General features: G+C 72.4%; 50 protein-coding genes (1 of these 50 running past the window's edge). 17 read left to right on the top strand and 33 right to left on the bottom strand.

Annotation, left to right across the window (positions count from 1 at the left end):
* Positions 1 to 232 (top strand): hypothetical protein (locus tag ACFQBR_RS10960; protein ID WP_378553065.1); only part of this gene is annotated, 232 nt, incomplete at its 5' end.
* Between the two features lie 509 nt (positions 233 to 741).
* Here the strand turns inward: ACFQBR_RS10960 and rdgB are convergent.
* The 6 genes from rdgB to ACFQBR_RS10930 form a co-directional block, all read right to left on the bottom strand.
* The gene (gene rdgB, locus ACFQBR_RS10955; protein WP_267946293.1) at positions 742 to 1,347 is read right to left on the bottom strand and encodes an RdgB/HAM1 family non-canonical purine NTP pyrophosphatase; all 606 of its coding nucleotides are present in this window, start codon (positions 1,345 to 1,347) and stop codon (positions 742 to 744) included.
* Positions 1,348 to 1,403: 56 nt separating this feature from the next.
* Positions 1,404 to 2,123 (bottom strand): ribonuclease PH, encoded by a 720-nt coding sequence (gene rph / locus ACFQBR_RS10950; protein ID WP_344184532.1) that lies wholly within the window; start codon positions 2,121 to 2,123, stop codon positions 1,404 to 1,406.
* A gap of 89 nt (positions 2,124 to 2,212) precedes the next feature.
* Positions 2,213 to 2,965: an MBL fold metallo-hydrolase gene (locus tag ACFQBR_RS10945; RefSeq protein WP_267946295.1), complete on the bottom strand. Its 753-nt coding sequence runs from the start codon at positions 2,963 to 2,965 to the stop codon at positions 2,213 to 2,215.
* Between the two features lie 310 nt (positions 2,966 to 3,275).
* A complete protein-coding gene (locus ACFQBR_RS10940; protein ID WP_344184533.1) occupies positions 3,276 to 4,223 on the bottom strand; it encodes a PLP-dependent cysteine synthase family protein in 948 nt (315 codons plus the stop codon).
* A 7-nt stretch (positions 4,224 to 4,230) separates the two neighbouring features.
* A complete protein-coding gene (locus ACFQBR_RS10935; protein WP_267946297.1) occupies positions 4,231 to 4,509 on the bottom strand; it encodes a MoaD/ThiS family protein in 279 nt (92 codons plus the stop codon).
* Between the two features lie 95 nt (positions 4,510 to 4,604).
* On the bottom strand, positions 4,605 to 5,027 hold the full coding sequence (locus ACFQBR_RS10930) for a M67 family metallopeptidase (protein ID WP_267946298.1): 423 nt from the start codon (positions 5,025 to 5,027) through the stop codon (positions 4,605 to 4,607).
* A gap of 131 nt (positions 5,028 to 5,158) precedes the next feature.
* Between ACFQBR_RS10930 and ACFQBR_RS10925 the strand changes: the two genes are divergently transcribed.
* Both ACFQBR_RS10925 and ACFQBR_RS10920 read left to right on the top strand, forming a co-directional pair.
* Positions 5,159 to 6,460 carry a nicotinate phosphoribosyltransferase gene (locus ACFQBR_RS10925; RefSeq protein ID WP_344184534.1) on the top strand — a complete coding sequence of 434 codons (1,302 nt, stop codon included), beginning with the start codon at positions 5,159 to 5,161 and terminating at the stop codon, positions 6,458 to 6,460.
* A 67-nt stretch (positions 6,461 to 6,527) separates the two neighbouring features.
* On the top strand, positions 6,528 to 7,106 hold the full coding sequence (locus ACFQBR_RS10920; protein ID WP_344184535.1) for an isochorismatase family protein: 579 nt from the start codon (positions 6,528 to 6,530) through the stop codon (positions 7,104 to 7,106).
* Between the two features lie 49 nt (positions 7,107 to 7,155).
* Here ACFQBR_RS10920 and ACFQBR_RS10915 read toward each other — a convergent pair whose 3' ends face one another.
* The 8 genes from ACFQBR_RS10915 to ACFQBR_RS10880 all read right to left on the bottom strand — a co-directional run bounded on the left by ACFQBR_RS10915 (position 7,156) and on the right by ACFQBR_RS10880 (position 15,503).
* The gene (locus ACFQBR_RS10915) at positions 7,156 to 8,163 is read right to left on the bottom strand and encodes a tryptophan--tRNA ligase (protein ID WP_267946302.1); all 1,008 of its coding nucleotides are present in this window, start codon (positions 8,161 to 8,163) and stop codon (positions 7,156 to 7,158) included.
* 155 nt (positions 8,164 to 8,318) lie between these two features.
* The gene (locus tag ACFQBR_RS10910) at positions 8,319 to 9,248 is read right to left on the bottom strand and encodes a zinc metalloprotease (protein WP_344184541.1); all 930 of its coding nucleotides are present in this window, start codon (positions 9,246 to 9,248) and stop codon (positions 8,319 to 8,321) included.
* A 141-nt stretch (positions 9,249 to 9,389) separates the two neighbouring features.
* A complete protein-coding gene (locus ACFQBR_RS10905; protein WP_267946303.1) occupies positions 9,390 to 11,111 on the bottom strand; it encodes a DEAD/DEAH box helicase in 1,722 nt (573 codons plus the stop codon).
* A 151-nt stretch (positions 11,112 to 11,262) separates the two neighbouring features.
* Positions 11,263 to 11,538 carry a hypothetical protein gene (locus tag ACFQBR_RS10900; RefSeq protein ID WP_344184536.1) on the bottom strand — a complete coding sequence of 92 codons (276 nt, stop codon included), beginning with the start codon at positions 11,536 to 11,538 and terminating at the stop codon, positions 11,263 to 11,265.
* A gap of 11 nt (positions 11,539 to 11,549) precedes the next feature.
* Positions 11,550 to 12,236 (bottom strand): class E sortase, encoded by a 687-nt coding sequence (locus tag ACFQBR_RS10895; protein ID WP_267946305.1) that lies wholly within the window; start codon positions 12,234 to 12,236, stop codon positions 11,550 to 11,552.
* A 167-nt stretch (positions 12,237 to 12,403) separates the two neighbouring features.
* Entirely contained in the window at positions 12,404 to 13,285 is an 882-nt protein-coding gene (locus ACFQBR_RS10890; protein WP_344184537.1) for a heme ABC transporter ATP-binding protein, read from the bottom strand.
* On the bottom strand, positions 13,282 to 14,355 hold the full coding sequence (locus tag ACFQBR_RS10885) for a FecCD family ABC transporter permease (protein WP_344184542.1): 1,074 nt from the start codon (positions 14,353 to 14,355) through the stop codon (positions 13,282 to 13,284). The genes ACFQBR_RS10890 and ACFQBR_RS10885 overlap by 4 nt, the downstream gene beginning before the upstream one ends.
* A 35-nt stretch (positions 14,356 to 14,390) precedes the next feature.
* Entirely contained in the window at positions 14,391 to 15,503 is a 1,113-nt protein-coding gene (locus tag ACFQBR_RS10880; RefSeq protein WP_344184538.1) for a heme/hemin ABC transporter substrate-binding protein, read from the bottom strand.
* A 252-nt stretch (positions 15,504 to 15,755) separates the two neighbouring features.
* On the opposite strand from ACFQBR_RS10880, the gene ACFQBR_RS10875 reads away from it, so the two are divergent.
* Both ACFQBR_RS10875 and ACFQBR_RS10870 read left to right on the top strand, forming a co-directional pair.
* Positions 15,756 to 17,225, top strand: coding sequence for an LPXTG cell wall anchor domain-containing protein (locus ACFQBR_RS10875; RefSeq protein WP_378553055.1), 1,470 nt, complete (start codon positions 15,756 to 15,758; stop codon positions 17,223 to 17,225).
* A 131-nt stretch (positions 17,226 to 17,356) separates the two neighbouring features.
* Positions 17,357 to 19,246, top strand: a complete 1,890-nt coding sequence (locus ACFQBR_RS10870) for an HtaA domain-containing protein (RefSeq protein ID WP_352984177.1) — start codon at positions 17,357 to 17,359, stop codon at positions 19,244 to 19,246.
* Positions 19,247 to 19,452: 206 nt separating this feature from the next.
* Here ACFQBR_RS10870 and ACFQBR_RS10865 read toward each other — a convergent pair whose 3' ends face one another.
* The 7 genes from ACFQBR_RS10865 to ACFQBR_RS10835 all read right to left on the bottom strand — a co-directional run bounded on the left by ACFQBR_RS10865 (position 19,453) and on the right by ACFQBR_RS10835 (position 26,690).
* On the bottom strand, positions 19,453 to 19,695 hold the full coding sequence (locus tag ACFQBR_RS10865; protein ID WP_267946310.1) for a DUF3039 domain-containing protein: 243 nt from the start codon (positions 19,693 to 19,695) through the stop codon (positions 19,453 to 19,455).
* Between the two features lie 66 nt (positions 19,696 to 19,761).
* Positions 19,762 to 20,343 (bottom strand): YqgE/AlgH family protein, encoded by a 582-nt coding sequence (locus ACFQBR_RS10860; RefSeq protein WP_344183623.1) that lies wholly within the window; start codon positions 20,341 to 20,343, stop codon positions 19,762 to 19,764.
* A 106-nt stretch (positions 20,344 to 20,449) separates the two neighbouring features.
* Positions 20,450 to 21,856 carry an NAD-dependent malic enzyme gene (locus tag ACFQBR_RS10855; RefSeq protein ID WP_267946312.1) on the bottom strand — a complete coding sequence of 469 codons (1,407 nt, stop codon included), beginning with the start codon at positions 21,854 to 21,856 and terminating at the stop codon, positions 20,450 to 20,452.
* Between the two features lie 374 nt (positions 21,857 to 22,230).
* Positions 22,231 to 22,998 (bottom strand): cytidylate kinase-like family protein, encoded by a 768-nt coding sequence (locus tag ACFQBR_RS10850; RefSeq protein WP_344183620.1) that lies wholly within the window; start codon positions 22,996 to 22,998, stop codon positions 22,231 to 22,233.
* Positions 22,999 to 23,238: 240 nt separating this feature from the next.
* Positions 23,239 to 24,192, bottom strand: coding sequence for a tetratricopeptide repeat protein (locus ACFQBR_RS10845; RefSeq protein WP_267946314.1), 954 nt, complete (start codon positions 24,190 to 24,192; stop codon positions 23,239 to 23,241).
* Between the two features lie 172 nt (positions 24,193 to 24,364).
* Entirely contained in the window at positions 24,365 to 26,095 is a 1,731-nt protein-coding gene (locus ACFQBR_RS10840) for an acyl-CoA mutase large subunit family protein (RefSeq protein WP_344183617.1), read from the bottom strand.
* A gap of 73 nt (positions 26,096 to 26,168) precedes the next feature.
* Positions 26,169 to 26,690 carry a MarR family transcriptional regulator gene (locus ACFQBR_RS10835; RefSeq protein WP_344183625.1) on the bottom strand — a complete coding sequence of 174 codons (522 nt, stop codon included), beginning with the start codon at positions 26,688 to 26,690 and terminating at the stop codon, positions 26,169 to 26,171.
* Between the two features lie 428 nt (positions 26,691 to 27,118).
* Between ACFQBR_RS10835 and ACFQBR_RS10830 the strand changes: the two genes are divergently transcribed.
* Together ACFQBR_RS10830 and ACFQBR_RS10825 are read left to right on the top strand one after the other, a co-directional pair.
* Positions 27,119 to 28,786 carry a glycosyl hydrolase family 18 protein gene (locus ACFQBR_RS10830; protein WP_344183615.1) on the top strand — a complete coding sequence of 556 codons (1,668 nt, stop codon included), beginning with the start codon at positions 27,119 to 27,121 and terminating at the stop codon, positions 28,784 to 28,786.
* Positions 28,787 to 29,096: 310 nt separating this feature from the next.
* Positions 29,097 to 31,046: a glycosyl hydrolase family 18 protein gene (locus ACFQBR_RS10825; protein ID WP_267946317.1), complete on the top strand. Its 1,950-nt coding sequence runs from the start codon at positions 29,097 to 29,099 to the stop codon at positions 31,044 to 31,046.
* 196 nt (positions 31,047 to 31,242) lie between these two features.
* On the opposite strand, the gene meaB is transcribed toward ACFQBR_RS10825, so the two are convergent.
* Positions 31,243 to 32,190: a methylmalonyl Co-A mutase-associated GTPase MeaB gene (gene meaB / locus ACFQBR_RS10820; protein WP_344183613.1), complete on the bottom strand. Its 948-nt coding sequence runs from the start codon at positions 32,188 to 32,190 to the stop codon at positions 31,243 to 31,245.
* Between the two features lie 248 nt (positions 32,191 to 32,438).
* Positions 32,439 to 33,626 carry an acetyl-CoA C-acetyltransferase gene (locus ACFQBR_RS10815; protein WP_267946319.1) on the bottom strand — a complete coding sequence of 396 codons (1,188 nt, stop codon included), beginning with the start codon at positions 33,624 to 33,626 and terminating at the stop codon, positions 32,439 to 32,441.
* An 86-nt stretch (positions 33,627 to 33,712) separates the two neighbouring features.
* On the opposite strand from ACFQBR_RS10815, the gene mce reads away from it, so the two are divergent.
* Positions 33,713 to 34,171, top strand: a complete 459-nt coding sequence (mce, locus tag ACFQBR_RS10810) for a methylmalonyl-CoA epimerase (protein WP_267946320.1) — start codon at positions 33,713 to 33,715, stop codon at positions 34,169 to 34,171.
* Between the two features lie 423 nt (positions 34,172 to 34,594).
* Positions 34,595 to 35,878 carry a DivIVA domain-containing protein gene (locus ACFQBR_RS10805; RefSeq protein ID WP_267946321.1) on the top strand — a complete coding sequence of 428 codons (1,284 nt, stop codon included), beginning with the start codon at positions 34,595 to 34,597 and terminating at the stop codon, positions 35,876 to 35,878.
* 296 nt (positions 35,879 to 36,174) lie between these two features.
* Here ACFQBR_RS10805 and ACFQBR_RS10800 read toward each other — a convergent pair whose 3' ends face one another.
* The 3 genes from ACFQBR_RS10800 to ACFQBR_RS10790 form a co-directional block, all read right to left on the bottom strand.
* Positions 36,175 to 36,915 (bottom strand): alpha/beta hydrolase, encoded by a 741-nt coding sequence (locus tag ACFQBR_RS10800; protein ID WP_267946322.1) that lies wholly within the window; start codon positions 36,913 to 36,915, stop codon positions 36,175 to 36,177.
* A 115-nt stretch (positions 36,916 to 37,030) separates the two neighbouring features.
* Positions 37,031 to 37,360, bottom strand: coding sequence for an ATP/GTP-binding protein (locus tag ACFQBR_RS10795; RefSeq protein WP_267946323.1), 330 nt, complete (start codon positions 37,358 to 37,360; stop codon positions 37,031 to 37,033).
* A gap of 82 nt (positions 37,361 to 37,442) precedes the next feature.
* The gene (locus ACFQBR_RS10790) at positions 37,443 to 38,657 is read right to left on the bottom strand and encodes a 3-hydroxyacyl-CoA dehydrogenase (protein ID WP_344183610.1); all 1,215 of its coding nucleotides are present in this window, start codon (positions 38,655 to 38,657) and stop codon (positions 37,443 to 37,445) included.
* Positions 38,658 to 38,896: 239 nt separating this feature from the next.
* Here ACFQBR_RS10790 and nucS point away from each other — a divergent pair, with 239 nt between their 5' ends.
* The 8 genes from nucS to ACFQBR_RS10750 all read left to right on the top strand — a co-directional run bounded on the left by nucS (position 38,897) and on the right by ACFQBR_RS10750 (position 47,012).
* Complete coding sequence (gene nucS, locus ACFQBR_RS10785) at positions 38,897 to 39,574, top strand: endonuclease NucS (protein ID WP_267946325.1); 678 nt, start codon at positions 38,897 to 38,899, stop codon at positions 39,572 to 39,574.
* Between the two features lie 174 nt (positions 39,575 to 39,748).
* Complete coding sequence (locus ACFQBR_RS10780) at positions 39,749 to 40,624, top strand: ABC transporter ATP-binding protein (RefSeq protein WP_344183608.1); 876 nt, start codon at positions 39,749 to 39,751, stop codon at positions 40,622 to 40,624.
* Positions 40,621 to 41,478 (top strand): ABC transporter permease, encoded by an 858-nt coding sequence (locus tag ACFQBR_RS10775; RefSeq protein ID WP_344183606.1) that lies wholly within the window; start codon positions 40,621 to 40,623, stop codon positions 41,476 to 41,478. Before ACFQBR_RS10780 ends, ACFQBR_RS10775 begins: the two co-directional genes overlap by 4 nt.
* A complete protein-coding gene (locus ACFQBR_RS10770) occupies positions 41,475 to 42,803 on the top strand; it encodes a sensor histidine kinase (RefSeq protein WP_344183604.1) in 1,329 nt (442 codons plus the stop codon). Before ACFQBR_RS10775 ends, ACFQBR_RS10770 begins: the two co-directional genes overlap by 4 nt.
* On the top strand, positions 42,800 to 43,435 hold the full coding sequence (locus ACFQBR_RS10765; RefSeq protein WP_344183602.1) for a response regulator transcription factor: 636 nt from the start codon (positions 42,800 to 42,802) through the stop codon (positions 43,433 to 43,435). The genes ACFQBR_RS10770 and ACFQBR_RS10765 overlap by 4 nt, the downstream gene beginning before the upstream one ends.
* An 84-nt stretch (positions 43,436 to 43,519) precedes the next feature.
* Positions 43,520 to 44,209: a DUF1707 SHOCT-like domain-containing protein gene (locus ACFQBR_RS10760; protein ID WP_267946330.1), complete on the top strand. Its 690-nt coding sequence runs from the start codon at positions 43,520 to 43,522 to the stop codon at positions 44,207 to 44,209.
* A 338-nt stretch (positions 44,210 to 44,547) separates the two neighbouring features.
* The gene (locus ACFQBR_RS10755; protein WP_267950495.1) at positions 44,548 to 45,975 is read left to right on the top strand and encodes a M28 family peptidase; all 1,428 of its coding nucleotides are present in this window, start codon (positions 44,548 to 44,550) and stop codon (positions 45,973 to 45,975) included.
* 440 nt (positions 45,976 to 46,415) lie between these two features.
* Positions 46,416 to 47,012 (top strand): cob(I)yrinic acid a,c-diamide adenosyltransferase, encoded by a 597-nt coding sequence (locus tag ACFQBR_RS10750; RefSeq protein ID WP_267946331.1) that lies wholly within the window; start codon positions 46,416 to 46,418, stop codon positions 47,010 to 47,012.
* A gap of 100 nt (positions 47,013 to 47,112) precedes the next feature.
* Here ACFQBR_RS10750 and ACFQBR_RS10745 read toward each other — a convergent pair whose 3' ends face one another.
* The 7 genes from ACFQBR_RS10745 to atpA all read right to left on the bottom strand — a co-directional run.
* Complete coding sequence (locus ACFQBR_RS10745) at positions 47,113 to 47,628, bottom strand: hypothetical protein (protein ID WP_267946332.1); 516 nt, start codon at positions 47,626 to 47,628, stop codon at positions 47,113 to 47,115.
* 51 nt (positions 47,629 to 47,679) lie between these two features.
* Complete coding sequence (locus ACFQBR_RS10740) at positions 47,680 to 47,976, bottom strand: MTH1187 family thiamine-binding protein (protein ID WP_267946333.1); 297 nt, start codon at positions 47,974 to 47,976, stop codon at positions 47,680 to 47,682.
* A 47-nt stretch (positions 47,977 to 48,023) separates the two neighbouring features.
* Entirely contained in the window at positions 48,024 to 48,524 is a 501-nt protein-coding gene (locus ACFQBR_RS10735; protein ID WP_267946334.1) for a DUF2550 domain-containing protein, read from the bottom strand.
* A 29-nt stretch (positions 48,525 to 48,553) separates the two neighbouring features.
* Positions 48,554 to 48,943 carry a F0F1 ATP synthase subunit epsilon gene (locus tag ACFQBR_RS10730; protein WP_267946335.1) on the bottom strand — a complete coding sequence of 130 codons (390 nt, stop codon included), beginning with the start codon at positions 48,941 to 48,943 and terminating at the stop codon, positions 48,554 to 48,556.
* Positions 48,944 to 49,077: 134 nt separating this feature from the next.
* A complete protein-coding gene (atpD, locus tag ACFQBR_RS10725) occupies positions 49,078 to 50,520 on the bottom strand; it encodes a F0F1 ATP synthase subunit beta (RefSeq protein ID WP_267946336.1) in 1,443 nt (480 codons plus the stop codon).
* 5 nt (positions 50,521 to 50,525) lie between these two features.
* Positions 50,526 to 51,446 carry a F0F1 ATP synthase subunit gamma gene (locus ACFQBR_RS10720; RefSeq protein ID WP_267946337.1) on the bottom strand — a complete coding sequence of 307 codons (921 nt, stop codon included), beginning with the start codon at positions 51,444 to 51,446 and terminating at the stop codon, positions 50,526 to 50,528.
* A 3-nt stretch (positions 51,447 to 51,449) separates the two neighbouring features.
* Positions 51,450 to 52,311: the 3' portion of a F0F1 ATP synthase subunit alpha gene (gene atpA / locus ACFQBR_RS10715; RefSeq protein WP_267946338.1), read on the bottom strand. The gene runs 779 nt beyond the window's last position; the window shows 862 of its 1,641 coding nt (coding positions 780-1,641); its start codon lies beyond the right edge, outside the window; the stop codon is at positions 51,450 to 51,452.

Raw genomic sequence — 52,311 nt, 5'->3', positions numbered from 1 at the left:
GGGGCCAAAACAAACATGGCTTAAAGAAAATCAAACACGCGCTGTTGAGTTCTCAAGAAACAACCGCTCTTCCCGTACAAGCGCCAGCCGTTCCGGCCGTCTGCTCTTCCGTGGAAGGCGTCTGCGTTTCCGCTTTGTTGTGTCTTTACTTTATCAGGTGTTCCGCGCCCCGCCAAATCGGCGGTTTTTCGCATTTGCGCTTCCAAACCCTGAGGTTTTTCTGCGCACCTGATCGGGATAAAGAACCCGGTTTTCCCTCTTTCGAGGCAACTCCCTGAGCCTACACGCTCCGAGCACATGCTCGGACCAAGGCACTCAGGAGGAGGATTGTCAGATCGCGGCCCGGTTCCGAGTGATCCGAAGAAGGATCCTCGCCGTCCCGCAGCGACTCGATCGAGTGTAGGCAACTACCCCGGTGGCGTCAAACCGGCCCGTGTCCGGGGGGAACCCGATGTCCACGAGCGTTCCGCGTCGGCCGGCCCCCTCGGGCCCGCCCGCTGGTCCGCGCCTGCCGGACCACCCGATCCTCGGGATCGTGTGTCTGTCACGGCTTGCTTGTCAGGCAAGGACTGTCCTGCCCCTGCACACCCGCGGCCAAACACAGGGGGCCGAGTTTTTTCTGCGGCGGAGCCCGCACCTGTGCGCGGCCCCGGCAGCGGCCCCGCGGCCCCGGAACGACGGAGGCGGCGCACGGGCCGCAAGCCCGGGCGCCGCCCCTCGTCAGCACGGGACCGGCGGGGATCAGACCATGTCCGCCAGGTCCTTGGCCAGCTGCCGGAAGGCGATCCCCCGGTGGCTGATCGCGTTCTTCTCCTCCGGGGTGAGCTCCGCCGTGGTGCGCGTCTCCCCCTCGGGGATGAAGACCGGGTCGTACCCGAAGCCGTGCTCCCCCCGGCGCTCGCGCGCCAGCCTGCCGCGGAGCACCCCTTCGGCGACCACCTCGGTCCCGTCGGGCATCACCAGCACGGCCGCGCACACGAACTCACCGCCGCGGCGCTCCGCCGGGGTGTCCGCCAGCTGGTCGAGGACGAGGTCGAGGTTGGCCCGGTCCTGGTCCCCCTCGCCGAAGCGGCCCGCCCAGCGGGCGGAGAGCACCCCGGGCATCCCCCTCAGCTCGTCGACGGCCAGTCCGGAGTCGTCGGCGACGGCGGGGAGCCCCGTGTGCGCGGCGATCGCGCGCGCCTTCAGCAGTGCGTTCCCGATGAACGAGGGCTCCGTCTCGGGCACCTCGGGCGCGTCCGGGAAGGCGTCGAGCGACAGCACCTCCGCGTCCAGGCCGGCCTCGGCCAGGATCGCGCGCATCTCCGGAACCTTCTTGGCGTTGCGTGTGGCCAGTACGAGCTTCACGGTTCCCCCTCCTCCGGGGACACCGCCGATACGGGTGCCGACGCTGTTCATCGGTGTCACTCGGCCAGTGCCTTCTTCTGGATCGCGGTCAGTTCCTCGCAGCCGGCGGCGGCGAGGTCGAGCAGCTGGTTGAGGAGGTCCCGGTCGAACGGCTCCCCCTCGGCGGTCCCCTGCACCTCGACGAACCTGCCGTCCCCGGTGAGGACGACGTTCATGTCGGTCTGGGCGACCGAGTCCTCCAGGTAGTTCAGGTCCAGCCTGGGCTGGCCCTGGACCACGCCGACGCTGACGGCCGACAGGGAGCCGGTCAGCGGGTTGTTCTTGAGCTTGCGGCGCTTGCGCAGGTACTTCATGGCGTCGGCCAGCGCCACGTACGCGCCGGTGATGGCGGCGGTGCGGGTCCCCCCGTCCGCCTGGAGGACGTCGCAGTCCAGGGTGATGGTGTGCTCGCCCATCGCCTTGAAGTCCACGACGGCGCGCAGGGAGCGGCCGATCAGGCGGGAGATCTCGTGGGTGCGGCCGCCGATCTTCCCGCGGACCGACTCCCGCGCCCCGCGGGTGTCGGTGGCGCGGGGCAGCATCGCGTACTCGGCGGTGACCCACCCCTCGCCGGTGCCCCGGCGCCAGCGGGGGACCCCGTCCTCGACTGTGGCGGCGCACAGTACGCGGGTGTCCCCGAACTCGATGAGTGCGGAGCCCTCCGCCTGGCGCAGCCAGTTGCGGGTGATCGTCACGGGGCGGAGTTGGGTCGGAACGCGTCCGTCAGGTCGGGCCATGCCAAGAGCGTATATCCGAGGAGGGTCCGGCGGTGCTGGTGGGCACGAATGCCCCTCCTGTGGGACTCCCGCCGCGTCCCGCCGGCCGGTCAGCCGCCGATCGCGTGCACCTGGCCGCTGCGGGCCAGGCCGATCGGCCCCGCGAAGGTGGAGCTGGCCTCGGCGAGGGTGACCTCGTCGTCGTTCCACGGCACGAGGTGGGTGAGGAGCAGTTCGCGGGCCCTCGCGCGGTTGGCGTGGTCGCCCGCCTCGCTGCCCGTCAGGTGCATGTCCTTGGGGTGTTCCAGGTGGTCCTGGAAGGCCGCCTCGCACAGGAAGAGGTCGGTGTCGGTCGCGAGTTCGACCAGGGAGTCGCAGACGCCGGTGTCCCCCGAGTAGGCCATGGACGCGCCGCCGTGCTCCAGGCGGATGCCGAAGGCCTCCACCGGGTGGTTGACGTAGTCGACCCGGGCGGTGAAGGGGCCGATCTCCAGGGCGCCGGGGACGAGCTCGTGGAAGTCGAAGACCTCGGTCATGCCCGGGTCCGGTTCGAGCCCGTACGCCTCCGCGACGCGGTCGGCCACGCCCCTGGGCCCGTAGACCGGGATGCGGGGCTTGGCGCCCTCGGGGTGGAACATCCTCGCCACCCAGTAGGAGCACAGGTCGAAGCAGTGGTCGGCATGCAGATGGCTCAGGTAGACGGCGTCGACGGAGTAGATGTCGATGTACCGCTGGAGTGCTCCGAGCGCGCCGTTGCCCATGTCGAGCAGGAGGCGGTAGCCGTCCGCCTCCAGCATGTAACAGGAGGCCGGGCTGTCCGGCCCGGGGAAGCTCCCCGAGGACCCGATAATCGTGAGTCGCACGTCGTCGTCGCCTTCTCGATGGGCCGCGCGGCGTCCGTGGCACCCCAGGCGTGTGGTGAGGAGTGCGGATGGCGGCTGGTTCTGCGGATGTCCCGTTGTTACGGGTCTACCCCAATGCCCGCCCGGGTGGTACAAAATGTGGCCCGCGTCTCACGCGACCTCGGTCACGTGTGAATTTTTCACACACTTTGACGCTTTCTGTCTTGTTTGTTCAGGGCGTGTTTCGGGCGTGTTCAGAACAGCAAGAGGGCCGGCACCCATCGCGGGTGCCGGCCCCCACCGCCTTCAGGTCCGGGAGGCGTCGGACGACTCAGGCCCAGAGCTGGCCGTCGAGCCGGTCCTCCGCCTCCTCCAGGGTGCCCTCGTAGGCGCCGGTGGACAGGTACTTCCACCCCGCGTCGGCGATGACGAAGGCGATGTCGGCGCGTTCGCCCGCCTTCTCCGCCTTCGCGGCCACGCCCATCGCGGCGTGCAGGGCTCCGCCGGTGGAGATCCCGGCGAAGATGCCCTCCCGGTCGAGGAGCTCGCGGGTGCGCCGGAGCGCCGCCTCGGCCGGGACCGAGAAGCGGGTGGTGAGCACCGACTCGTCGTACAGTTCCGGGACGAAGCCCTCGTCGAGGTTGCGCAGCCCGTACACCAGCTCGCCGTACCGGGGCTCGGCCGCGACGATCCGGACGTCGGGCCGCTGCTCGCGCAGGTAGCGCCCCGCTCCCATGAGGGTCCCGGTGGTACCGAGACCGGCCACGAAGTGGGTGATCCCCGGCAGGTCGGCGAGGATCTCGGGGCCTGTGGTCTCGTAGTGGGCCCGCGTGTTCGCCGGGTTGCCGTACTGGTAGAGCATCACCCAGTCCGGGTGCTCCTTCGCCATCTCCTTGGCGACGCGGACGGCCTCGTTGGACCCGCCCGCCGCCTCGGAGTAGTGGACCTCGGCCCCCCACATGGCGAGCAGCTGCCTGCGCTCCGCCGACGTGTTCTCCGGCATGACGCAGACCATGCGGTAGCCGCGCAGCTTGGCGACCATCGCCAGCGAGATGCCGGTGTTCCCCGAGGTCGGCTCCAGGATGGTGCAGCCGGGGGACAGCAGGCCGTCCTTCTCTGCCTGCTCGATCATGAAGAACGCGGTGCGGTCCTTGATCGAGCCCGTGGGGTTGCGGTCCTCCAGCTTGGCCCAGAGCCGGACCCGGGGCGAGGGCGAGAGGCTCGGCAGGCCGACGAGCGGCGTGCCCCCGAGGGAGTCGAGCAGGGAGTCGTAGCGCATGCCCGGCCTAGCGGCTTCCGCCGGCGACGGCCGGCAGGACGGTGACGCTGTCGCCGTCGGAGAGCTCCGCCTTCAGGCCGCCGACGAAACGCACGTCCTCGTCGTTGAGGTACACGTTGATGAAGCGGCGCAGCTTGCCGTCCTCCACCAGGCGCTCGCCGATGCCCGGGTAGCGGCCGTCCAGGTCGGTGAACAGCTCTTCGAGGGTGGCGCCGGACCCCTCGACGACCTTGGCGTCGTCGGTCAGGTTGCGCAGGATGGTGGGGATGCGGACCTCGATGGCCATGAAGAGTGACTTCCTTCGCGGTGGTTGGTGTGCGTTCATTTCCAACAGGGGACGTCTCGCGGCCATTCCGGGGCGGGGCCCGCGAGACGCGGCGCCTACTGGCCGGCGCCCGTACCGGTGATCTCCACCGGCTCCTCGGTGACCTCGCCGTCGACGATCCGGTAGGACCGGAACTCGACGGTGTCCGGCTCACGGGTGGAGACGAGCACGTAGTGCGCGCCGGGCTCGGAGGCGTAGGAGATGTCGGTGCGCGAGGGGTAGGCCTCGGTGGCGGTGTGGGAGTGGTAGATCACGACGGGCTCCTCGTCCCGGTCGTCCATCTCCCGCCAGACCTTGAGCTGTTCGAGGGAGTCGAACCGGTAGAAGGTCGGTGACCGCTCCGCGTTGGCCATCTCGATGAACCGCTCGGGGCGGTCGGACTTCTCGGGTCCGGCCACGACGCCGCACGCCTCGTCCGGGTGGTCGCGACGGGCGTGGGAGACGATCTTGTCGTAGATCGAGCGATCAATCCTCAGCATGCGACCAGGGTACCCGCATCCTGTTCCCTACCAACCGAATGGGTATTGTTAGCGGGCCCGGGAGCCCCCGCCGTTCCGGGGCTGGTGGGGCGGCCTCCGTGGCCCATCGCACACGGATTAGGCTCGTGCCCATGAGCGACGACAGCAGCAGCGCGCTGCTCACCGACCACTACGAACTGACGATGCTCCAGGGGGCCCTGCACAGCGGCGCCGCCCCGCGTCGGTCGGTGTTCGAGATGTTCGCCCGGCGCCTCCCCGAGGGGCGGCGGTACGGGATCGTCTCCGGGACCGGCCGCTTCCTCGACCTCCTGGAGAGGTTCAGGTTCGACACCGGGGAACTGGACTTCCTGTCCGACAACGGGGTGGTGGACGACCGCACGCTCGCGTGGCTGGCCGACTACCGGTTCTCCGGGAACGTGTGGGGCTACGGCGAGGGGGAGGCGTACTTCCCCGGCTCCCCCATCCTCGTGGTCGAGGGCACCTTCGCCGAGGCCGTGATCCTGGAGACCCTGGCGCTGTCGGTGTACAACCACGACAGCGCCATCGCCTCCGCCGCCAGCCGGATGTCGGCCGCGGCGGGCGACCGCCCCCTGATCGAGATGGGCTCGCGCCGCACGCACGAGCGGTCGGCCGTCGCCGCGGCGCGCGCCGCGTACGTGGGCGGGTTCGCCACCTCCTCCAACCTCGAGGCGGGGCGCACCTACGGGGTGCCGACCGGCGGCACCGCGGCGCACGCGTTCACGCTCCTGCACGACAGCGAGAGACACGCGTTCAAGGCCCAGTTGGAGTCCATGGGCACGGGGACGACACTGCTCGTGGACACGTTCGACGTGGAGCGGGCGGTGGCCACCGCCGTGGAACTGGCCGGCCCGGAGCTGGGCGCGGTGCGCATCGACTCCGGCGACCTCGGCGCGACCGCCTCCCGGGTGCGCGCACAGCTGGACGCCCTGGGCGCGACCGGGACCCGCATCGTGGTGACCGGCGACCTGGACGAGTACTCGATCCTGGCCCTGGCCGTGGCGCCCGTGAACGGTTACGGGGTGGGTACCTCTCTGGTGACGGGGTCGGGGGCGCCGACGGTGTCCCTCGTGTACAAGCTGGTGGCGCGGGCCCGCGGCCTGGAGCCGGACGCCCCTCTGGAACCGGTGGCCAAGCGCTCGGTGGGCAAGCCCAGCCGGGGCGGCCGCAAGTGGGCGTCGCGACGCCTGGACGACAAGGGGACCGCCGTGGCGGAGGAGGTGTTCCCCCATGACCCGTCTTCGGGCGTGGGGTTGCGTCCGCTGCTGCGGCCCCTGGTGTCCGAGGGCGTCGTGGTGGGACAGGAGAGCGTCCACGACGCGAGGGAGCGGCACCGCGCGACGGTCTCCGAGCTTCCCGAGCAGGCGCTCCGGATGTCGCGGGGCGAGGCCGCGCTGCCGACGGTCTTCCACTGAGCCGTTCCGGGAGACCGGCCCCTGAGTTCCGAGACCTGACCGACAGACGCGAGAAAGGGGTGCCGGGATGACCAGGGCACTCATCGTGGTGGACATCCAGAACGACTTCTGCGAGGGCGGGAGCCTGGGGGTGAGGGGCGGCGAGCGGACGGCGGCCGCCGTCACCGACCACGCCCGGGCCAACGCCGACTCCTACGACCACGTGGTGGCGACCCGCGACTACCACATCGACCCGGGACCGCACTTCTCCGAGAACCCGGACTTCGTGGACAGCTGGCCCCGGCACTGCGAAGTGGGGACTCCGGGGGCCGAGTTCCATCCGGAGTTCGACGCCTCGCTGGCCGAGGAGGTGTTCAGCAAGGGGCTGTACACGGCGGCCTACAGCGGTTTCGAGGGGACCGCGGGGGACGGGACGACCCGGCTGGCCGACTGGCTGCGCGAACGGGGGGTGGACGAGGTGGACGTGGTGGGGATCGCCACCGACCACTGCGTCCGCGCGACGGCGGTGGACGCGGCTGCCGCGGGCCTGCGCACGCGGGTCCTGCTCGGCCTCACCGCGGGTGTGTCCGGGGACACCGTGACGACCGCGCTGGAGCGGCTGCGCGCGGCCGGGGTGGAGCTGGAGGGCGAGCCGCTGGTGGGCTGACGCACGGGCGGGGGCGGCGCGGAGCGCCGCCCCCGTGTCCTGTCGCGCCTCAGGCGACGCCGACGGCGGCGCGCACCCGGTCGATCGTGGCGCGCGCACGCTCGCGGGCGCGCGCGGAACCGGCCTCCAGGATCGCGTCGATCTCGGAGGGGTCGTCCATCAGCTGGTCGTAGCGCTCGCGCTTGGGGCCGAGTTCGGCGTTGACCGCCTCGAACAGCTCGTTCTTGAGCTCGCCCCAGCCCATGCCGCCGGCCTCCAGCCGCCGCCGGACGTCGGCGACCTTGTCGGCGTCGGCGAAGTGGGCCAGGAGCTGGAAGGGCACCGAGCCGTCGGCGTCCTTGGGGTCCTCCACGGGGGTGGAGTCGGTGGGGATGCGGCGGATGGCCTTCTTGAGCTTGTTCTCCGGCAGGAACAGCGGGATGTGGTTGTCGTAGGACTTGCTCATCTTGCGGCCGTCGGTGCCGGGCAGGATGCTGCCGTCGCCCTCGTCGATGACGCCCTTGGGGACCGGGAAGGAGTACCCCTCGCCGAAGCGGTGGTTGAAGTACCCGGCGATGTCGGCCGTGTACTCGATGTGCTGGGACTGGTCGCGGCCGACCGGCACGTGCGTGCCCTCCATGACCAGGATGTCGGCGGCCATGAGGATGGGGTAGTTGTACAGCCCCATGTTGATCCCGGCGTCCAGGTCGCTGTTCCCGGCCGCGGTGTTGCGGTCCCGCGCGGCCTTGTAGGCGTGCGCGCGGTTCATGAGGCCCTTGGGGGTGAGGGCGCTCAGGATGGTGGTGAGCTCGAAGGTCTCGGGGACCTTGGACTGCTGGTAGACGACCGTGCGCTCGGGGTCGAGGCCGCACGCGAGCCAGGTGGCAGCGCCCGACCGGATGCTGTGGCGGAGCTCGGCCGCGTCCTTGACGGTGTTGAGCGCGTGGTAGTCCGCGACGAAGTAGTACGTGTCGTACTCACGGGCCGCGGCCAGGGCGGGCTTGATCGCGCCGACGTAGTTGCCCAGGTGGAATTCCCCGGTGGGCTTGATGCCGGTCAGGTAGGTGTTCGCTGCCATGTCCTCAGCCTAGCGGCGTTCGGGGGCGCTCCCCCGTACAGGTCCTCCCGGCGGCCGTCCCCGGACCGGACCCCTCCCCCTCCGGGCCGGTGTGGTGTCCGGGGGCCCGGGGCGCATGCCCCGGGCCCCCGGACACGGCCGCCCGTACCGCCGGGTCAGGAGCGGAAGGCCGCCCAGTGCTCGACGATGCGCCGGGCCTGCCCCTCGGTGAAGTGGGTCATGCAGCCGTCGTCGCTGTAGTTCATGAAGTTGGTGACGGGGTCGTCGCCCTTCTTGCGGGGGCAGGAGTCCCTGCCGACCGGGCAGCCGGACGCCGCCTCGCGCTCGTAGGGGGTGTCGTCCACGTAGTCCCCGGGCGAGGCGCACCCGTTCTGGAACGTGTGGAACAGCCCCAGCCAGTGGCCGACCTCGTGGGTACCGGTGTGGCCGAGGTCGAAGCCGTCACGGCCCCCGCCGGGCAGGGTGTCGTGGGCGAGCACGACCCCGTCCTGGTCGGGCGCCGCCTCGTAGTCCTGCGGGAAGGAGGAGTACCCGAGCAGCCCCGTCCCCAGTTGGGCCGTGTAGACGTTGAGCGTCCCGGCGCCGCCCCGGTGCAGCTCGGCCCGGATCGTGTCGCGGTACTCGTCGAACCGGGTGAACCAGGTGTCGTTCACCGTGCGGGTGGTCTCGGACAGCTCGAAGCGGAAACCGGTGTCGGCGCCGTCCGTCCCGTAGCCGCCCGAGAAGGCGGTGTTGAGGACCTCGATCTGGTCTTCGACACGGGCCTGCGGCACGTCGCCCCGGCCGTCCTCGGCGGAGATGACGTGCACCACGACCGGCACGTTCCGGGGCGCCTGCATCTCCTGGCCGCGCAGGGGGACGAGGGCCTCGCGGAACCGCCTGTCGTAGTCCTCGGCCTGCTGCGGGGTGAGCTCCCCTCCCTCGGGCACCGCCGCGTCGGGATCGCTCACGCGGGCGGCCCGGCCGGGCGGGCACTCCTCCAGGAGGGAGCCCTCCTTCCCCGGGGCCAGGGTCCGGGCGGTCTCGGCCCCGGCCGGTTCGGGCGGCAGGCCCGCGACCGTCCCGGTCAGAGCGAGACCGCACATGAGCAGTCCGGTCCAGAGCGCGGCTGTGCCGCCGCGAGAGCTTCGTCGATTCACATCACGGAATGTAATCAAACGGGCACGTTACGCACAGCAGCCGTGCGCACGCTGACGAAGTGTTTGCCCTTTTCGGGACAACCGGGACTACTTGCCCCCGACCGCCCAGGTGCGGAGCTTGGCGATCCGCTCGCGGATCTGGGTCGGGGAGGCCTGCGCCACCGGCGGGCCCCCGCACGCGCGGCGCAGCTCGTTGTGGATGACCCCGTGCGGCTTGCCCGTCCGGTGGTGCCATGCGCCCACCAGCCCGCTCAGCTCGCGGCGCAGCTCCGCCACGACCTCGTGGGTGGGGCCCTCCTCCTCGGCCGGGTCGTCCTTCTTCGCCCTGCGCTCACCCGCGCGGATGTCGGCCTTGCGCTTGCGGAGGAGCTGGGAGACCTGTTGCGGGTCGAGCAGGCCCGGAAGCCCCAGGAAGTCCTCCTCCTCGGAGGAGCCCGGGACACCGCCGTACTCGGCCCCGTCGTAGAGGGCGCGGTCGAACTCGGCCGCCGACTCCATCGTCTCGAACGGCAGCTCCTCGCCGGCGTCCGGGCTGTCCCGCTTGCGGTTGGCCTCCTTGAGGAGGTCCTCCTCCGGGTACTCGTCGTCACCGGGCGGCGGCTTGTCCAGCACGTGGTCGCGCTCGCGCTCCATCTCGCCCGCGTACTCCAGCAGGGTCGGCACCGAGGGCAGGAACACCGACGCCACCTCGCCCCGCTGGCGCACGCGCACGAAGCGGCCGATGGCCTGGGCGAAGAACAGGGCCGTGCTGGTGGAGGTGGCGTACACGCCGACCATCAGCCGGGGCACGTCGACCCCCTCCGACACCATGCGCACCGCGACCATCCACCGGTCGTCGCCCACGGCGAAACGGGAGATCTTCCGGGAGGCCGTGGGGTCGTCCGAGAGCACCACGGTCGCGCCCTTGCCGGTGATCTGCCGGATGATGCGCGAGTAGGCGCGGGCGTTCTCGTGGTCGGTGGCGATGACCAGGCCGCCCGCGTCGGGGTGCGTCTTGCGGACCTCGGTCAGGCGCCGGTCCGCGGCCTGGAGCACGCGCTTGATCCAGTCGCCCTTGGGGTCCAGCGCGGCGCGCCAGGCCTGGGAGAGGGCGTCCTGGGTGAGGGGCTCCCCGAGTCTGGCCGCGAGTTCGTCCCCGGCGCGGGTGCGCCAGCGCATCTCACCGGAGTAGGCCATGAAGATGACGGGGCGCACGACCCCGTCCTCCAGGGCCGGGCCGTACCCGTAGTTGTAGTCCCACGAGCAGCGGCGCACCCCCGCCGCGTCGGGGACGTAGTCCACGAAGGGGATGGGGTTGATGTCGGAGCGGAAGGGGGTGCCGGTGAGGGAGAGCCTCTTGGTCGCCGGGTCGAAGGCCTCGCGCGCGGCGTCGCCCCAGGAGAGGGCGTCGCCCGCGTGGTGGACCTCGTCGAAGATCACGAGGGTCTTGCGCGCCTCGGTCCGGTTGCGGTGCAGCATCGGGTGCGCGGCGACCTGCGCGTAGGTGACGGCCACCCCGATGTACTGGCGGCCGAGCGCCCCCTGGCCGTTCTTGAAGTCGGGGTCGATGGCGATGCCGAACCGGGCGGCGGCCTCGGCCCACTGCTTCTTGAGGTGCTCGGTGGGGCACACGATGGTGATGGCCCTCACCGCGTGCCGGTGGAGGAGTTCCGTGGCCAGGGTGAGCGCGAAGGTCGTCTTGCCCGCACCGGGGGTCGCCACGGCGAGGAAGTCGCGCGGCTCCCGGCGGAAGTACTCCTCGAACGCCTCCCGCTGCCAAGCGCGGAGCCCGCGCAGGCGGTCCTCCGTAGTGGTCTGCGTCACCGTCATTCTCAGAACCGTCCCCCGTTGCTCACCTGCTAGAGGTTAGCGGTCGTGGCGGACCGGACCGGGAGCCCCGCCAGTGGTGCCGCCCACACGACCGCGCCGCGGCCCCGGGCCGGGCCCGGGGCCCCGCGGGCGGCCCGGGGCCGGGCGGACGTCAGCCCCCTGCCCCGGGGACCTCCGCCCCGGAGGCCCCCTCTTCCCCGGAAAGCCCTTCGGCCCCCGGGTCCTCGGAGACCTCTCCCGTGCCCGCCTCCCCGCCCGTGCCGACGCCCTGGGTGTCGACGGCGCCGTCGTTGAACGGCATGTGCGGGGAGATCGCCGGGAAGGCGAAGAACCACAGGAGCGCCGCGGCCCCGGCCAGCAGGCCGACCGCCATGATGAACTTGGAGGCCCAGGGGCCGGGCAGGATGCGCCAGATCAGACCGTACATTCGCGTTACCCCTACTCGGCCTCGGCGGTCTCGGGGGCCATGTGCGCGATCGAGTCGGGCATCCCCTCGGACTTGGGCGTGGTCTCGACCAGCTCACCCCAGACGATGAGCCGGTGCGTGTTGTTCAGCTTCGGCGCACAGGTGGTCAGCGTGATCAGGGACCGCTCGGGCTCCCCCTCCCCCGCCCCCTCGACGTCGTCGAACGGGTCCGGCTCGATCACCCACACGTCGGTGGGCAGGACCGTCTCCTCCTGGAAGACCTCGTACGTGTAGAAGTTCTCCCCGTCCTCCAGGACCAGCACGTCACCGTTGTCCAGCAGGTCCATGTCCCAGAACAGGCCCGGGGTCCGGTGGGCGGCGATCGCGTAGTTGCCCGCGCCGCCCGCGCTGCTGGGGTACTCGGTGTAGTGGCCGGGGCTGTAGCGGATGTCGTCGGGGGTGGTGCCGTTGACCACGACCCAGTCCAGGTCGAGGCTGGGGATGTAGAGGCGGCTGTCGGCGCTGCCGGGCAGCGGCTCGGAGTCCGGACCGGACTCCTCCGCCGTGGCCGCCCACGCCTCGTTCAGCCCGTCCGCCAGGCCCTGCTGCTCGCGGTCGGTCTCCCACTGGGAGCCGTAGACCTCGTACCCCGCGTAGAAGAGCATGAGCAGACCGGCCGTCAGGAGGATCTCGCCGACGAACCGGACGAAGCCGCGCACGACGTCTCCCGGGGTGGCCCTGGGCCGGGGCGCCCGGCGGCGTCGGCCGCCCGCGCTCCGTCCACGCCCCTCCCGCCGCTCGTACGGTGGCTCTTCGTGTGGCTGCCGTTCAGTTGTGGACACCAATACGACCTACTCCTGTGGACGCTCTCATGTGCGCCGGACACCTACCGGAGGGGCACGACCAGCGGGACCCCGGTACGCGGGTGCGGCAGGACTTCGACCTCGTGCTGGTAGACGTTGCCGAGCAGGGACGCGGTGAACACGTCGGCGGGGGCTCCCTGCGCGGCGATCCGTCCTCCGGAGAGTATCGCCACACGATGGGCGTAGGCCGCCGCAAGCCCCAAATCGTGCAGGACCACGATAACCGCACCACCGTCCTCCGAGATCTGACGCGCGATGGACAGTACGAGTTCCTGGTGCCTGATGTCCAGGGCCGCCGTCGGTTCGTCGAGCATCAGCACCTGCGTGTCCTGGGCGAGGACACGCGCGAGCATCACCCTGGCCCGCTCTCCCCCGGAGAGCGTGGGGAACCGGTGTCCGGCCAGGTGGGCGACGCCCGTGCCGTCCATGGCCGCGGCGACCGCGGCGTCGTCGGCGCCGGGGGCGCACAGCCCCGCCCAGGGGGCCCGGCCCATGGCGACGAGCTCGGCGACCGGGAACGGGAAGCTGACCGACGCCTCCTGCGGGAGGACGGCCCGCCGCAGCGCGAGCTGTGGCGGGGTCCACTCCGGCAGGGGCCGGCCGAAGAGGAGCACGGCGCCCTCGTCGGCCTCCCCCCGGGCGGGCCCGCCGGTGACGTCGCCGGACAGGGCGGCCAGCAGGGTGGACTTGCCGGCCCCGTTGGGGCCCACCAGGGCCAGGAGCTCTCCGGCGCGCACCGTGAGGTCGACCCCGTCCAGGAGGGCGCGTCCGCCCCGGCGGACGGTGACCCCCTCGGCGCGGACCACCTCCGAGCCGGTCGCGGCGCGGACGGGGAGCGCGGGGGGACGGGACAGGGGGGCGAAGGCGGCGGAGACCCGCCGGCGCAGACGGGGAAGGGTGTTCACGACCATCCTCCCTGCTTGGCGCGGGTGCGGTGCAGAAGGTAGAAGAAGAACGGCCCGCCGAGGGCGGCGGTGACCACGCCGAGCGGGATCTCGGCGGGTGCGGCGACGGTGCGGGCGAGCAGGTCGGCGGCGAGCAGGAGGAGCCCTCCGCCGAGCGCGCTGGCGGGCAGCAGGACCCGGTGCCCGGGACCGGTGACCATGCGGATGATGTGCGGGACGACCAGGCCGACGAACGCGACGATCCCCGCGAACGCGACGGCGGCCGAGGTGAGCAGCGCCAGGGCGCAGATGAGGACGAGGCGCATGCGCTCGACGTCCACTCCCAGGTGGCGGGCGGGCCCCTCGCCGAGCGCGAGCAGGTCGAGGCGCCGGGCGTAGAGGGGGATCACGGCCAGTCCGGCCAGGAGGCACGGGGCGATGGCGGCGACCTTGGACCAGGTGGCGGTGGAGACGCTGCCGAGCTGCCAGAAGGTGATGGTCTGGATCTCGGCGTCCTGGGAGAAGTTGGTCATCAGGCCGATGGCCGCTCCCGCCACGGCGTTGACGGCGATGCCCGTGAGGAGCAGGGTGACGACCTCGGTGCGGCCGCGCGAGCGCGCGAAGACGTACACGAACAGGGTCGTGGCCAGGCCGAACACGAACGAAGCGGCGATGATCGTCCAGTGGCCGAACACGGTCAGGCCCGTGAAGACGACCGTGATCGCGCCGACCGCCGCGCCGGAGGAGACCCCGATGACGCCGGGCTCCGCGAGGGGGTTGCCGAAGATCCCCTGCATCATGGCCCCGGCGGCGCCGAGGGCGGCGCCGACCATGACCGCCAGGACGACGCGGGGGAAGCGCACGTCCCACAGGACGGTCCGGCCGATCCGGTCGGGGGGTGTGCCGACCTCCAGCCCGACCGCGTGCAGGACCGAGGAGGCGACCTGGCCGGCGGGCACGGGGTAGGCGCCGGCGCCGGCCGCGACGAGCGAGACCGCGACCAGGCCCGTGCCGAGTCCGGCCAGCAGGAGCACGGCCCGGAGGCGGTGTGCGGCGCGCCCCCCGGGTCCCGGCGGGGGGCCGCCGTCCACGCCGACCCGTTCGGGGGCGGTGGTGTCGGGGGCGGTCACCGGCCCTCCCCCTCCGCCTGGAACGCGGCCAGTTCGTCCGCGAGGGCCGCGACGACCTGCGGCGTGCGGGGGCCGAAGTTGAGCAGGACGCCGTCCTCGAAGTCGACGACCGCCCGTGCCGCGCCGGCCGGTGTCTGGGCGACGCCGGGGATCTCGACGAGCCCGTCGACGCCGCCCACGGACTCCAGGCCCTGGGTCATGACGAGGAGCACGTCGGGCTGGGCCGCGATGAGGGCCTCCGTGGTGATGGGGGTGAACGGTGTGGTCAGGCCCATCTCGACCCCGGCGTCGCGCGCGCCGGTCTCGGCGAGCACGGCGTCGGCACCCGAGCCCTCGCCCCCGAGGAGGTAGACCCCGGCCGTGCCCCGCAGGTAGAGGAAGGCCACGAGCGGGCCGTCGCCGGAGCCGTCCGCCTCCTCCCGGACCTCGGCCATCTGCGCCCGCGTGCGCTCGGACAGGGCCGCGCCGTCGTCGGGGACCCCGAGGGCCTCCGCGACCCGCTCGAAGCGCGGGTACATCTCGTCGATGGACCAGGCCTCCTCGACGATGACGACGGGGACCCCGGACCTCTGGATCTGCTCGACGGCCTCGGACGGGCCCGTCTGGGTGTCGGCGAGGATCACCGTGGGTTCGAGGGCGAGGACGCTCTCGGCGGAGACCTCGTGCCCCTCGCTGATGACGGGGAGGCCGGAGGCCTCCTCGAACGTGGCGGCGACGTCGCGGCCGACCACGTTGTCGCCGAGGCCGAGCGTGAAGACGATCTCGGCGAGGCTGCCGGTGAGCGGGAGGATGCGGCTGACGTCGTCGACCTCGACCTGCTCGTACTCCAGGGGGTCGGAGCTCGTGCGGTACGGATCGAGGACGACGGAGTCGACGGTGACGGGGAGCTCGGGCTCCCCGGTGCCCTCCAGCGGCTGGAGGCGGTTCTCGGAGAAGTCGGGGATGTCGGCGGCGCCGTCCCCCCGCGAGGGGGCCTCGGGCGCACCGCCTCCTCCCACGGCGCAGCCGGCCAGTGCCAGCGCGAGGGCGCAGGCCGCGGCGAGGACCGGGACGGATCGTGCGTGCGGGCGGTGTCCGCGCGGGCGGCGCCGCGCGTCGGCGAGTGGCATGGGGGTCGCTTTCGGTGGTCCGTGTGCCGGGTGCACGGGCGGGTGTCGCCGGGGAGCGGGGAGGCGACAACGCCCTTTATATGACACTTCGTCATCATCTTGACAAGCCTGATGCTTCGGTGTTCAACTGTTCCGGCGCGGACTTCGAGTTAGGCAAGGCTCACTTCACAAAGGTAAGCGTAACCTAAAGAACTCTCCCCACCTCACGCGGAGGGCGGTCTCCCACCGCCCCGCACGAAGCGAAGGCCTCTGATGCAAGCAGCGGTTTCCCCCCGCCCGGGCCACGGGCGGCGCCGCGGGCTCGTCCCGCCCCTCGCAGCCACCGCCGTCGCGGCGGTGCTGTCCACGACGGTTCCGGCGGCGGCGCTCGCCGAACCCGTCCCGTCCCCGGACGGCGAACACGGCCGCCCCCGCGTCACCACCGTGGACCGGACCGGGGGCCTCGACCCCGCGGGCGACACCGTCACCGTCTCCGGGATCGGCCACGCGCCCGGCTCACTGGTCGAGGTCGCCACCTGGGCCGTGCCGGCCGGTTCCGCCGACGACGGCGCCGTCCCCGACGACGGCAACGCGGTGACGGTCGAGGTCGGCTCGCGCGGAACCTTCACGGTCGCCCTCGACACCGGGGCGGGGTTCGCCGCCGGGGCCGGCCTGGACGCGGAGGAGGACCCGTTCGAGATCCGCCTCCTGGAGCTCGCACCCGCCCCCGCCGGGGACGCCGGCGCGGCCGCCGGGGGGACCTGGGCGCCCGGCCCGGCGGAGGACACGGGCGGGGGCTCCGGGGAGGACGCGTCCGGGGACACCGGCGGGTCCGCGCCGACCGCCTCCCCCGGCGCGGGGACGAGCGTCTCCGAGGCCGTCCCGGAGGCTCCCTCCGCCCCGGTCGTGGTGGGCCGGGTCCCGGTGGCCTTCGCCGTCACGGGCGCCGTCCCGGAGACGGCGCCCGTGACGGTCCCGCAGGCGGAGCCGCGGGCCCGGCCCGCCGCCCCGCAGGCCCCCGCCCCCCGGGAGCCCGGCACCCCCGCGCTGACCGTCTCCAGGACCTCGGGGCTCGACCCGGCCGGTGAGACCGTCACGGTCACCGGCACCGGCTACGACACCTCCAAGGGCGTCTACGTCGCCCTGTGCGACACCAGCTCGGCCGGCCCGGCGCAGGCCCCCGGACCGTGCATCGGCGGCGTGGACATGGACGGCTCCGGCGGCGCATCGGTGTGGGTCTCCAGCAACCCCCCGCCCTACGGCGAGGGGCTGACCACCCCCTACACCGGCAGCGGTGCCGACGGCGGCTTCAGCGTCCAGCTCGAGGTCCGGGCCGGTGACGAGAACACCGACTGCGCCGCCTCCGGCACGGAGTGCGCGGTGGTCACCCGCAACGACCACACCCGGTCCAGCGACCGCGGCCAGGACGTGTTCGTCCCGGTCTCCTTCGGCTCGGGCTCGGGCTCGGGCTCGGGCTCGGGTTCAGGTTCGGGTTCGGGCGACGGCGGCTCCGGTTCCGGTTCCGGTTCCGGCGGCGAAGCCGGGAACTCCGGCGGCGGAGGCGGAGGCAACGGTGACGGTGACGGCGGGAACGGCTCCCCCGGCCGACTCCCCCGGACCGGCGCCGAGCTCCACGGCCTCGTCCTGGCCGCCTCGGTGGCCGCCCTGGCGGGCGCCGCGGCCCTGTTCGCCACGCGCCGCCGGCGCGGGAACGACACCGCGACGGACCCGGCCGCCGGCTGACCGCCCCCAGACCCCCCACCGGCGGGCCCCGCCGCCCCCGCTCGGCAGGGGCCGCCGACCCGCCGGCCCCCGGCACGCGCCGGGGGCCGTCCCCTCCACCCATCCCCCTCACGATTGGACCGACGAATCCCATGACCACGACCACGACAGGCGGGAGCGGAGCCCCGGGCAGAGCCCGCCGGGCCCTGCGCGCCCTCACCGCCTACGCGGGTGTCGCCGCCCTCGGCGCCTCGCTCGCCGTCGCCGCGGCGCCGGCCTCCGCCGACGAGACCGTGCCCCTCGAGGGGGGCTCGGCCGCCTGGGGCGTGAAGCAGTCCTTCCGCAACTACATCTCGGGGCCGATCGCCCACGGCGGCTACGAGGCCTCCGACGGTGCGACGGTGCTGGCCGACGGCACCGTGGACTTCCCCACGGCGGGCGGCTCGGTGTCCAAGGAGGACGCCTCCGGTGAGGTGGACTTCGCCGGGACCGTCGTCTTCAGCGGCCACGACTACGGCCGGGGCCCCGTCCTGGAGGTCCGGGTCTCCGACCCGCGCGTGGTGTTCGACGGCGACGCCGCCACGGTGTACGCCGACGTGACCAGCCGCGAGTTCGGCGGCGCCGACCCGAACCTGCCCCCGGGCGACCTGGTCGGGTACGGAGAGGTCGCGGTCGCCGAGCTGACCGGCGCCGAGCTGACCGTCGAGGGAGAGGAGATCGCCTTCACCTCCGCCGCGGCCACCCTGCACGCCGACGCGGTCGAGCCGTTCGCGAGCTTCTACGCCGCCGGGTCCCCGATGGACCCGCTGTCCTTCACCGCCGGCATCGCGGACGTCACCGACCCGGGCGGGCCCGACCCCGCCCCCCGGGTCACCGTGGCCCCGGACTCCGGCCTGGACCCCGAGGGTGACACCGTCACCCTCGAGGGCGCCGGCTTCCGCCCGGGCCAGGGCGTCTACGCTGCGCTGACCGCCCTCCCGCGGTCGGCCGACTCCTTCCCGGCCCACTACACCGGAGCGGTGTGGCTGCGCGGCGCCACCGCCCCGGGCGAGGACGGCGCCTTCAGCACCGAGGTGGCGGTGACCGGCTCCTACGACAAGGACGGCACCACCTACGACTGCGTCGAGTCGCAGTGCTACGTGGCGGTCTTCAACGACCACACCGACATCGCCAACCGCGACCAGGACGTGTGGACGCCCGTCTCCTTCGCCTCCGGGGAGGAGCCCACCGAGGAGCCGACCGACCCCACCGAGGAGCCGACGGACCCCGTCGACCCCACGGACCCCGACGGCCCGCTGACCGTCCACAACGGCCGCGCGGACTGGGGGGTGAAGGAGTCCTTCCGCGACTACATCACCGGCAACATCGCCCACGGTGAGATCAGCACCCGCAACGGCGCGACGACGAACGAGGACGGCACCTACGCGTTCACGAACGGCAGCGGCGAGGTGGACCTGTCCGCGTCCACGGCCGACATCGGCTTCGAGGGCACCGTCGTCTTCGAGGGCCACGTGTACGACGGGGCCGACCCGCTCCTGCACATGACGGTCAGCGACCCCCGCGTGGAGATCGAGGACGGCGCGGGCGTCCTGTACGCCGACGTGGTCAGCAAGTCGCTCGCCGGCGAGGAGCTCGTCTCCTACGAGGACGTCGCTTTCGCCGACCTGGACCTGTCCGGGGTGGAGTACGAGCTCGCGGACGGCGTCCTGAGCTGGGACCCGATCCCCGCCTCCCTGACCGCCGAGGGCGTGCCCGCCTTCGCGGACTTCTACGCCGAGGGGGCGGCGCTGGACCCGGTCGCCCTGACGGTGAGCGTGGACGAGGACGTCACGGTCCCGGGCGGCGGCGACGGCGCCGGGGGCGCCCCCGGCGGTCCGGGCGACGGCGGGGGTGACGGCGGCGGCGACAATCCCGGCCTGCCCAACACCGGCGCCGCCCTCACGGGCCTGCTCGCCGCCGCCGCGGTGGCCGTGGCCGCCGGCGGCACGGCCGTGTACGCCGCCCGCAGGCGCCGCGCCCCGGTCCCCGAGGACGCCGCCTGACCCCGGAGCCGCCGGGCGGGCGCCCGGACCGGAGGCCCTGAGCGGGCACGGCCCGGGCGCCCGCGGGGCCGCGGAGCGCGTCCGCCGGAGAGCGGGGGCACGCGCGCGGCGGCCCGGGGCCCGCGGAGAGCACGAAGGCCTTGGCACGTTCGCGTGCCAAGGCCTTCCGTGTGGCGCCCACCGCGTGGAGGCGACGTGGAGACGTCCTACTTCATCATCTCCTCGTAGGCCTTCTTGCAGTCGGGGCACACCGGGAACTTCTTGGGGTCCCGGTTGGGGACCCAGACCTTCCCGCACAGGGCGATCACGGGGTTGCCGGTGACGGCGCTCTCGGTGATCTTGTCCTTCTGCACGTAGTGGGCGAACCGCTCCCGGTCCCCGCTGTCGTGGGAGATGTCCGGCCTGGTCTCGCTGTCAGGAAGGACCTTGTTGAGGATGTCCATCGCCATCGTGCCTCACACCTTTCGACGTCTGCGTTCCACGGTATAGGGTGCCGCACCCACACCGGTGGGCGCTCAGTTCATGGTGGGATCGTCCGGGTAGGTGGACAGGAGCGCCATCCGCCCGCCCTGGCGCCGCAGCACCCGGGCCCAAAGGCCCTCGGGGGACGTGGTGAACACGTCCGAGGGGACCGCGTCGACCACGAACCACGCGCCCTCGTCGATCTCCTCCCGGAGCTGGCCCTCGCTCCACCCGGCGTAGCCGGCGAACACGCGGAACGCTCCCAGGGCCGTCCCGAGCACCTGCGGGGGACCGTCCAGGTCCACCACGCCGACCGCGTCCAGGCCCAGCCCCGGGGCGAGGCCCTCCAGGGGCGCCCAGCCCGGAGGCGGCTCCCCGATCCCGGCCGCGCCCAGGGCTATCCCGGAGTCGGCCCCGACGGGGCCGCCCGAGAACATCACCGCCGGTTCGCTCGCATAGGCGCCCCAGTCGGTGACGACCTCGTCCACGGCCATACCCAGGGGGCGGTTGAGGATCACCCCGAGTGTGCCGTCGGCCGTGTCGTCCACGACGAACACCACCGAGCGGCGGAAGGAGTCCTCCTGGAGGAGGGGGGCGGCCACCAGGAGCCGCCCGGTCATAGTCGACTGGTCCATGCTGCACCTCTACCCCGGAACAGCCGCCGATCCGCCCGTGTTCCCAGGCCGTTACACGCCCGGGTCCACCGCTCCCTCCCGCGGGGCGCCGCCCCCGGGTCCGGCGTCACTGGACCTGGTCGCGCAGCCCGCGCTGGGCGACCTCGCGCACCGCGGTCGCCACGTGGGTGGACAGGTCGGAGTGGAACACGCTGGGGATGATGTAGTTCGGGCCCAGCTCGTCCTCGCTGACGACGTCGGCGAGGGCCTCGGCGGCGGCGACCATCATGTCGGAGGTGACGTGGTGGCTCTGGGCGTCGAGCAGCCCGCGGAAGAAGCCGGGGAAGACCAGGACGTTGTTGATCTGGTTGGGGTAGTCGCTGCGGCCCGTGGCCACGACGGAGGCGTGCAGGTGCGCGACCTCCGGGTCCACCTCCGGGTCGGGGTTGGCCAGCGCGAAGATGATCGAGTCGTCGTTCATCTCGGCGATGTCCTCGCCCTCGAGCAGGTTGGGGGCGGAGACGCCGATGAAGACGTCCGCTCCGGCGACGGAGCCGCGGAGGTCGCCGCTGTAGCCCTCGGGGTTGGTGTGCTCGGCGATCCACCGGAGGTTGGGGTCCAGGTCGTCGCGCCCGGTGTGCACCGCGCCGCGGACGTCGCTGACGATGATGTCGCGGGCCCCGGCGTGCATGAGGAGCTTGAGGATGGCGGTGCCGGCCGCGCCCGCGCCGGACATGGCGATGCGGACCTCGCCGAGCTTCTTGCCGACGACGCGCAGGGCGTTGCGCAGGGCGGCGAGCACGACGATGGCGGTGCCGTGCTGGTCGTCGTGGAAGACGGGGATGTCGAGCAGCTCGCGCAGGCGGGCCTCGACCTCGAAGCAGCGGGGCGCGGAGATGTCCTCCAGGTTGATCCCGCCGAACCCCGGGGCGATCACCTGGACGGTGCGGACGATCTCGTCCACGTCCTGGGTGTCCAGGGCGATGGGCCAGGCGTCGATGTCGGCGAAGCGTTTGAACAGGGCGGCCTTGCCCTCCATGACGGGCATGGCGGCCTCGGGGCCGATGTTGCCCAGGCCCAGGACGGCGGACCCGTCGGTGACGACGGCGACGCTGTTGCGCTTGATGGTCAGACGGCGGGCGTCGTCCTTGTTCGCGGCGATGGCCTGGGAGACGCGGGCGACGCCGGGGGTGTAGGCCATGGAGAGCTCGTCGCGGTTGCGCAGCGGCACCTTCGACTTCATCTCGATCTTGCCGCCCAGGTGCATGAGGAAGGTCCGGTCGCTGACCTTGTGGACGACCACGCCCTCGACGGCGCCCAGCGCGTCGACGATGGCCTGCGCGTGCTCGGTGTCGCGGGCGGCGCAGGTGACGTCGATGCGGATGCGCTCGTGCCCGGCCGCGGCCACGTCCAGCGCGGTGATCATGCCGCCCACCTGCTCGACGGCGTTGGTGAGGCTGCCGACAGCGCTGCCCCCAGCGTCGAGTTCGAGGCGGACGGTGATGGAGTACGAAACGCTGGGAAGGGTGGCCACGTGTTGCTCCTCGGCTCTGGCTCGGTGTTGTGCGCCCGGCGGGCACGCGGACGGCCCCTCACGGGGACGCGCTGCCGGCGTCGGGGGACCCTCCCGCCGCGGGGCCGCGCCGCGCTCTCGCGGCCCGGCCGGGGCCCGGTGCGGTAGGCGCGTGCGCGGGGCGGCGCTCGCGTCCCGCCCGTGTGCGGGGCGAGGGTGTCCTGCGTGTCCGGTTCGCGCGGTCCCACCGTGGTGGCGGCCGCACGCGGACCTCGGTTGCGGGTGGGGGCTGGTCGGGACCCGGAACCAAGTCGCCTTACCTTACCCGAGTCAAGCGCCCACCGTCAGCACAAGGTGACAATTACCGCGATGGTAAAAAATCGCACAAATTACGACTAATCAGAAGTGTCGTCGGGGCGTCCGCCGGCCTGGGGCGGGAGGTCCCCGGCGGGGGCCGCCCGGTCCTCGGCGGCCCTCACGACGAGGTCGGTACAGGCTTCCAGGGACAGCGCCGAGGTGTCCAGGACCAGGTGGTAGTGGCGCGGGTCGGTGGGGTCGGCGCGGTAGAAGCGGCGCACGTACGAGGCCCGGGCGCGGTCGTTGTCGTCCAGCAGCCGCAGCGTGGGCACGCCCTCCCCCCAGCCGTGCCCGGAGCACTCCTCCCGGTCGCCCGCCTCCCACAGGGTGCGGGCCCTGCGCAGGCGCGCGTCGCGGTCGCCGTCCAGGCGCACGTGCAGGGCGGCGGGGTGGTCGGCGAGGACGACGGCCCCGGCGCGCCCGAGGACGACGCCGCCGCTGTGGGCGACCTCGCCGATGACGAGTTCGGTCTGCTCCACGAACTCGTGGTCGTAGAGGAGGCGCCCCTCCTCGTCGGTGGTGCCGATGAAGGCGGTGTCGACGCTTCCCAGCGTGACGGTGGGAAGGCGTGCGGCACTGGCGAGGAGGCGTTCGAGCCCTCCGGGGGCGCGGTCGTCGCGCTGGAGGACCTCGTCCAGGGAGCAGCCGATCTGGGCCGCCACGGCGCTGGGGATCGCGCGGTCGAGGAAGGCCACGCCCAGCCGTGCGGCGACGGCCGGTCCCACCGCGCTGCCTCCCGCGCCGTAGGTGGCCGAGATCGTGACCACGGGCTCGCCGGTCCTGCGGGGGTCGTCGTCGCTCGCCATGGGACACCTGCCGGGTCGACCTGCGGGCCGTGCCGGCCCGCCTCTTGCGGACTCTTTACCCAGGCGGCGGCGGACCACCCGTGATCGCCCGCGCAAGAAAGCACCGGTTTTCCGCGGCCCCCGGACCGGCCCCCGGACCTCCGTGGCCGGTTCCGGACGGAACCCGCCGGGGTCCGCCCGTTCCGGTCCCGGTCGGAGCGACCGGGGCCGGCACGGGCGGACCGCTCCCCCGCTCCGTCCTCAGAACAGCGCGGAGGTGAGCTTGCGCCGGGCCGCGCCCACACGCGGGTCGCCCGGGGGCAGCAGGTCGAACAGCCCCAGCAGGTGCTGGCGCGCCCGGTCGCGGTCCTTGTCGCGCGTCGCCCTGACCGTGGCGACGAGGCGGTCGAAGGCGTCCTCGAACTTGCCCCCGTACATGTCGATGTCGGCCGCGGTGGTCTGCGCGTCCACGTCCGCCGGGTCGGCGTCGGCGGCCGCACGGGCGGCGTCCGGGTCGACGTCCTGGAGGCGCCCCACCAGGCGCACCTGGGCGAGCTTGCTCCTGGACTCGGTGTCGCCCGGGTCGGCCTCGACGGCCTTGGCGTAGACGGCCGCGGCGGCGTCGAAGTCGCCCCGGTCCAGGGCCTCCTGTGCCTCGGCGTCCACCGGGCGGCCCTGGGGCGCCTCCGGCTGCGCGCCGGCGGCGTCCTCGGGCCCCGGCTCCCCCGCGAGGGTTCCGGGGTGGCCCGGGGGCAGCGCGCCCTGCTCCTGGAGGGCGGCGAACGCCTCGGTGAGCCAGCCGGTGAGCTGCTCCTCGGTCGCCGGGCCCGCCGGGCCGGGCAGGAGCTGCCCCTGGACGGCCACGATGATCATCGGGGCCGTGGGCACCCGGAGGGCCTGGACCAGCTGAGGGCTCGCGTCGCTGTCGACCTTGGCGAGGAACCAGTTCCCGCCGGAGGCCGCCGAGAGCTTGTCCAGGACGTCCTCGAACTGCTTGGACTGGTCGGACCAGCCGGCGAGGACGGCCAGCACGACGGGAGCGGTCATGGACCGCTCGAGGACCTGGGCCTGGAAGGAGGACTCGTCGACGTCGAAGGCGTAGGGGTTGGATCGACCCGCCGACTCCGCCGCACGCTGTTTGGCCTCGCGTTCCATGGCCGCCTTGCGCGCGCCGAGGTCAACGGCACTGTTCGGTGAAAAGTCCGAAGGCTGCATGCTTCCATCCTGCCGTATCCGCGGGGAGGGCGTGGACCGCCCGCGAAGGGGCCGGGCCGTGTTCGGCCGAACACGGCCCGGGGGCGGGCCTCCCCTCCCGCCCCCGCGTGACGAACGACGGGCCCCGCCGGAGGGTTCCGGCGGGGCCCGTGCGGATCGTGGGAGCCCGGTCTCAGAAGCGCGGGTCCTCGGTGTAGGTCCCGAACTCCTCCCCCATCGTCGCGCAGATCTCGCCCATCGTGGCCTCGGCCCGGGCGGCGTCCATGATGAGGGGGATCAGGTTGCGGTCGTCCGCGCGGACCCCCTCCAGGAGGGCTGCCAGCGCCGCGTCCACGGCGGCGCCGTCGCGGCGCGACCGGCGCTCGGCCAGCTCGCGCTTCTGCTCGTGCTCCACCTCGTGGCTGATCCGGAGGATGTCCAGTTCGCCGGAGACGGTGCCGGTGTGGCAGTTGACCCCCACGATCCGCTTGTCGCCCTTCTCCAGGGCCTGCTGGTACTGGAAGGCCGACTCGGCGATCTCCGAGCTGAAGTAGCCGTTCTCGATCCCGGCGAGGATGCCGGAGGCCATCGGGCCGATCGCGTGCTCGGCCCCCTCCCCGCCGCCCATCCGCAGGATCTCCGCGAAGATCCGCTCCGCCTCGGCCTCCAGCTCGTCGGTGAGCGCCTCCAGGTACCAGGAGCCGCCGAGCGGGTCGGCCACGTTGACGACTCCCGTCTCCTCCATGAGCACCTGCTGGGTGCGGAGGGCGATCTCGGCGGACTGCTCGGTCGGCAGCGCCAGGGTCTCGTCCAGGGCATTGGTGTGCAGGGAGTTCGTGCCGCCGAGCACCGCGGCGAGGGCCTCGACCGCGGTCCGGACCACGTTGTTGTAGGGCTGCTGGGCCGTGAGGGAGACGCCGGCCGTCTGGGTGTGGAACCGCAGCCACTGGGCCTTCTCCGTGCGGGCGCCGTAGACGTCCCTGAGGCGGCGCGCCCAGATGCGCCGGGCGGCCCGGAACTTGGCGATCTCCTCGAAGAAGTCGATGTGCGCGTCGAAGAAGAACGACAGCCCGGGCGCGAACGCGTCCACGTCCAGCCCCCGCGAGAGGCCGAGCTCGACGTAGCCGAAGCCGTCGGCGAGCGTGTAGGCGAGCTCCTGCCCGGCCGTGGCCCCGGCCTCGCGGATGTGGTAGCCCGACACCGACAGCGGTTTGTACGCGGGGATGTGCTCCGCGCAGTACTCCATGAGGTCGCCGATGAGCCGCAGCTGGGGCTCCGGCGGGTACAGCCACTCCTTCTGGGCGATGTACTCCTTGAAGATGTCGGTCTGGAGCGTGCCGTTCAGGGTGCGGGTGTCGACGCCCTGGCGCTCGGCGGCGACCAGGTACATGCAGAACGCCGGGACGGCGGGGCCGCTGATGGTCATCGAGGTCGTGGTGGCGCCGAGGGGGATGCCGTCGAAGAGCAGGTCCATGTCGGCCACGGAGTCGATCGCCACCCCGCAGTGGCCGACCTCTCCCAGGGCGTGGGGGGAGTCCGAGTCGTGGCCCATGAGGGTGGGCATGTCGAACGCGACCGAGAGCCCGCCGCCGCCGGAGGCCAGGATCATCTTGTAGCGCTCGTTGGTCTGGCGGGCGTTGCCGAAGCCGGCGAACTGGCGGATGGTCCACGCCCGCCCCCGGTAGCCCGTGGAGTGGAGTCCGCGCGTGAAGGGGAACTCGCCGGGCCAGCCGACGCGCTCGAAGCCGGGCACCTCGGCCCCGGGCGCGGGCCCGTAGACCGGCTGCAGGGGGCGCCCGGACAGGGACGTGAAGTCGGCGTCGCGTGTGCGCGCGGAGTCGTAGCGGCGCTGCCAGCGCTCGCGCCCGGCCTCGATCTCCTCGGCCCCGCCGCCGTCGGTGGGGTCGCTCGTGGTGTTCGCCATGTCGAAATAGTAGGACGTCCAACTAAATATGTACAGGGACGACACCTGCGGCACCCCGCCCGGAGCGGGCGGTTCAGCGACCCTCGGCGGCCCCGGGCACGGGTTCGGGGAAGTCTCCGAAGTCCACCCTGAGCTTGGTGAACGTCTCGTGCATGCGCCACAGCTCCTCGTCGGAGTAGCAGCCCAGCCCGAAGTCCATGCCCAGCAGCGCCCGGGTCGCCTCCTCGGTGACGGCGCGCCCGGTGTCGGTGATGTCGGCCAGCACGCCGCGGCCGTCGCTCGGGTTGGGGCGGCGGCGCACGAAGCCCTGCCCCTCCAACCGGTCGATGGTGTTGGTGACGCTGGTCGGGTGCACCATCAGGCGCTCACCGATCTTGCCCAGGGGCAGGGAACCGGAGGCGCTGAACGTGAGCAGGACGAGGGCCTCGTAGCGGGCGAAGGTCAGACCGAACGGCTTGAGTGCGCCGTCCAGCTCGCCGATCAGGATCTGCTGCGCGCGCATGACCGAGGTGACCGCCGCCATCGCGGGCGAGGCACCCCATCTGCGCGTCCAGTTGTCGTGTGCGCGCTCGATCGGGTCGAACGGAAGATTCAACGGGTTTCCCACGCCGTCACTCTAGGGCGTACCCGGAGGGCGCCGTCCGCCACGAGGGACGACCACCCGCCGTAGCATTCACACGACGCGGAGTCAATGACTTCCGGTGGCCACAAGGGGACACGGGCGCCCCAGGAGGCCGGTCCACCCCTCCAACTCGGAAAACCCGAAACCACTGCGGATGGTCTCCAGAAAGTTCACGGGAGGCCGTTGACGCCACCCGTAATTATTAGTTAAGTTTCCTAAAAATTTATCCCCCCACGTCAGAGGCACCGGAACGTTTTCCAGGACCTCACTTCGCTCGTGGACCACCCCTGCCGGAAGACCGCGCAGGCGCCCTCCGACCGACCGGCCGCAGCCCATCCCACCCGCTCCGCGGTGCGACGGTCATCCCCCGCCCCCAGCTCATGACCAGGAGATCTCCCGACGTGAGAGCACGACGTTCCGGCACCCTGCTCGCGGCCCTCGCCGCAGCAGTGCTGGCCGCCCCACTGGCGGCGGCACCTTCCACCGCCGCCGCAGAGGAGGCCGACGCCTCCGACCTCACGGTCACCTACGTCGAGTCCGCCCGCTGGAACACCGGCTACACCGGTGAGATCACCGTCCACAACGCCTCGGACACCCCCGTGAGCGACTGGACCGTCGAGTTCGCGCTGCCCGACGGCAGCCGCATCCACGAACTGTGGAACGCGAGCCTGGCGGGCACGGCCGAGGGCTACACGATCACCCCGCCGCGCTGGGGCGCCACCGTCCCCGCCGGCGGCGAGTACTCCTTCGGCTTCAACGGCCTGCACGCCGACGGCGGCACCGACCCCGTCGGCTGCCTCGTCAACGGCTCACCCTGCTCCGGCGGCGAAGGCCCCTCCCACGACAGCTACTCCGTCGCCTACTTCACCCAGTGGGGACCGAGGGAACGCGACTACCACGTCCGCGACCTCGTCGACAGCGGCAGTGCCGAGAAGCTCACGCACGTCCAGTACGCCTTCGGCAACGTCAGCGCCGAGGGCGAGTGCGTCATGACCGACGAGGAGGGCCAGGGCGACGCCCTCGCCGACTACGGCCACCCCGTCCCCGCCGACCAGAGCGTCGACGGCGTCGCCGACGACCCCGCCCAGCCGCTGCGCGGCAACTTCAACCAGATCCTCGAGCTCAAGGAGCGGTACCCCGAGCTGGCCGTCAGCATCTCCCTCGGCGGCTGGGAGTGGTCGCGCCACTTCTCCGACGCCGCGCTGACCGCGGAGTCCCGCGAGAAGCTCGTCAGCTCCTGCATCGACCTCTACCTCCGGGGCGACCTCCCCGAGCTCAACGGCGCGGGCGGCGAGGGCGCCGCCGCGGGCGTCTTCGACGGCATCGACCTCGACTGGGAGTGGCCCGGCTCCGACGGCAACCCGCACAACGTCGTCCGCCCCGAGGACAAGGAGAACTTCACCGCCCTCGTGCAGGAGTTCCGCGACCAGATGGACGAGCTCGGCGCCGAGGACGACCGCCACTACGAGCTGACCGCCTTCCTGCCCGCCGGCGGCTGGCGCCTGGACGCCGGCTTCGAGCTGGACGAGCTGATGCCGAACTTCGACTTCGTCACCGTCCAGGGCTACGACTACCACGGCACCTGGGAGTCGGTCACCAACCACCAGTCCAACCTCGTCACCGACGCCCGCGACCCCGAGCCGGTCATCTCCGCCGAGCTCATCCACCAGGCCTACATCGACCGCGGGGTCGACCCGGCCAAGCTGGTCCTGGGCATCCCCTTCTACGGGCAGGGTTGGACCGGCGTGGAGCCCGGCCCCGACGGCGACGGCCTCTTCCAGCCCGCGACCGGCCCCGCGCAGGGCACCCACGGCACGGGCACCGAGGACTGGAAGGTCCTCCGCGGACTCACCGACGAGGGCTACGAGCTGTACCGCAACGACGAGGCCGGGACGGCCTGGCTCTACGACGGCCGGACCCTCTGGACCTACGACGACGAGACCGCGGTCGCCCAGAAGACCGACTGGGCCCAGGCCCAGGGCATGGGCGGCGTGATGATCTGGTCCATCGACGGCGACGACGCCGAGGGCAGCCTCATGGCGGCCATCGACGCGGCGCTGGCCGACTGACCCCTCGAACCCCCGGTCCGGCGCACCCGGACCGGGACCGGGCGGCGTCGGTGCTCTGATCCGGGGAGCACCGCCGCCACGGCCGGCGCGGACCGATGTGCGACGGTCCGCGCCGGCCCCTCCCCCATCCCTCCTCCTCCCCACGGGAGGACCCGCCATGCCCCTGCCACGCACACGCGCACCCCCGCCCCGGTCCCTGTCAGCTCCGATCACCGCACTCCCTGGGCGCACACCCCCGGCCGAGCGCCGCCCGAGACACTCCCACGGCGAACGGCACCCCCCCACACCGCTCACGCTCCAGGAGCAACCAGTGAGAGCACGACGACTCAGGAACCGCCTCGCGGCACTCGTGGCCGCCGTCATCGCCGTCCCCCTCGCCCTGTCCGCCACCCCCGCCGCCGCGAACACCGCCGGCGTCACGGTCACCTACGTGGAGACCAGCCGCTGGGAGACCGGCTACGGCGGACAGATCACCATCTCCAACACGTCCGACACCCGCCTGACCGACTGGTCCGTCGAGTTCGGGCTCCCCTCCGGCACCGCCATCACGTCCCTGTGGAACGCCACCCTGGCCCGGTCCGGCGGGACCCACACCCTCACCCCGCCCTCCTGGGGCGCCGACGTCCCGGCCGGCGGCAGCTACTCCATCGGGTTCAACGGCACCCACAGCGGCGGCGACACCGCCCCCGTGAACTGCCTGATCAACGGCAACAGCTGCTCCGGCGAGCCCGGCGCGCCCGACACCGAGCCGCCCACCGCCCCGGCGGGGCTGACCGTCACCGGCACCACCTCCACCACCGTGACCCTGGGATGGCAGGCGGCGACGGACGACGTCGCCGTCACGGGCTACGAGGTCCTCTCCGGCGGACAGGTCGTCCGCGCCGTCACGACCGAATCCGCGACCGTCACCGGGCTGGCGCCCGCGACACAGCACTCGTTCACGGTGCGCGCCTACGACAGTTCCAACAACCGGGGGCCGGAGACCGCGGCCGTGACGGCCACCACCGACGCCGGGGGCGGTCCCACCGATCCTCCCCAGGAGCGCCGCGTCGCCTACTTCACCCAGTGGGGGATCTACGACCGGGGCTACCTCGTCCGGAACCTGGAGACCTCCGGCACCGCCGAGAAGCTGACCCACATCAACTACGCGTTCGGCAACATCAACGCCAACGGCGAGTGCTTCATGGCCAACCAGCTCGGCCAGGGCGACGCCTGGGCCGACTACGGGCGCTCCTTCACCGCCGACCAGAGCGTCGACGGCGTGGCCGACACCTGGAACCAGTCCCTGCGCGGCAACTTCAACCAGATCCTCAAGCTCAAGGAGATGTACCCCGACCTGAAGGTCAACATCTCCCTCGGCGGCTGGACCTGGTCCGAGCACTTCTCCGACGCCGCCCTGACCCCCGCGTCCCGGGAGCGCATGGTCTCGTCCTGCATCGACCAGTTCCTGCGCGGCAACCTGCCGCTCTTCGACGGCGCGGGCGGCCCCGGCTCCGCCGAGGGCGTCTTCGACGGCATCGACCTCGACTGGGAGTGGCCCGGCTCGGCCGGACACGAGCACAACACCATCCGCCCGGAGGACAAGGAGAACTTCACCGCCCTCGTCTCGGAGTTCCGCACCCAGCTGGACGCCCTCACCGCCGAGACCGGCCGTCCCTACGAGCTGACCTCCTTCATGCCGGCCGACCCCAGGAAGATCGACCTCGGCTTCGAGATGCAGCCGCTCATGGCCGACTTCGACTTCATCACCGTCCAGGGGTACGACTACCACGGCGCCTGGGAGAACACCGCCAACCACCAGTCGAACCTCGTGACCGACGCCGCCGACCCCGGCCCCGACGTCTACTCCACGCAGACCACGGTCCAGGCGTACCTCGACCGCGGCGTCGACCCGGCCGACATGGTCCTCGGCGTCCCCTTCTACGGCCGCGGATGGACCGGGGTCTCCCCCGGGCCGAACGGCGACGGGCTCTTCCAGCCCGCCACCGGAGCAGCCCCCGGCCGCTACGAGGCGGGGATCCAGGACTGGAAGCTGCTCAAGGACCTGACCGGCTACCAGCTGCACCGTGACGACGCGTCCGGGACGGCCTGGCTCTACAACGGCTCCACCTTCTGGAACTACGACGACGAGATCTCCATGGCCCAGAAGACCGACTGGGCCCAGGCCAACGGCCTCGGCGGAGTGATGATCTGGTCCGTCGACGGCGACGACGCGAACGGCAGCCTCATGAACGCCATCGACACGGCGCTGGCCGACTGACCCCGGCCGACACCGGACCCGACAGGGCCCGCCCCCGGCCGGGGCCGGGCGGGGCCGTCGCGGACAGCCGTCCGCGGCGCCCCCGCCGCCGCCCCCGGGGCGCCGCCCCGTTTACGCCGCCCGGCCGCGGAGGCCGCGCCCGGCCGTGTCGGACGGCCCCGACCGCCGCACGGCGGGGCGGGCGCCCCCGCACGCCCTACGCCCCGAGCTCCTCCAACAGCACCTCGGCAGCGGCGTACGGGTCGCTCCGCCCCTCGGCCACCTCCCGGGCGAGCGCGTCCAGGCCGGTCTCCTCCCCGAGGCCGCCCAGACGGGAGCGCAGGCGCTCCAGCACGATCGCCTGGACCTCGTCCCTCGCCCGGGCCCGGCGGCGCACGGCCAGCCCGCCGGTCGCCTCCAGGTGGGCGAAGTGCTCCTCCACCCGCTCCCACAGCTCGGCGACGCCCTCGTCCTCCGCCGCGACGGTCATGACGATCGGCGGCTTCCACTCGTCGTCGGCGCGGTCCTTCATCGCGACCATCTGGCGCAGCTCGCGCAGGGTCACCCTCGCCCCGTCCCGGTCCGCCTTGTTCACGGCGAACACGTCGGCCACCTCCAGCACGCCGGCCTTCGCCGCCTGCACCGCGTCCCCCATGCCTGGCGCGGACAGCACCACGGTCGTGTCGGCCCGGCCCGCGATCTCCACCTCGGCCTGGCCCACGCCCACCGTCTCGACCAGGATCACGTCGAACCCGGCGGCGTCCAGCACCCGCAGCGCGTGGGGGGTGGCCCAGGACAGCCCGCCCAGGTGTCCCCTGTTGGCCATGGAGCGGATGTAGACGCCCGGGTCGGTGGCGTGCTCCTGCATCCGCACGCGGTCGCCGAGCAGTGCGCCCCCCGTGAACGGGGACGAGGGGTCCACCGCCAGGACGGCCACGGTCAGGCCCTTGGCCCGCACGGCGCGCACGACGGCGTTCGTGGTCGTGGACTTGCCCACGCCCGGCGAGCCGGTGAACCCGACCACCCTCGCGCGCCCGGTGCCGGGGGCCAGGCCCGCCATGATCGCGCTCAGTTCCTCGGCGCCGTTCTCGACGAGGGTGATCGCGCGGGCCAGGGCCCGGCGGTCACCCTTCCGAACCCGTTCGACCAGCTGGGGGGCGTGCATGGGACTCCTAGGTGTCGGCAGGAGCAGGACGGGGCGAGGGCTCGTGGCCCCCGCCCCGCCGCTGTCGGGTGCGTCGCGCGCTCCGGGGCTCCCCCGGGCGCGGGTGTGTCTTCGGAACAGTGTCTTCGGACGCGCCGCCCCCGCCGGGCTCCGCCACGCGGGCGGCCGGGGGTCGCCCGGGACCGCGCGCGGGCCGGGGGGCGGGCGTCCGGCCCCTGTGGCGCACGGGGCGCACGGGGCCGGGCGCGCTACTCGGCGGGAACCGTGAACAGCAGGGCGTCGCCCTGGCCGCCGCCCCCGCACAGGGCCGCGGCGCCGAACCCGCCTCCGCGGCGGCGCAGCTCGTTGACCAGGTGCAGCGCGATGCGGGCCCCGGAGGCGCCGATCGGGTGGCCGATCGCGATCGCGCCGCCGTTCACGTTGACGATGTCCTCGGAGACGCCCAGGTCCCTGATGGACTGCAGGCCCACCGCGGCGAACGCCTCGTTGATCTCGATCAGGTCCAGCTCCTCCACGGACCTCCCTGCCTTGGCCAGCGCGTGCCGGATCGCGTTGGACGGCTGGGAGTGCAGCGAGTTGTCCGGGCCCGCGACGTTCCCGTGGGCGCCGATCTCGGCGAGGACCGGGACGCCCAGCTCCTCCGCCCTGGCCCGGCTCATCACGACCACCGCGGCGGCGCCGTCGGAGATCTGGGACGACGAGCCCGCCGTGATGGTGCCCTCGCTGTCGAAGGCCGGGCGCAGCTTGCCCAGCCCCTCCGCCGTGGTGCCGGGCCGCACGCCCTCGTCGGCGGCGAACACGACCGGGTCGCCCTTGCGCTGGGGGATCTCCACGGGGACGATCTCCGCGTCGAAGTACCCCGCCTCCGCCGCTGCGGCGGCCCGCTGGTGCGAGCGGGCCGAGAACTCGTCCTGCTCGCGGCGGCCGATGCCGAGCTTGGCGTTGTGCCGCTCCGTGGAGGCGCCCATGGAGTCGCCCTCGAAGGCGTCGGTCAGACCGTCGTGCGCGGTCGCGTCCAGGACCTCGATCGACCCGTACTTGTAGCCCTTGCGGGACTTGGGGAGCAGGTGCGGGGCGTTGGTCATGGACTCCATGCCCCCGGCCACCACCACGTCGAACTCGCCCGCGGAGATGAGCTGGTCCGCGAGGGCGATCGCGTCGAGGCCCGACAGGCAGACCTTGTTGATCGTCACCGACGGCACGCTCATGGGGATGCCCGCCTTGACGGCGGCCTGGCGCGACGGGATCTGCCCGGCGCCGGCCTGGAGCACCTGTCCCATGACCACGTATCCGACCTGTTCGCCGCTGATGCCCGCGCGTTCCAGGGCGGCCTTGACGGCGAAGCCGCCGAGATCGGCGGCGGAGAACCCGGCGAGGGAGCCGAGGAGTCTGCCGGTGGGGGTACGCGCCCCACCGACGATGACGGAACCGGGCATCGTAACTGGCCTCCAAGTGATGGGTGACGCACCTGGTCTGCAACGATACCCACACCGCCGTCCTCGACCCTCGGGAGGTTCACGACATGGGCGAAGCACCCGGCCCGGCCAGCGCGTTCCCCGGCCTCACCCGCCTCGACCACGTGGGGATCGCGTGCCGCGACCTCGACGCGTCCATCGCGTTCTACAGGAGGACCTACGGCTTCGAGGTGGAGCACGAGGAGGTGAACGAGGAACAGGGCGTCCGCGAGGCGATGCTCCGGATCAACGGCACGGACGACGGGGGCGCCACGTATCTGCAACTGCTCGAACCCACCCGCGACGACTCCCCGGTCGCGAAGTTCCTGGAACGCAACGGCGAGGGGGTGCACCACATCGCCTTCGGCACGTCCGACGTCGCGCGGAGCGCCGAGGGGATCGGCGCACGCGGGGTGCGTGTGCTGAACCCCGAGCCCCGCACCGGGACGGCCGGGTCCAGGATCGTCTTCCTCCATCCGAAGGACAACGGGGGCGTGCTCACGGAGTTGGTGCAAACCGCGCACTGACGCGGACGCGATTCCGAAACGACGTCACAAGGGCGTTCCGGACACATCACATCTTGAGTTCCAGCCGCACGGCTGACCTCAGACCCCGGCGGAAGTTACACGAAACCCTCTTCCCAGGGGTTCCACGCTTGATAAAGTCGGCTAGCTGCCGGATGTGTTTTCCGGAGCTGGTCCATGTCTTGCAGTCCGGTGGTCGAGCCGGGTGGGCCGTCACACCGTGCCGCCGTGTCGTGATGGCATGGCGTACGCGGACGACATCGGAGGCGGTCAGGGGCTGCCGGGCCCGCCGCGCCGGTCCACCGCCCCCCGGTTCGCACACCCCCTCCGGACACGCCCGTCCACCGGGGACGGCGCCACCGCCCCCATGTCGTCCCCGGTCCGTTTGCAAGTTAGCCGTCTCGCACCCGTTCAGGATTCCGCCACATGCCGTCAAACAACATTGACACCCAGCTCAACAACATCTTCGACGAAGACAACACCCCGCCCGAATTCGACGTGGTGCTGCGTGGCTATGACCGCACCCAGGTGACGGACTACCTGGACGGCCTGCGCAACGAGGTCAAGCAGAACAGCAAGCAGATCGAGAAGTTCAAGGCCGAGCTCACCTCCAAGAACCGTCAGCTCCAGGAGCGGGAGCGCCCCTCCTACTCCGGCCTGGGCTCGCGGATCGAGGAGCTGCTGCGCCTCGCGGAGGAGCAGGCCAACGAGCTGGTCCAGAGCGCGCAGATCGACGCCAACGACATCCGCTCGGCCGCCAAGATCGAGGCCGCCGAAATGCGCGCGGCCGCCGAGTCCGAGGCCACCGAGGTCCGGACCCTCGCCCAGCGCGAGGCCGACGAGCTGCGGCAGACCGCCGAGGCCGAGGCCGAGGAGATCAGCACCACGGCCCGCCGCGAGGCCGACGAGCTGGCCTCCACCACCGAGCGCGAGGTCCAGAAGAAGCGCTCCGCGGTCGACCACGAGATCGCCGAGAAGCGCGCCACCTTCGAGGGCGAGATCGCCAAGCTGCGCACGACCACCGAGCGCGAGTGCGCCCAGGCCCGTGCCGCCGCCAAGCGCGAGCGCGACGAGACCATCCAGTCGGCCAAGAGCCAGGCCGAGGAGCTGCGCAAGAACGCCGAGCGCGCGTTCGCCGAGTCCGAGGCCCGCCGCACCGAGACCGAGGACCAGTTCGAGCTCCAGCTGGCCGACCGCCGCGCCGAGGCCGAGCGCCAGGACGCCGAGCGCCTGGCGGCCGCCCAGGCCGCCACCCAGAAGATGGTCAACGAGGCGGAGGAGCGGGCCTCCAGCGCCGAGCAGCGCGCCACCAAGGCGAGCCAGCAGGCGGAGCAGACCCGCCGCGACGCCGAGAACCACGCCAAGCAGCTGGTCGGCAACGCCAAGAAGAACGCCTCGCAGATCGAGGCCGAGGCCAAGTCGAAGTCGGAGCACCAGCTCAGCGACGCCAAGGCCGAGGCCAACCGGATCATGACGGCCGCCCGCAAGGAGGTCGACGAGCTCAACCGCCAGCGCGACAGCATCCAGTCGCACCTCCAGCAGCTGCGCCAGCTGCTCGGTGGCGGCGCCGCCCCGGCTCCGGCCCCGGTCGCCCCCGCCGCCCCGGCCCCCGCCGCGATCGCCCACCAGGAGCCCGCCGCGGCCGAGGAGACCAAGCAGCCGGCGCACTCCGGCAAGGGCGCCGACGACGAGGACTGGTGGCAGGAGTAGCGCCCAGGCCGCACCGCGGCCGCCGCGTCCCCGCCCCGGGCGGAGCCGGTGAGCGCATGGAAGGGCCCGCCTCCCCCCGGGGAGGCGGGCCCTTCGCCGTCGGAGGCCCGTGACCTGCCACGCGGCCGGCGGTGACGGCACGTTCCGCCCGTCCGTCCGGGCCCGCGCGGGCCGAGGCCGACGTGACCACCGGGGCCGGAGCAGCCGCAGGGGTCGATGTGACTCAAGAGGCCCCCGGGATCGAGAACGCCTCCACGGGGAGACGTACGACTCATCTCCCCCGCGGGGGTCCGCTCCTACGCGAGGGTGCGGACGTCCTTCTCGTAGGGGCCGTCCCACTCGGTCGGCAGCGGGTACGCCTCCGGGCTGACCCTTCTGACGATCTCGTCGAGCACCCGGCGCACGTACGGCTCGCCCACCCACAGGTGCTTGGCCCCGTCCACACCGATCACCTCGGCCTGCGTGAGCGGCTTGAACCGCTCCCTGGCCTCGGCCGGGCGCAGGTAGTCGTCGTGCTCGGGGACCAGGGCCACCACCGGCTTGCCGGTCTCGGCCCACGCCGCCATGTCGGACTCGTCGGCGCGGTGCAGCGGCGGGGACAGCAGGAGGGCGCCCCGCACCTGCGGGTCCGCGCCCCACTTGAGGGCCAGCTCGGTACCGAAGGACCAGCCGAGCAGCCAGGGCTCGGGCAGGCCCTCGAACTCCGTGAACTCGATGGCCGCGACCACGTCGTGGCGCTCGGTCTCGCCCTCGCCGAACTCGCCCTGGCTGGTGCCGTGGCGCGACGTCGTGCCGCGCGTGTTGAACCGGAGCACCGCGACGCCGGCCAGTGCGGGGAGCCGGAACGACGCCTTGCGCAGGACATGGCTGTCCATCATGCCCTCGGCGGTGGGCAGCGGGTGCAGGCACACCAGCGTGGCCACCGGGGCCCGGTCCTCGGGCAGGGCCAGCTCACCGACCAGCTCCAGGCCGTCGGCGGTGTGCAGGGTGATGGGTCGTCTCACGGCGGGCAGCACCGTGGTGGCTCGAATCTCCATGGCTCCTCGTCTCCTGGGTGGGTGGGCGCCCCGCGCGGCGGGCCTGCCGACGCGGGCCCGCGGGAGGCGGACCGGGGCGGGGCGGACCGGGGGCGGGTCCTCCGGGCGGCCGGGCTCAGCGGCGCGGGGCCCGGGGGGAGCGGTGCGAACGCCGGTCCCAGCAGGAGGAGTGCCAGTGGCGCCGGTCCCCGCCGTCGCCGTAGGGGCGCCAGGCCACCACGTGGGGCATGCCGGACGGGATCTCCTGCGCGCAGCCGGGGCACCGGTAGGCCTTGACGGCGGACGCCCCGGGGATACGACGTGTGACCCACTCCCCGTCCGGGCCGGCCTCGCGGCGCTGCCCGCCGGTGACGCGCAGCATGAGTGCGTCCTCGTCGGGGACCCCACCGGAGGAGTCACGGCCCCGGGTGGGTTTGCGGCGGGGGGAGTTTCGTCGCGGGCTCACACCGTCAAGGGTAGGAGAGAAACGGCAGTGGCCGCCGTCACACCGGCGACGGCGGCCACTGCGTGAGCGGGCCCGGAGCGGATCAGCCGTGGCAGGCGCAGCCGCCGCCGTGGCCCTGCCCCTCCTCGGCGTCGGGCAGCTGGTCCATCAGGAGCGGTGCGGGCACCGCGATCGTGGTCAGGCTGTACTCGCCCATCGCCATCAGGGTGGTGACCACGGACTCCGCGCCGCGGTCCGCCAGGAGCTCGGTCGGACCCTTGGGGTAACCGCAGCCGAACCGCATCGCGGTGTCGACGTCCTTGGCCGAGGCGTAGCCGTCGCCGATCATGCGCAGGGCGTCGTCGATCTGCGGGGCGATGAGGATCTCCCCGAGGTCGAGGGTCTCCTCGTCCCGGATCATCTCGGCGTAGCGGCTCTCGGCCCGGGGCTCCGGCTCCTCGGAGCGGCCCTCGTGGAAGCCCATGCCGGTCTTGCGGCCCAGCTGTCCCGCGGCGACCATGCGGCGCAGCAGCGGCGAGGCGGTGAAGCGCGGGTCGCGGTACTCCTCCCACAGGACGTCCATGACGGCGAGGCACACGTCCAGGCCGACCAGGTCGGCGAGGGCGAGCGGCCCCATGGGCAGGTCCGCGGCCTTCTGGGCGGCGGCGTCGATCTCCGCGCGGGTGGCGATCCCCCGCTCGTACAGGCGGACGGCGTCGTTGATGTAGGGCACGAGCAGCGCGTTGGCGACGAACCCGGCACGGTCCCCGACCGCCACGGGCGTCTTGCCGATGCGCTTGGCGACCTCGGTGACCACGTCGACGGTCTCTTCGCCGGTGGACACCGTGGTGATCACCTCGACCAGCTTCATGACCGGCGCCGGGTTGAAGAAGTGCAGACCGACGACCTTCTCGGGCCGTCCGGTGAGCGCCGCGATCTCGGTGACCGACAGGGACGACGTGTTGGTGGCCAGGATCGTCCCGGGCGGACAGATCCTGTCCAGGTCCGCGAAGACGTCCTTCTTGACGTCCATCCGCTCGGGGACGGCCTCGACGACGAAGTCCGCGTCGGCGAGATCCTCCCGCGAGGTGGTGAACGTCAGGCGGGCGTCGATCCCGGAGCGTTCCTCCTCGGTGAGTTTGCCCTTGCTGACCGCGCGCGAGAGGGACTTGTCCATGTGACTGCGGCCGCGGTCGACGGCGGCCTGGTCGATCTCGACCCCGATGACGTTGAACCCCGCGCGGGCGAACACCTCTGCGATGCCCGCGCCCATCGCGCCGAGTCCGACGACACCGACCTTGTCAAATTCCTGCACCATACGCCCAAGACTAAAGGGCGGGACCCCGTGGACGGCGCACGGGATGCCCCGGGCGGGCACTGCGTGCCGCGGGCGGCGCCGAAGCGCCGGCACCGAGGCGCTCCCCGCCTCCGGCGCGCCGCGGCCGCGTCCGGCCCCGGGCACGGGGAGGAGGGCCCCGGACCCGTCCGGGGCGGCCGCTCCCGGCGGGAGGGCGGTTCGGGTCCGCCCGCCCGCCGGAGGCGGTAACGTGGCGTTTCGTGCGTCTCGTCATCGCTCGGTGCAGCGTCGACTACGTCGGCCGGCTCACCGCACACCTGCCCATGGCTCCCCGGCTGATCCTCATCAAGGCCGACGGGAGCGTGTCCATCCACGCCGACGACCGGGCGTTCAAACCGCTGAACTGGATGAACCCGCCGTGCAAGCTCCGTGAGGAGACCGTCGAGGACGGGCCGGACCTGTGGACCGTCACCCACGGCAAGTCCGGCGAGAAGCTGGTGCTGACCGTCGAGGAGGTCATGCACGACACCTCCCACGAGCTCGGCAAGGACCCCGGCCTCCAGAAGGACGGCGTCGAGGCCCACCTCCAGGAACTGCTCGCCGAGCACATCACCACGCTGGGCGAGGGCTACACGCTCATCCGCCGCGAGTTCCCGACGGCGATCGGCCCGGTCGACATCCTGTGCCGCGACGCGGGCAACGCCACGGTGGCCGTCGAGCTGAAGCGCCGGGGCGACATCGACGGTGTCGAGCAGCTCACGCGCTACCTGGAACTGCTCAACCGGGATCCGCAGCTCGCCCCCGTGCGCGGCGTCTTCGCGGCTCAGGAGATCAAACCCCAGGCCCGCGTCCTGGCCGAGGACCGCGGCATCTCCTGCGTGGTGCTGGACTACGACGCGCTGCGCGGTATCGAGCCCGACGTCCTGCGCCTGTTCTGACCCCCTCCCGGCCGCCGCCCGCGGCGCCGGACCCCTCCCGGCTCTCCGAGGCCCCCGGCGACACCAGCCGGGGGCCTCCGCCGTGCCCGCCCCGCCGCCGTCGTCCGATCGGAGGACCCCCGGCGGCCCGGCGGCCGATACCCCCGGCGGCCCCGTGCCGGAAGAGTCGTTCCCATGAGCGGAGAAGCGATCGAGGTACGCGGCCTCACCAAGAGATACGGGGACGACACAGCCGTGGCGGGCGTCGACCTGACCGTGCACCGCGGCGAGGTGTTCTCGTTCCTCGGCCCCAACGGCGCGGGGAAGTCCACCACCGTCGAGATCCTGGAGGGCTTCCGGCGCAGGGACGGGGGCGCCGTCCGCGTCCTCGGCGAGGACCCGGGCACGGCCGGGCGCGTGTGGCGGTCGCGGATCGGCGTCGTCTGGCAGCAGGAGACCCAGGTCCCCGCGCTCCCGGTACGCGACCTGGTCCGCCACTTCGCGGGCTACTACCCCGAGAGCCACGACCCCGACGAGGTGGTCGAGCGGGTCGGCCTGGCGGAGAAGGCCAAGGCGCTGCCCTCCTCCCTGTCCGGCGGACAGCGCCGCCGGCTGGACGTGGCCCTCGGCATCGTGGGCCGTCCCGAACTCCTGTTCCTGGACGAGCCCACCACGGGGTTCGACCCGCAGGCCAGGAGGGACTTCTGGTCCCTCGTCGGCGAGCTCGCCGACGGGGGGACCAGCATCGTGCTGACCACCCACTACCTGGAGGAGGCGGAGGAACTCGCCGACCGCGTGTGCGTGATCGCGCGCGGGAGGGTCCGGGCCCTGGGCGATCCCGCCACCCTGGGCGGACGGGCCTCCGCCCGGGCCACGGTGCGCTGGACCGTCGAGGGGCGTCGGCGCGAGACCGTCACCGACGAGCCGGCCCGGGTCGTGGGCGAGCTGTCCGCGTGCTTCGGCGGCGAGGTGCCGGGGCTGAGCGTGCACCGCCCCACCCTGGAGGAGACCTACCTGGAACTGATCGGACAGGACGGCGGCGCGGAGGCCGCCGGGAGGAGCACCGTATGAGCACCGACACCGCGCCGGCCCCCGGGCCCGCCCCCTCCGGACCGGGGCACGCCCGTCGGCTGCCCGGCGCCCTGCGGATCGGCCTGTCCCGGGGACGGGTCGAGATCCGGTCGTTCAGCCGGGAGTGGGAGAGCCTGGTCTTCACGTTCAGCCTGCCCGCGCTGATCCTGGTCCTGTTCGCGTCCGTCTTCGACGGCATGTTCGACATGGGCATGCCCGCCGTCGACCACTACCTGCCGGGCATGATCGCCATGGGCCTCATGTCGGTGAGCTTCCAGCTCCTGGGCACCGGCATCGCCGGTGAGCGCGAGAACGGCGGGCTGCGCCGCCTGCGCGGCACGCCGATGCCGCCGAGCGCCTACTTCATCGGCAAGACCGTGCTGGTGGCCTTCCTGTCGTTCGGCCAGACGGTCCTCCTGCTGGGCGTCGCCGTCCTGGGGTTCGGCGCGCGGCTGCCCTCCGACGCCGGGTCGTGGGCCACCCTGGCGTGGGTCCTCCTCCTCGGCACCGTCTCGTGCGCCCTCCTCGGGATCGCGGTCAGCTCACTGGCCCGGTCCGCACAGGCGGCCTCCGCCGTGGTGGTCGTGCCCTTCCTCGTCCTGCAGTTCACGTCGGGCGTCTTCGTGCCGGTCGTGGCCCTGCCCGACTGGGTGGTGGACGCGGCGGGCCTCTTCCCCCTCCTGTGGATGGCCCAGGGCATGCGGGCCGGGTTCTTCCCCGAGGAGATGGCCGCGCTCGAGCCCGGCGGCTCCTGGGACCTCCCCCAGGTGGCCCTGGCCCTGGGCACGTGGTGTGTGGTGGGCTTGGTCCTGACACTGGTGACGTTCCGGTGGAAGACGCGGAGGGACGGGTGAGCGACGTGGCCGAGGCTGTCGCCGACCGGGACCGGGGCGCGGACGGCGACGGGCGGCCCGCCGTCGGGAAGGACCCCGGTGCCGGCGAGCGGCACGCGTGGGACCTGGGCGGCTGGTGGGACCTGTACTTCACCGGCACGATGCTCGGTATGGTCCTGCTCGCCCTGGTGAGCGGCGATCCGGACGGGCGCTGGCTGCCCGCGTCCCTGACGGCGGGCGTCATCGCCGTCTACTACGCGTACGGCAGGAGGCTGCTCCTCCTGGACGGTTCCGACTGGGACCTGCCCCGCTCGCTGGTGCTGAGCGCGCTCCTCCTCCTGTGCATCCTGCCCGCGGTGCTCCTCAACCCGAACCTGACCTTCATGCTCATCGCCGTCGCCCCGCTCTGCTTCATGACGTGCGGGTCCGCGGTGGCCGTCCCCACGGTGGCGGTCGTCCTGCTGCTGCCGGGACCGGTACGGGGGCTGGCCGGCACGGAGGAGTGGAACACGGTCCTGGTCACCGCGCTGGTCCACGGCGCGATCGTCGGATACGCCCTGTGGTTCGGGCGGTGGTTCGAGCTGATCGTGGAGCAGAGCTACGAGCGGTCCGAGTTGATCGCCGAGCTCCGCGAGAGCCGCTCCGAGGCGGTCAGGCTGTCGGAGGAGTCCGGTGCCATGGCAGAGCGCGAACGCCTCGCCCGCGAGATGCACGACACCCTGGCGCAGGGGCTGACCAGCATCGTCGCCCTCACCCAGGCGGTGGAGTCGGAGCTGGACTCCGATCCCGCGACCGCGCGCCGCCACCTGGCGCTGATGCGCGAGACCGCCGCGGAGAACCTGGCGGAGGCGCGGGCGATGGTGGCGGCGCGCCAGCCGGCGCCCTTCGCCGCCGGGGACCTGGAGGCGATCCTGGCGAGGATCACCGCGCGACTCGGCGACGAACTCGCCGCCACCGCGCACTCCAGGGTGGAGGGCTCCCCGGCGCATCTCACCAACGACCTGCAGATCTGCCTGCTGCGCACCGCGCAGGAGGCACTGTCCAACGTGCGCAGGCACTCCGGGGCCCGCCGTGTCGAGGTGGTCCTGGGCTACACGGAGGCGTGCGTCGAACTGACCGTCTCCGACGACGGACGCGGATTCGTCCCCGGGGAGGTCTCCGCGGGCCGCGGTCTCGCCAACATGGGGCACCGGGCGGCGAGTGTGGGCGGGACCCTGGACGTCGAGGCCGCCCCCGGTTCCGGCACCACCGTCCGCATGTCCCTCCCGTCGGCGGGGGCCTCCGTCCCCGGCCGAACCCTCACCGGCCCCACTTCCCATGAGACACACGAGGAGCGCATACCGTGATCCGCGTCCTGCTGGTCGACGACCACCCGGTGGTCCGCGAGGGGATCCGCGGCATGCTCGGCGCCGAGCCGGACCTCAGCGTGGTCGGCGACGCGGCCTCCGGACCCGAGGCCCTGGCCCTGGTCGCCGCGCTCTCCCCCGACGTCGTCCTCATGGACCTGCGCATGCCCGGCGGCGACGGGGTCTCGGCCACCGAGCGCATCACCGCCGACCACCCCGGCGCGCACGTCCTGGTGCTCACCACCTACGACACCGACGGCGACATCCTGCGGGCCGTCGAGGCGGGCGCCACCGGCTACCTGCTCAAGGACACCCCGCGCGCGGCCCTGGCCGACGCGGTCCGCGCCGCGGCCCGCGGGGAGACCGTGCTCACCGGCCGGGTCGCGGGCAAGCTCCTGTCCGGGATGCGGCAGAGGACCGCCCCTCCCGCGGCCGTCCTGTCACCCCGCGAGACGGAGGTGCTGCGCCTGGCCGCCGAGGGCCGGACCAACGCGGCCATCGGCCGCGCCCTGCACATCAGCCAGACGACGGTGAAGACCCACCTGATGCGGGTGTACGACAAGCTCGGCGTGGGCGACCGCACGGCGGCCGTCTCCCGGGCGATCCGCCGCGGGCTGCTCCCGGACCGGTGACTCCCGGGGAGGGAGGGGCGCTTCAGGGTCGGCTCAGGGATCCTCCCGGATGGCACGCGCGTGCCGCCGGGGAAGAATCGTCATATGGTGGACCCGATGAACGACGCCAATCCCCCCGAGCACGGTCGGCTGCGCGCTTCCGACGCCGACCGCGACTCCGTCGCGCACCGCCTGCGCGAAGCCCTCGCCGAAGGCCGCCTGGACCCGGACGAGCACAGCGAACGCCTGGACGCGGTCTACCGCGCCAAGACCATCGGCGAGCTCGTCCCCCTCACGGAGGACCTGCCCGCGACCGACGGCGGCCCCTCCTCCCTGACCCCCGTCTCCGGCGACTTCCGCTCGCCCCGCCCGATCTACGGCAGCGGCCGGGTCACCCCCCGGGCGACCCCCACCAGTACCGCCGCCGTGGCCGTGATGGGCGGCTCCGACCGCGCCGGGGCGTGGGTGGTCCCCAAGAACTTCTTCGCGCTCGCCCTCATGGGCGGCGTCGAACTGGACCTGCGCGAGGCGCGGTTCGTCCACCGCGAGACCACGATCTGGACCGGCTGTGTGATGGCCGGGATCGAGATCAAGGTCCCCGACGACATCCAGGTCCGCGTCCACGGGCTGCCGATCATGGGGGGCTTCGGTACCGAGGGCGGCGATCCGCCGAGCGTGGTGGACCCGGACGCGCCGATCGTGCACATCCGCGGCCTCGCGGTCATGGCCGGCGTGGGCGTGGTCTACAAGCGGCGCAAGCACCAGCGCAAGCGCGACCGGGGCGACGAGGACTGAGCCGCGCCCCGGGGGCCGGCCGCTGGACGATCGGTCCCTCCGGGGCTCCGCCACGGGCACAGTGCGCACCGAACGCGTAAGTTGCGTGGCTGATTGTGGCAATCAGGCTTGTCACTCCTTGCCGGGAACACCGTTCCGGTGACAGGCTGCAGCGAAACTTCGCCCACCAGAGGTGTCCACCCCCCACGCCGCGGAGCGGTGGACCCCCGCACTCCGGAGGAAGACCGTTGCGCCCCACACACCGACGGGCCACGCTCGGCAGAGCGTCCGCCTTGGCATCCCCCTCCTCCCCCCGGCCCGGCGGGCGCACCGCCGCGGCGGGCCTCGCCGCCGTCCTCATGGCCTCCGGGGCCCTGGCGTCGGGCCCCGCCCACGCCGAGAGCGAGCCCGACCGCCTCGCCGACCTGGTCACCGCCGGCGCCGTCCGGGAGCACATGGAGAACCTGGACACCATCGCCGAGTACAACGGCGGCAACCGGGCGACGAACACCCCCGGATACGACGTCGCCGCCCTGTACGTGGAGGACCAGCTCGAACGCGCGGGGTACGAGACGTACCGGCACGAGTACGACTACGAGCTCTGGCGCGAGCAGTCGCCCTCCGTCCTGGCGCAGACCGCGCCCGGCGAGGCCGTCTACGAGGCCGATGTCGACTACGTCCCCATGAGCTACTCCGGCTCCGGGGACGTCACCGCCCCGGCCGTCGCCGTCAACGCGGACAGCACGGCGAGCGGGTGCTCCCCCGACGACTTCGCGGGCTTCCCCGAGGGCGCGGTCGCGATCACCGTGCGGGGCACCTGCCCCTTCTCCGAGAAGGTCCAGAACTCCGCCGACGCGGGCGCCTCCGCCGCCGTCGTGGTGAACAACGCGGACGAGGTCTTCCTCGGCACCATAGAGACCGTCTCCGCCATCCCGGCCGTGGGAGTGTCCGGGCTGACGGGCGCCGACCTGATCGCCGCCGACGGGCTCGAACTCCGGGTGAAGGTGGACGCCACCGTCTCCGCCGAGAGCTCCTACAGCGTCCTCGCCGAGACGGCGGAGGGCCGCGACGACAACGTCGTGGTCGTGGGCGCCCACCTCGACAGCGTCGAGGACGGCCCCGGCATCAACGACAACGGCAGCGGCACGGCGTTCGTGCTGGAGACCGCTATCCGCCTCGCCGAGCAGGCCGACCCGAACAACAAGGTCCGGTTCGCCTTCTGGGGCACCGAGGAGGAGGGCCTGGTCGGGTCGACCGAGTACGTGGCGGACCTGACGGAGCAGCAGCTGGAGGACATCGCCCTCTACCTCAACTTCGACATGATCGGCTCGCACAACTACGGCCGGTTCGTCCTCGACGGCGGCATGGAGCTGCCCGACTCCTCGGGAGCCCCCTCCGGGTCCGGGGCGATCGCCAAGGTCTTCGCGGACTACTTCGCCTCGCAGGACCAGGTGAGCGAGCCCGGCGTGCTGAGCGGGCGCAGCGACTACAGGGCCTTCATGGAGTCCGGCATCCCGTCCGGGGGGCTGTTCAGCGGCGCCGACGGCATCAAGAGCGAGGAGCAGGTCGAGTGGTACGGCGGCACCGCCGGTGAGGCCTTCGACCCGTACTACCACACGGCGGACGACACGATGGAGCACATCGACTGGGACTCGGTGGCGGAGCTGTCGGCCGCCGGCGCCCACGGCGTGGAGTTCTTCGCCGAGAGCACCCTTCCGGTCAACGGTGTGCTGAGGTCCTCCGCACCGGCCGAGCTGCCGCGCACGGGAGACGCCTGGCTCCGCTAGGCGGACGGGCCCGGGGTCCCCGCGGGGACTCCGGGCCCCGGCGCCCCGGCCGGGGCGCCGCACATGGGGGCGGGCGGTGTGAACCCCCCGGTTTCACGCCGCCCGCCCCTCGCGGTGCCTCCCCCTGCGCGGCGGCCCCGGGTGGCCCCCTCTTCCCACCCGGGACTTGACGCGTAGAACACCACCGGAAACTACGTTGAGTAGCTCCCTCGTGTCTCAATGTATCAGTGAGGTGCATCACCTTCACCCCTTGATACTGAACAGTTATCCTCCGTGACGAACGGAGTGTGGGCGTCCCGCCCGCAGCCCGGGGCGGCGCCGGTGCGAGCGGGCCCGACCCGGCGCACCCGTGCCCGCCGGCGGTTCCGCCGCCCGGACGGGCCGCGACCGGGGGACGGCGGCGCCGGAGTGGCGCGGGGCCGCCGCACTAGGGTGGGGGCATGACCACACGGGACAAGGACAAGCCGGTCGTTCTGTCGAAGATCTACACGCGTACCGGCGACGCCGGTACGACGGCCCTCGGCGACATGAGCAGGACCGGCAAGAACGACACACGCCTCGTCGGCTACGCCGACACGGAGGAGGCCAACGCGGCCATCGGCGTCGCGCTGGCCCTGGGGGACGTCCCCGGGGACGTGCGCGCCCTGCTCGGCCGGGTGCAGAACGAACTGTTCGACCTGGGCGCCGACCTCTCCACGCCGATCGTGCCGGACCCGGAGTACCCGCCGCTGCGGGTCCTCCCCGAGTACGTCACCCGGTTGGAGGAGGCCTGCGACCACTACAACGCCGGCCTCCCCACCCTGCGCAGCTTCATCCTCCCCGGAGGCTCCCCCACCGTGGCGCTGATGCACACGGCGCGAATCGTGGTGCGCCGTGCGGAGCGCAGCGTGTGGGCCGCCGTCGAGGAGCACGGCGACACGGTCAACCCGCTCACCGCGCAGTACCTCAACCGGCTCTCCGACCTGCTGTTCATCCTCGGCCGGTACGTGGCGGACGAGGGCGACGAGGTGCTCTGGAAGCCCGGGGGCGAACGCTAGGACCGCTCCGCGGAGCGTTCCGGGCCCGCGGCGACCGGCGCAGGCGCCGAACCCGCCGACAGCACCCGCGGACCACGCACCGGCCCGTGTCCCGGCCGTCTCAGCACTCGGGCGGGAACTCCTCCTGCGGGACCGCCCCGGCGGCGGAGGCGCCGTCGGCCTCCGTGTACACCCCCTGCTCGGCGGCCAGCGCCCCGGTGGTGAAGGTGAGCGTCCCGATGTCGTGCTCGGCGGGCTCCCCGGGCTCCGCCTCGGCCGACCCCACGCCGAGGGTGTACTCCTCGTCCGGGGATTCCGGGCCCATCCTGTAGACGGCCCTGCCGTCCTCGTCGAGGATCTCCCAGTCCTCCCCCGGCGCGGCCAGGTCGACCTCCAGCTCGCTCCCCCCGAACTCGCGGGTGGCGACGAGGTGCAGGCTCCGGGACTCCCCCGCCAGGTCGATCTGGCGGGGCGGGTCGTCACCGCACCAGGTGACGATCACGACCGGGAACCGGTGCTGGGCGGTGAAGTGGCCCGTGGCCACAGCACCGACGTGGCCGCCGGACGGGTAGCAGCCGGCGAGCAGGGGCGCCAGGAGTAGCGGCGCGAACAGGACGCGGAATCGGGAAGTGGCCATGGAACCGCATACTGCCGTGTCCGACCGGTTCCGCGGAAGGACCCGGGGGCCTCAGGAGTCGCCGAGTTCCCGTTCGACGGCCTCGACCTTGCTGTGCAGGCCGTCCGAGACGCCCTCGCGGATGTCGGCCTTGAGGGTGAGGGACACCCGCGAGGAACCCTCGCCCGCGGCGGCGACGGCCCGCTTGACGACGTCCATCACCTCGTCCCACTCGCCCTCGACGCTGGTGAACATGGCTGTGGTCTCGTTGGGCAGCCCGCTCTCGCGTACGACCTTCACGGCCCGCGCGACGGCGGGGGCGACGGACTCGCCGGCCCCGAGCGGAGAGACAGAGAATGCGACGATCATGCGGCCATGCTAGGCACAGCAAGGGTCGGATGTGAACCCTCTCGGGGTCACGCCTCCCACTGTGTCCCCGGGGGCATCGACTCCAGCCAGGACAGGAACCCCGTCAGGGCGCTCTCGCTCATGGCGATCTCGTACACCGCCTCCCGGGGCTCGCTGCCGTCCTCGGCTGCCCAGCCGATCCGGACGACGGTCACGTCCACGGGCAGGTGCTCGGTGTCCTCGCCGCTCGGGACCCGCCTCCCCACGACGACGAGGCCGCGGCGCGACAGGAACACTGTCGGCCGCGGCCTGAGGGAGAAGATGGGGAACCAGCCGAGGTTCTCCGTTCCGTACCGGCCGAAGCCGATACGCCAGGAGCCCCGGCGGCCCCGCCCGCCCGGTGTGCGCAGGTAGCACTCGACCGCGCCGCCCCGCTGGACGAGTACCCAGCGGCGCACGGTGACGGCGAGCACCACCGCGAGGAAGACGAAGAGCAGGGCGAAGAACACCCACTGCGCGGACCCCAGCCAGGAGCCCGGTCCCGCCTGAGCGGGAAGCGGTCGTTCCATGCCCACTGCCGTTCCGCCGTCCCGGTTCGCTAGGCGACGTCCTCGCCAGCAGCGCGCAGGCGGCTCCGAGCGCGGCCCAGGGCGACGGTGTCGCCGGCCTCGGTCGCGTTCTTCAGCGCCGTGCGCGCACGGTCCACATCGATGTCCTCGGCGAGCTCGGCGGTCTCGGCGAGGATGGAGACACGACCCTCACCCGAGACCGAGACGAACCCGCTGTGCGCGGCGGCCCGGACCTCTCCGGTCTCCCGCGCACCCAGTACGCGAACGACGGCGTCGTGGGCCAGCAGCGAGAGCACCGGGATGTGCCCGGGCTGGACGCCGATCTCGCCCTCGACGGTCTTCGCGATGACCATGTCGCCCTCGCCGGCCCAAATCTCACGTTCGGGCGAGACGATCTCGACGAAAAGCTTCTTCGACACTGCCACAAACTCCTCGGCTAGCGGGTGGGTTCGGCCGGGCCGGCCCCGACGTGTTGTCGTTCGGGACCGGCCCGGCCGGAGAAACTGTCCCGCCCGTCGCCCGCCACCACCCTGAACGGACGCTTCGCGCGGTTCTAGCCCTGAAGCTGCTTGGCCTTCTCGACCGCCATGTCGATGTTGCCGACGTCGAGGAAGGCCTGCTCGGGCAGGTGGTCGTACTCACCGTCGCACAGGCCCTTGAAGGAGGCGATGGTCTCCTCCAGGGGGACGAACACGCCCGGGGTACCGGTGAACTTCTCGGCCACGAACATGTTCTGCGACAGGAAGCGCTCGATGCGGCGGGCGCGGTTCACGACGATCTTGTCCTCTTCGGACAGCTCGTCCATACCGAGGATGGCGATCTGGTCCTGGAGGTCGTTGCTCCGCTGGAGGATCTCCTTGACGCGCTGCGCCACCTGGTAGTGCTCCTCGCCCACGTACTGCGGGTCGAGGATGCGGGAGGTGGACGTCAGCGGGTCCACCGCCGGGTAGATGCCCTTCTGCGAGATCGGGCGGGAGAGCTCGGTCGTCGCGTCCAGGTGGGCGAAGGTGGTCGCCGGCGCCGGGTCGGTGTAGTCGTCCGCGGGCACGTAGATCGCCTGCATCGAGGTGATCGAGTGACCGCGGGTCGAGGTGATCCGCTCCTGGAGCTGACCCATCTCGTCCGCCAGGTTGGGCTGGTAGCCCACGGCCGAGGGCATGCGGCCCAGCAGCGTGGAGACCTCGGAGCCCGCCTGGGTGAAACGGAAGATGTTGTCGATGAAGAGGAGCACGTCCTGGTTCTGGACGTCGCGGAAGTACTCCGCCATCGTCAGAGCGGACAGGGCGACCCGCAGACGGGTGCCCGGGGGCTCGTCCATCTGGCCGAAGACGAGAGCGGTGTCCTGGAGGACCTCCATCTCGTCCATCTCCAGGAACAGGTCCGTACCCTCACGGGTGCGCTCGCCGACGCCGGCGAACACGGACACACCGCCGAAGTTGCGGGCGATACGGGTGATCATCTCCTGGATCAGCACGGTCTTGCCGACACCGGCGCCACCGAACAGACCGATCTTGCCACCGCGCACGTACGGGGTGAGGAGGTCGATCACCTTGATGCCCGTGACCATCATCTCGGTCTTGGACTCGAGCTGGTCGAAGGACGGGGCCTTGCGGTGGATCGGCCAGCGCTCGGTGACGCCGAGCTCCTCCGCCGACACGTCCAGGGGCTCGCCCAGGGTGTTGAACACGTGGCCCTTGACGAGGTCGCCGACGGGCACGCTGATGGGCGCGCCGGTGTCGCGCACCTCGGCGCCGCGGACGAGGCCGTCCTGCGGGGCCAGGGAGATGGTCCGCACCAGGTTGTCACCCAGGTGCTGGGCGACCTCCATGGTGATGGTCTTGGCCTTGCCGCCGACGGTCACGTCGGTGTGCAGGGCGTTGTAGATGGCGGGCAGGGAGCCGACGGGGAACTCCACGTCGACGACCGGCCCGGTCACCCGGGCGATACGGCCGGTGGCGGTGCCAGCCCCAGCCGTCTCTTCAACTGTCGCAGTCACTTTTGCTACTCACTTCCTGCGCTGGCAGCGGAGAGGGCGTCGGCACCGCCGACAATCTCACTGAGTTCGTTGGTGATCTCGGCCTGGCGCGCCTGGTTGGCCAGGCGTCCCAGGTTCTTGACGAGGTCCTCGGCGTTGTCCGTGGCGGCCTTCATGGCCGCACGGCGGGACGCCTGCTGGGAGGCGGAGGCGTCGAGGAGCGCGAAGTAGATCCTGTTGGTCACGTACTGCGGGAGCAGGGCGTCCAGCGCCTCCTCCGCGGACGGCTCGAACTCGTACAGCGGCAGCGGCTCACTTCCGTGGGCGGCCTCGAGTTCGCTCTCGTCGCTCTCCTCGACCTCCAGCGGCAGCGCGCGGACGGTGCCGGCCCGCTGGGTCAGCATCGAGACGAACTCCGTGGAGACCACGTGGATCTCGTCGACGCCGCCGTCGGACGTGTCCGCCAGGAACTTCTCAATGAGGGCGGAGCCGATCTCCTGGGCGTGCGCGTAGGTCGGACGCTCGGTGAAGCCCTCCCACTGCGCCTCGATCGGACGATCGCGGAACTTGTAGAAGGCCACGCCCTTGCGGCCCACCATGTAGGTGAGAACCTCCTTGCCCTGCTCCCGGAGGAGCTGGGTGAGGGATTCCGCCTCCTTCAGCACGTTGGCGGAGAAGGCGCCGGCCAGGCCCTTGTCACTGGTGATGACCAGGACGGCAGCGCGGGTCGGGTTCTCGGACTCGGTCAGCAGCGGGTGGTCCGACACCCGGCTGGCCAGGGCCGAGACCGCCCGGGTGATCTCCCGCGCGTAGGGCCCAGCAGCCTCAGCCGCACGCTGCGCCTTGGTGATGCGCGTCGTGGCGATGAGCTCCATCGCGCGGGTGATCTTCGCCATCGACTTCGTCGAGCGGATCCTCCGGCGATAGACGCGAAGCTGTGCACCCATGGGTTACTTCCCGCCCTTGGCGACCTTGATGGTCTCCTGGCCGACCTTCTCCTCGGAGAGCGCCTCGGCCTCGGCCTCGGTGCCCAGGAGGGAGCCCGCGGAGGTCTGGAAGCCCTGCTTGAACTTCTCCAGGGCCAGGTCGAGCGACTTCTCGGTCTCGGACTCGAACTTGCCGGTGTCCCGGATCGTCTCCAGGATGCCGGCGTGCTCGCGGCCGAGGTGCTCCAGGAAGTCGTCCTCGAAGCGGCGGACGTCCTCGACCGGGACGTCGTCGACGCGGCCGGTGGTACCGGCCCAGATCGACACGACCTGCTGCTCCATGGAGTAGGGCGAGTACTGGCCCTGCTTGAGGAGCTCCATCAGACGGGCGCCGCGCTCCAGCTGCTGCTTGGAGACGGAGTCCAGGTCCGAGCCGAAGGCGGAGAAGGCCTCGAGCTCGCGGTACTGGGCCAGGCCCAGACGGAGGGTACCGGAGACCTTCTTCATCGCCTTGGTCTGCGCCGCGCCACCGACACGGGAGACCGACACGCCGACGTTGATGGCCGGACGCTGTCCCTGGTTGAACAGGTCGGACTCCAGGAAGACCTGGCCGTCGGTGATGGAGATGACGTTGGTGGGGATGTACGCCGAGACGTCGCCCGCCTTGGTCTCGATGATCGGCAGCGCCGTCATCGATCCGCGGCCCATCTCGTCGGAGAGCTTCGCGCAGCGCTCCAGGAGACGGGAGTGCAGGTAGAAGACGTCACCGGGGTAGGCCTCACGGCCCGGCGGGCGGCGCAGCAGCAGCGACACCGCACGGTAGGCCTCGGCCTGCTTGGTGAGGTCGTCGAAGACGATGAGGACGTGCTTGCCCTCGTACATCCAG

It is taken from the genome of Nocardiopsis tropica (genome assembly GCF_042660575.1).
Classification (GTDB): Bacteria; Actinomycetota; Actinomycetes; order Streptosporangiales; family Streptosporangiaceae; genus Nocardiopsis; species Nocardiopsis tropica.
This window is presented reverse-complemented; position numbering and strand designations above follow the sequence as displayed.

Bases quoted from the DNA above. Each gene is read 5' to 3' on its own strand.
- ACFQBR_RS10860 (WP_344183623.1), bottom strand. From the start codon at position 20,343: ATGGACCAGTCGACTATGACCGGGCGGCTCCTGGTGGCCGCCCCCCTC.
- ACFQBR_RS10790 (WP_344183610.1), bottom strand. From the start codon at position 38,657: ATGGTGCAGGAATTTGACAAGGTCGGTGTCGTCGGACTCGGCGCGATG.
- ACFQBR_RS10815 (WP_267946319.1), bottom strand. From the start codon at position 33,626: ATGCCCGGTTCCGTCATCGTCGGTGGGGCGCGTACCCCCACCGGCAGA.
- ACFQBR_RS10905 (WP_267946303.1), bottom strand. From the start codon at position 11,111: ATGACGGTGACGCAGACCACTACGGAGGACCGCCTGCGCGGGCTCCGC.
- ACFQBR_RS10845 (WP_267946314.1), bottom strand. From the start codon at position 24,192: ATGCAGCCTTCGGACTTTTCACCGAACAGTGCCGTTGACCTCGGCGCG.
- ACFQBR_RS10900 (WP_344184536.1), bottom strand. From the start codon at position 11,538: ATGTACGGTCTGATCTGGCGCATCCTGCCCGGCCCCTGGGCCTCCAAG.
- ACFQBR_RS10930 (WP_267946298.1), bottom strand. From the start codon at position 5,027: ATGCTGAGGATTGATCGCTCGATCTACGACAAGATCGTCTCCCACGCC.
- ACFQBR_RS10915 (WP_267946302.1), bottom strand. From the start codon at position 8,163: ATGGCAGCGAACACCTACCTGACCGGCATCAAGCCCACCGGGGAATTC.
- ACFQBR_RS10925 (WP_344184534.1), top strand. From the start codon at position 5,159: ATGAGCGACGACAGCAGCAGCGCGCTGCTCACCGACCACTACGAACTG.
- ACFQBR_RS10910 (WP_344184541.1), bottom strand. From the start codon at position 9,248: ATGTGCGGTCTCGCTCTGACCGGGACGGTCGCGGGCCTGCCGCCCGAA.
- mce (WP_267946320.1), top strand. From the start codon at position 33,713: ATGGGCGAAGCACCCGGCCCGGCCAGCGCGTTCCCCGGCCTCACCCGC.
- ACFQBR_RS10740 (WP_267946333.1), bottom strand. From the start codon at position 47,976: ATGATCGTCGCATTCTCTGTCTCTCCGCTCGGGGCCGGCGAGTCCGTC.
- ACFQBR_RS10735 (WP_267946334.1), bottom strand. From the start codon at position 48,524: ATGGAACGACCGCTTCCCGCTCAGGCGGGACCGGGCTCCTGGCTGGGG.
- ACFQBR_RS10780 (WP_344183608.1), top strand. From the start codon at position 39,749: ATGAGCGGAGAAGCGATCGAGGTACGCGGCCTCACCAAGAGATACGGG.
- ACFQBR_RS10800 (WP_267946322.1), bottom strand. From the start codon at position 36,915: ATGGAGATTCGAGCCACCACGGTGCTGCCCGCCGTGAGACGACCCATC.
- ACFQBR_RS10760 (WP_267946330.1), top strand. From the start codon at position 43,520: ATGGTGGACCCGATGAACGACGCCAATCCCCCCGAGCACGGTCGGCTG.
- ACFQBR_RS10875 (WP_378553055.1), top strand. From the start codon at position 15,756: ATGCAAGCAGCGGTTTCCCCCCGCCCGGGCCACGGGCGGCGCCGCGGG.
- rph (WP_344184532.1), bottom strand. From the start codon at position 2,123: ATGGCCCGACCTGACGGACGCGTTCCGACCCAACTCCGCCCCGTGACG.
- ACFQBR_RS10805 (WP_267946321.1), top strand. From the start codon at position 34,595: ATGCCGTCAAACAACATTGACACCCAGCTCAACAACATCTTCGACGAA.
- ACFQBR_RS10920 (WP_344184535.1), top strand. From the start codon at position 6,528: ATGACCAGGGCACTCATCGTGGTGGACATCCAGAACGACTTCTGCGAG.
- ACFQBR_RS10865 (WP_267946310.1), bottom strand. From the start codon at position 19,695: ATGGCGATGGACATCCTCAACAAGGTCCTTCCTGACAGCGAGACCAGG.
- meaB (WP_344183613.1), bottom strand. From the start codon at position 32,190: ATGCACGCCCCCCAGCTGGTCGAACGGGTTCGGAAGGGTGACCGCCGG.
- ACFQBR_RS10870 (WP_352984177.1), top strand. From the start codon at position 17,357: ATGACCACGACCACGACAGGCGGGAGCGGAGCCCCGGGCAGAGCCCGC.
- ACFQBR_RS10775 (WP_344183606.1), top strand. From the start codon at position 40,621: ATGAGCACCGACACCGCGCCGGCCCCCGGGCCCGCCCCCTCCGGACCG.
- ACFQBR_RS10940 (WP_344184533.1), bottom strand. From the start codon at position 4,223: ATGCGCTACGACTCCCTGCTCGACTCCCTCGGGGGCACGCCGCTCGTC.
- ACFQBR_RS10935 (WP_267946297.1), bottom strand. From the start codon at position 4,509: ATGGCCATCGAGGTCCGCATCCCCACCATCCTGCGCAACCTGACCGAC.
- ACFQBR_RS10840 (WP_344183617.1), bottom strand. From the start codon at position 26,095: ATGGCGAACACCACGAGCGACCCCACCGACGGCGGCGGGGCCGAGGAG.
- ACFQBR_RS10745 (WP_267946332.1), bottom strand. From the start codon at position 47,628: ATGGCCACTTCCCGATTCCGCGTCCTGTTCGCGCCGCTACTCCTGGCG.
- ACFQBR_RS10755 (WP_267950495.1), top strand. From the start codon at position 44,548: ATGGCCTCCGGGGCCCTGGCGTCGGGCCCCGCCCACGCCGAGAGCGAG.
- ACFQBR_RS10850 (WP_344183620.1), bottom strand. From the start codon at position 22,998: ATGGCGAGCGACGACGACCCCCGCAGGACCGGCGAGCCCGTGGTCACG.
- ACFQBR_RS10750 (WP_267946331.1), top strand. From the start codon at position 46,416: ATGACCACACGGGACAAGGACAAGCCGGTCGTTCTGTCGAAGATCTAC.
- ACFQBR_RS10880 (WP_344184538.1), bottom strand. From the start codon at position 15,503: ATGCCACTCGCCGACGCGCGGCGCCGCCCGCGCGGACACCGCCCGCAC.
- ACFQBR_RS10720 (WP_267946337.1), bottom strand. From the start codon at position 51,446: ATGGGTGCACAGCTTCGCGTCTATCGCCGGAGGATCCGCTCGACGAAG.